55 protein-coding genes and 2 tRNA genes are annotated in these 56805 nt (G+C 52.2%); 27 read left to right on the forward strand and 30 right to left on the reverse strand.

Going from position 1 to position 56805, the window contains the following annotated elements:
• Both PHF39_RS09725 and PHF39_RS09730 read right to left on the reverse strand, forming a co-directional pair.
• Positions 1–1168: tyrosine-type recombinase/integrase (locus PHF39_RS09725; RefSeq protein ID WP_300223417.1), on the reverse strand; the 1168-nt coding region annotated here is incomplete at its 3' end.
• Between the two features lie 554 nt (positions 1169–1722).
• Positions 1723–2352 carry a TetR/AcrR family transcriptional regulator gene (locus PHF39_RS09730; RefSeq protein WP_300223419.1) on the reverse strand — a complete coding sequence of 210 codons (630 nt, stop codon included), beginning with the start codon at positions 2350–2352 and terminating at the stop codon, positions 1723–1725.
• A gap of 186 nt (positions 2353–2538) precedes the next feature.
• Between PHF39_RS09730 and PHF39_RS09735 the strand changes: the two genes are divergently transcribed.
• From PHF39_RS09735 to PHF39_RS09790, 12 genes are all read left to right on the forward strand, one after another.
• Positions 2539–2712 (forward strand): hypothetical protein, encoded by a 174-nt coding sequence (locus PHF39_RS09735; RefSeq protein WP_300223421.1) that lies wholly within the window; start codon positions 2539–2541, stop codon positions 2710–2712.
• Entirely contained in the window at positions 2709–5033 is a 2325-nt protein-coding gene (locus tag PHF39_RS09740) for a hydrophobe/amphiphile efflux-3 (HAE3) family transporter (protein ID WP_300223423.1), read from the forward strand. The genes PHF39_RS09735 and PHF39_RS09740 overlap by 4 nt, the downstream gene beginning before the upstream one ends.
• Entirely contained in the window at positions 5030–5452 is a 423-nt protein-coding gene (locus tag PHF39_RS09745) for a response regulator (protein ID WP_300223425.1), read from the forward strand. The genes PHF39_RS09740 and PHF39_RS09745 overlap by 4 nt, the downstream gene beginning before the upstream one ends.
• Before the next feature lie 185 nt (positions 5453–5637).
• Positions 5638–6057: a response regulator gene (locus tag PHF39_RS09750; RefSeq protein WP_300223427.1), complete on the forward strand. Its 420-nt coding sequence runs from the start codon at positions 5638–5640 to the stop codon at positions 6055–6057.
• Positions 6054–7664: a radical SAM protein gene (locus PHF39_RS09755; protein ID WP_300223429.1), complete on the forward strand. Its 1611-nt coding sequence runs from the start codon at positions 6054–6056 to the stop codon at positions 7662–7664. Before PHF39_RS09750 ends, PHF39_RS09755 begins: the two co-directional genes overlap by 4 nt.
• On the forward strand, positions 7665–9560 hold the full coding sequence (locus PHF39_RS09760) for a radical SAM protein (protein ID WP_300223431.1): 1896 nt from the start codon (positions 7665–7667) through the stop codon (positions 9558–9560).
• Positions 9557–10633 carry a hypothetical protein gene (locus tag PHF39_RS09765; protein ID WP_300223433.1) on the forward strand — a complete coding sequence of 359 codons (1077 nt, stop codon included), beginning with the start codon at positions 9557–9559 and terminating at the stop codon, positions 10631–10633. The genes PHF39_RS09760 and PHF39_RS09765 overlap by 4 nt, the downstream gene beginning before the upstream one ends.
• 234 nt (positions 10634–10867) lie before the next feature.
• The gene (locus PHF39_RS09770; protein WP_300223435.1) at positions 10868–11083 is read left to right on the forward strand and encodes a 4Fe-4S binding protein; all 216 of its coding nucleotides are present in this window, start codon (positions 10868–10870) and stop codon (positions 11081–11083) included.
• Positions 11067–12263, forward strand: coding sequence for an NAD(P)/FAD-dependent oxidoreductase (locus PHF39_RS09775; protein ID WP_300223551.1), 1197 nt, complete (start codon positions 11067–11069; stop codon positions 12261–12263). The genes PHF39_RS09770 and PHF39_RS09775 overlap by 17 nt, the downstream gene beginning before the upstream one ends.
• A gap of 25 nt (positions 12264–12288) precedes the next feature.
• Positions 12289–13755 carry a tetraether lipid synthase Tes gene (tes, locus tag PHF39_RS09780; RefSeq protein ID WP_300223553.1) on the forward strand — a complete coding sequence of 489 codons (1467 nt, stop codon included), beginning with the start codon at positions 12289–12291 and terminating at the stop codon, positions 13753–13755.
• 243 nt (positions 13756–13998) lie between these two features.
• Entirely contained in the window at positions 13999–15645 is a 1647-nt protein-coding gene (locus PHF39_RS09785; RefSeq protein ID WP_300223437.1) for an AarF/ABC1/UbiB kinase family protein, read from the forward strand.
• Positions 15646–15783: 138 nt separating this feature from the next.
• Positions 15784–15942: a hypothetical protein gene (locus PHF39_RS09790; protein WP_300223439.1), complete on the forward strand. Its 159-nt coding sequence runs from the start codon at positions 15784–15786 to the stop codon at positions 15940–15942.
• A gap of 373 nt (positions 15943–16315) precedes the next feature.
• Here PHF39_RS09790 and PHF39_RS09795 read toward each other — a convergent pair whose 3' ends face one another.
• The gene (locus PHF39_RS09795; RefSeq protein WP_300223441.1) at positions 16316–16753 is read right to left on the reverse strand and encodes a hypothetical protein; all 438 of its coding nucleotides are present in this window, start codon (positions 16751–16753) and stop codon (positions 16316–16318) included.
• Between the two features lie 594 nt (positions 16754–17347).
• On the opposite strand from PHF39_RS09795, the gene PHF39_RS09800 reads away from it, so the two are divergent.
• Positions 17348–18415, forward strand: a complete 1068-nt coding sequence (locus tag PHF39_RS09800) for a hypothetical protein (RefSeq protein WP_300223443.1) — start codon at positions 17348–17350, stop codon at positions 18413–18415.
• 3 nt (positions 18416–18418) lie between these two features.
• On the opposite strand, the gene PHF39_RS09805 is transcribed toward PHF39_RS09800, so the two are convergent.
• Complete coding sequence (locus PHF39_RS09805) at positions 18419–19042, reverse strand: hypothetical protein (protein WP_300223445.1); 624 nt, start codon at positions 19040–19042, stop codon at positions 18419–18421.
• Between the two features lie 168 nt (positions 19043–19210).
• Between PHF39_RS09805 and PHF39_RS09810 the strand changes: the two genes are divergently transcribed.
• The gene (locus PHF39_RS09810) at positions 19211–19462 is read left to right on the forward strand and encodes a hypothetical protein (RefSeq protein ID WP_300223447.1); all 252 of its coding nucleotides are present in this window, start codon (positions 19211–19213) and stop codon (positions 19460–19462) included.
• 37 nt (positions 19463–19499) lie between these two features.
• On the opposite strand, the gene PHF39_RS09815 is transcribed toward PHF39_RS09810, so the two are convergent.
• The 7 genes from PHF39_RS09815 to cfbA all read right to left on the reverse strand — a co-directional run bounded on the left by PHF39_RS09815 (position 19500) and on the right by cfbA (position 26277).
• On the reverse strand, positions 19500–20726 hold the full coding sequence (locus PHF39_RS09815) for a site-specific integrase (RefSeq protein ID WP_300223449.1): 1227 nt from the start codon (positions 20724–20726) through the stop codon (positions 19500–19502).
• 69 nt (positions 20727–20795) lie between these two features.
• Positions 20796–20870, reverse strand: a tRNA-Glu gene (locus PHF39_RS09820).
• A 109-nt stretch (positions 20871–20979) separates the two neighbouring features.
• Complete coding sequence (gene ilvE, locus PHF39_RS09825) at positions 20980–21981, reverse strand: branched-chain-amino-acid transaminase (RefSeq protein WP_300223451.1); 1002 nt, start codon at positions 21979–21981, stop codon at positions 20980–20982.
• A gap of 218 nt (positions 21982–22199) precedes the next feature.
• Positions 22200–23576 (reverse strand): Ni-sirohydrochlorin a,c-diamide synthase, encoded by a 1377-nt coding sequence (gene cfbB / locus PHF39_RS09830; protein ID WP_300223453.1) that lies wholly within the window; start codon positions 23574–23576, stop codon positions 22200–22202.
• Positions 23573–24637 (reverse strand): Ni-sirohydrochlorin a,c-diamide reductive cyclase catalytic subunit, encoded by a 1065-nt coding sequence (cfbD, locus tag PHF39_RS09835; RefSeq protein WP_300223455.1) that lies wholly within the window; start codon positions 24635–24637, stop codon positions 23573–23575. Before cfbD ends, cfbB begins: the two co-directional genes overlap by 4 nt.
• A gap of 9 nt (positions 24638–24646) precedes the next feature.
• Positions 24647–25867, reverse strand: a complete 1221-nt coding sequence (gene cfbE / locus PHF39_RS09840) for a coenzyme F430 synthase (protein WP_300223457.1) — start codon at positions 25865–25867, stop codon at positions 24647–24649.
• Positions 25868–25878: 11 nt separating this feature from the next.
• Positions 25879–26277, reverse strand: a complete 399-nt coding sequence (gene cfbA, locus PHF39_RS09845) for a sirohydrochlorin nickelochelatase (RefSeq protein ID WP_300223459.1) — start codon at positions 26275–26277, stop codon at positions 25879–25881.
• 233 nt (positions 26278–26510) lie between these two features.
• Here cfbA and PHF39_RS09850 point away from each other — a divergent pair, with 233 nt between their 5' ends.
• The 5 genes from PHF39_RS09850 to PHF39_RS09870 all read left to right on the forward strand — a co-directional run bounded on the left by PHF39_RS09850 (position 26511) and on the right by PHF39_RS09870 (position 31189).
• Entirely contained in the window at positions 26511–26963 is a 453-nt protein-coding gene (locus tag PHF39_RS09850) for a Holliday junction resolvase (protein WP_300223461.1), read from the forward strand.
• A gap of 277 nt (positions 26964–27240) precedes the next feature.
• Positions 27241–28380 (forward strand): methanogenesis marker 9 domain-containing protein, encoded by a 1140-nt coding sequence (locus PHF39_RS09855; protein WP_300223463.1) that lies wholly within the window; start codon positions 27241–27243, stop codon positions 28378–28380.
• Positions 28352–29173: a triphosphoribosyl-dephospho-CoA synthase gene (locus PHF39_RS09860; protein ID WP_300223465.1), complete on the forward strand. Its 822-nt coding sequence runs from the start codon at positions 28352–28354 to the stop codon at positions 29171–29173. Before PHF39_RS09855 ends, PHF39_RS09860 begins: the two co-directional genes overlap by 29 nt.
• The gene (locus tag PHF39_RS09865) at positions 29161–29727 is read left to right on the forward strand and encodes a DUF447 domain-containing protein (RefSeq protein WP_300223467.1); all 567 of its coding nucleotides are present in this window, start codon (positions 29161–29163) and stop codon (positions 29725–29727) included. The genes PHF39_RS09860 and PHF39_RS09865 overlap by 13 nt, the downstream gene beginning before the upstream one ends.
• Before the next feature lie 97 nt (positions 29728–29824).
• The gene (locus PHF39_RS09870; RefSeq protein WP_300223469.1) at positions 29825–31189 is read left to right on the forward strand and encodes a PAS domain-containing sensor histidine kinase; all 1365 of its coding nucleotides are present in this window, start codon (positions 29825–29827) and stop codon (positions 31187–31189) included.
• A 63-nt stretch (positions 31190–31252) separates the two neighbouring features.
• On the opposite strand, the gene hypE is transcribed toward PHF39_RS09870, so the two are convergent.
• The 5 genes from hypE to PHF39_RS09895 all read right to left on the reverse strand — a co-directional run bounded on the left by hypE (position 31253) and on the right by PHF39_RS09895 (position 34211).
• The gene (gene hypE, locus PHF39_RS09875; protein WP_300223471.1) at positions 31253–32248 is read right to left on the reverse strand and encodes a hydrogenase expression/formation protein HypE; all 996 of its coding nucleotides are present in this window, start codon (positions 32246–32248) and stop codon (positions 31253–31255) included.
• A 4-nt stretch (positions 32249–32252) separates the two neighbouring features.
• The gene (locus tag PHF39_RS09880; RefSeq protein ID WP_300223473.1) at positions 32253–32591 is read right to left on the reverse strand and encodes a hydrogenase maturation nickel metallochaperone HypA; all 339 of its coding nucleotides are present in this window, start codon (positions 32589–32591) and stop codon (positions 32253–32255) included.
• Positions 32591–32815 carry a HypC/HybG/HupF family hydrogenase formation chaperone gene (locus tag PHF39_RS09885; RefSeq protein ID WP_300223475.1) on the reverse strand — a complete coding sequence of 75 codons (225 nt, stop codon included), beginning with the start codon at positions 32813–32815 and terminating at the stop codon, positions 32591–32593. The genes PHF39_RS09880 and PHF39_RS09885 overlap by 1 nt, the downstream gene beginning before the upstream one ends.
• A 117-nt stretch (positions 32816–32932) precedes the next feature.
• Positions 32933–33017: transfer RNA gene (locus PHF39_RS09890), tRNA-Ser, on the reverse strand.
• Positions 33018–33107: 90 nt separating this feature from the next.
• Positions 33108–34211, reverse strand: a complete 1104-nt coding sequence (locus PHF39_RS09895; protein ID WP_300223477.1) for a hypothetical protein — start codon at positions 34209–34211, stop codon at positions 33108–33110.
• A 256-nt stretch (positions 34212–34467) separates the two neighbouring features.
• Here PHF39_RS09895 and PHF39_RS09900 point away from each other — a divergent pair, with 256 nt between their 5' ends.
• Positions 34468–35454, forward strand: a complete 987-nt coding sequence (locus PHF39_RS09900) for an archaeosine biosynthesis radical SAM protein RaSEA (RefSeq protein ID WP_300223479.1) — start codon at positions 34468–34470, stop codon at positions 35452–35454.
• 3 nt (positions 35455–35457) lie between these two features.
• On the opposite strand, the gene PHF39_RS09905 is transcribed toward PHF39_RS09900, so the two are convergent.
• The 3 genes from PHF39_RS09905 to PHF39_RS09915 form a co-directional block, all read right to left on the reverse strand.
• Positions 35458–36696: a TIGR00300 family protein gene (locus PHF39_RS09905; protein WP_300223481.1), complete on the reverse strand. Its 1239-nt coding sequence runs from the start codon at positions 36694–36696 to the stop codon at positions 35458–35460.
• A gap of 123 nt (positions 36697–36819) precedes the next feature.
• Positions 36820–37422: an NTP transferase domain-containing protein gene (locus PHF39_RS09910; protein WP_300223483.1), complete on the reverse strand. Its 603-nt coding sequence runs from the start codon at positions 37420–37422 to the stop codon at positions 36820–36822.
• On the reverse strand, positions 37410–38390 hold the full coding sequence (locus tag PHF39_RS09915) for a histidinol-phosphate transaminase (RefSeq protein ID WP_300223485.1): 981 nt from the start codon (positions 38388–38390) through the stop codon (positions 37410–37412). Before PHF39_RS09915 ends, PHF39_RS09910 begins: the two co-directional genes overlap by 13 nt.
• Before the next feature lie 223 nt (positions 38391–38613).
• Here PHF39_RS09915 and PHF39_RS09920 point away from each other — a divergent pair, with 223 nt between their 5' ends.
• The 5 genes from PHF39_RS09920 (at position 38614) to PHF39_RS09940 (ending at position 42846) form a co-directional block, all read left to right on the forward strand.
• A complete protein-coding gene (locus PHF39_RS09920; RefSeq protein ID WP_015285751.1) occupies positions 38614–38793 on the forward strand; it encodes a type II toxin-antitoxin system ParD family antitoxin in 180 nt (59 codons plus the stop codon).
• Positions 38794–38806: 13 nt separating this feature from the next.
• The gene (gene ftsZ, locus PHF39_RS09925) at positions 38807–39976 is read left to right on the forward strand and encodes a cell division protein FtsZ (protein ID WP_300223487.1); all 1170 of its coding nucleotides are present in this window, start codon (positions 38807–38809) and stop codon (positions 39974–39976) included.
• A 125-nt stretch (positions 39977–40101) separates the two neighbouring features.
• A complete protein-coding gene (locus PHF39_RS09930; protein ID WP_300223489.1) occupies positions 40102–40353 on the forward strand; it encodes a hypothetical protein in 252 nt (83 codons plus the stop codon).
• A 426-nt stretch (positions 40354–40779) separates the two neighbouring features.
• On the forward strand, positions 40780–41640 hold the full coding sequence (locus tag PHF39_RS09935) for a phosphoserine phosphatase (protein ID WP_300223491.1): 861 nt from the start codon (positions 40780–40782) through the stop codon (positions 41638–41640).
• 72 nt (positions 41641–41712) lie between these two features.
• A complete protein-coding gene (locus tag PHF39_RS09940; protein WP_300223493.1) occupies positions 41713–42846 on the forward strand; it encodes a DUF373 family protein in 1134 nt (377 codons plus the stop codon).
• 226 nt (positions 42847–43072) lie between these two features.
• Here the strand turns inward: PHF39_RS09940 and PHF39_RS09945 are convergent, their stop codons facing one another.
• From PHF39_RS09945 to PHF39_RS09980, 8 genes are all read right to left on the reverse strand, one after another.
• Entirely contained in the window at positions 43073–43543 is a 471-nt protein-coding gene (locus PHF39_RS09945; RefSeq protein ID WP_300223495.1) for a hypothetical protein, read from the reverse strand.
• A gap of 106 nt (positions 43544–43649) precedes the next feature.
• Complete coding sequence (gene albA, locus PHF39_RS09950; protein WP_300223497.1) at positions 43650–43931, reverse strand: DNA-binding protein Alba; 282 nt, start codon at positions 43929–43931, stop codon at positions 43650–43652.
• A 16-nt stretch (positions 43932–43947) separates the two neighbouring features.
• Entirely contained in the window at positions 43948–44967 is a 1020-nt protein-coding gene (asd, locus tag PHF39_RS09955; protein WP_300223499.1) for an aspartate-semialdehyde dehydrogenase, read from the reverse strand.
• Positions 44968–45220: 253 nt separating this feature from the next.
• Entirely contained in the window at positions 45221–45394 is a 174-nt protein-coding gene (locus PHF39_RS09960; RefSeq protein WP_015285759.1) for a 4Fe-4S binding protein, read from the reverse strand.
• 134 nt (positions 45395–45528) lie between these two features.
• Positions 45529–46293: a 4-hydroxy-tetrahydrodipicolinate reductase gene (dapB, locus tag PHF39_RS09965; RefSeq protein ID WP_300223501.1), complete on the reverse strand. Its 765-nt coding sequence runs from the start codon at positions 46291–46293 to the stop codon at positions 45529–45531.
• Positions 46294–46300: 7 nt separating this feature from the next.
• Positions 46301–47278, reverse strand: coding sequence for a 4-hydroxy-tetrahydrodipicolinate synthase (dapA, locus tag PHF39_RS09970; protein ID WP_300223503.1), 978 nt, complete (start codon positions 47276–47278; stop codon positions 46301–46303).
• A 7-nt stretch (positions 47279–47285) separates the two neighbouring features.
• Positions 47286–47477: a 30S ribosomal protein S17e gene (locus PHF39_RS09975; RefSeq protein ID WP_300223505.1), complete on the reverse strand. Its 192-nt coding sequence runs from the start codon at positions 47475–47477 to the stop codon at positions 47286–47288.
• 26 nt (positions 47478–47503) lie between these two features.
• Positions 47504–48037 (reverse strand): thiamine-phosphate synthase family protein, encoded by a 534-nt coding sequence (locus PHF39_RS09980; RefSeq protein WP_300223507.1) that lies wholly within the window; start codon positions 48035–48037, stop codon positions 47504–47506.
• A 122-nt stretch (positions 48038–48159) separates the two neighbouring features.
• Here PHF39_RS09980 and PHF39_RS09985 point away from each other — a divergent pair, with 122 nt between their 5' ends.
• On the forward strand, positions 48160–48300 hold the full coding sequence (locus PHF39_RS09985) for a type II toxin-antitoxin system HicB family antitoxin (RefSeq protein WP_300223508.1): 141 nt from the start codon (positions 48160–48162) through the stop codon (positions 48298–48300).
• Between the two features lie 772 nt (positions 48301–49072).
• Here PHF39_RS09985 and PHF39_RS09990 read toward each other — a convergent pair.
• The 3 genes from PHF39_RS09990 to PHF39_RS10000 all read right to left on the reverse strand — a co-directional run bounded on the left by PHF39_RS09990 (position 49073) and on the right by PHF39_RS10000 (position 56155).
• Complete coding sequence (locus PHF39_RS09990) at positions 49073–51289, reverse strand: PKD domain-containing protein (protein ID WP_300223510.1); 2217 nt, start codon at positions 51287–51289, stop codon at positions 49073–49075.
• On the reverse strand, positions 51286–54861 hold the full coding sequence (locus PHF39_RS09995; RefSeq protein ID WP_300223513.1) for a PKD domain-containing protein: 3576 nt from the start codon (positions 54859–54861) through the stop codon (positions 51286–51288). Before PHF39_RS09995 ends, PHF39_RS09990 begins: the two co-directional genes overlap by 4 nt.
• 340 nt (positions 54862–55201) lie before the next feature.
• The gene (locus PHF39_RS10000; RefSeq protein ID WP_300223515.1) at positions 55202–56155 is read right to left on the reverse strand and encodes a hypothetical protein; all 954 of its coding nucleotides are present in this window, start codon (positions 56153–56155) and stop codon (positions 55202–55204) included.
• A gap of 377 nt (positions 56156–56532) precedes the next feature.
• On the opposite strand from PHF39_RS10000, the gene PHF39_RS10005 reads away from it, so the two are divergent.
• Positions 56533–56694: a hypothetical protein gene (locus PHF39_RS10005; protein ID WP_015285768.1), complete on the forward strand. Its 162-nt coding sequence runs from the start codon at positions 56533–56535 to the stop codon at positions 56692–56694.
• Positions 56695–56805: the final 111 nt, after the last annotated feature.

A 56805-nucleotide genomic window follows, 5' to 3' on the forward strand; every position in this document is an offset into this window, starting at 1 on the left:
TCTTCTCGTCCTTTCTCCTGATGCCCTGCTTCGAAAGGACTTCATCATCAACATCAGTATCTGTCAGATGGCAGTACGTCTCAAACATCCCTGTCCGGATGTTTCCCCACATCATTTTTTTGATAATCGTCTCGTTATATCCCTGCTGAACCATCGACGTGATTTTTGAATGCCGGAACAAATGCGGCGTGACTCGCTTACGAACACCGGCGCGCGCGGCGATCTTTTTCAACTGAAGAGCTATTCCCTCGTAGCGGAGCGGAAGGCGTTTATGAGATGTGAAAACCAGACCTTCGGATGATATAGCATACGGGTAATCATTTTTCCACTGGGCGAAATAGGGTGTAGCAGCTACGAGCCGGACGTACCGGGGTTTTTCAGTTTTCTTGTTAGTATTGACGATCATGCCGTAATTATCGATTTTGATTTGGCCCCACGTCAATGTCCCAATCTCTTCGATACGAAAACCGCCCTCATACAGCATTGCGAGAAGTGCCCGGTCACGTGAGCTCATACACGCATCGATCATTTTGTGGACTTCATCTTCACTGAGCATCATCTCAGCAGTCTTGGTCATTGTGTCTGTACGGGGCACTTTGATCTCCCGGATATCATCCTTCATGAGCGGGGAATACCGGTGCTTGATCATCCAGAGATAAAACCGTTTGATGAAGTTCAGGAAATCCCTCTGGGTGTTCTGCTTGTAGGGCCGGCCCTGAACTCTCGTATCCTTCATGTTGTTGATGCCCTGGTAGATGTCGGTAATGCTGTTTGTCGTGTATGGTGGAAGAAATCGTCTCCATGTAATGAGCGTGAAAATGATTTTGTTCGCCCTTCCGGTGCTGATCCCCTTGGTAGCTTTCAGTTCCGAGATGAATGCCCTGATCAAGTGGGCATCTTCCGGTGTTAGGCGTTTTTCTGCTGTAGCCCTGTCGATAGAATGATCTGCATACTCCGCTTTCTGGCAGTGAAACGCTCGGTCTCGGCTGGTGGGTGCAGGATCAATCCCTTTTCTCATTGCACCGGCGAAATCCGTGTGCATATGGATTAAGCTGACGCTGGGAGAATGCGTTGGAAAACCTTTGGGGATTCTGGTCTGAAAAGAAGATGCTGCTATGGAGCTACCTTTTAGCTGGTTAGAATCCGCTTCATTCCAGCTTTTTTTCATGAAATCAACCCCAAATTGGGATAGTATCAAAATATGGGGGCCATCATCATAAGTCTTTTGAATACCGGAGAGATCTGGAAAGATCATTTTTTGATTGTCGGTGATACAATACCGTATCTCATCGTATCTTTCGAGAAATCACTGAGAATAGCCTCCGGTCGTTTTTTGTTTATCATCGAGTAAATGTAAATTACTCATGTGTATACAAAATTGAGTGAAAACGGATAATATTTTTTGTTGTATTATCTGACATGAGAAACATGGAGAGATACGGATAATAATGAGATGTAAAATTGAATGTATTCTTCACTATACTTGTATTGTAGGCATCTAAAAATTACATCTCTTGTAAGATCATTTCACCCAGAAGTAGAAAAAGGCAGAGGCGAACAATCAGCTGGCTCTCATCAGGGAGATGTGGAGTTACAGTTGAGCATCTCCCTAAGGAACATCTAATTTCCTGTAATCAGCTCAACAATGTACTGATAGGTAACCGTATCTATAACCTGAGCCAGCAGAACGAAGTGTGCAGGATTGGAGTGAAAGGATCCCTGCTACGTATCGTGTCTGCTCCTGACATTCGGCCCGATTAGCAGATACCTCTCCACGGTATCGATCCAGATCTTTTTTGCCACATTGATATCAATCTTCAGAACGTCGGAACTGGTGAGCAGGCCCATGGTCATCGCGATGATCATAGAGGCCGCCGTGTCTGGATCTACTTTTTGCAACATCACGCCCTGAGTTTTCACCCGTACAAGGCAATCACGGATGATGATCCGGTTATTGTCAAAAAGGTGAGTAAATTCTTCACGGTTTTTTGGATCCTGACGCAATCGAATGGGCAACTGGAAGAAGATATTCGCATAAGGTTTTTGCTGCTCGAAGAGCAGTTCGGCAAGATCCCGGATAATCCGGTGTATATCGTTGTCATACGCAAGTGTTGTTCCAAGCCCGGTCTGAATATTTCGGATCACTTCAAGGGTCACCTCGCGTAACAATGCCTCGCGGTTCTTGAAGTAACTGTAGAGTGCGGGTTTCGTAACACCAATATTTTGAGCAATCGCATCAAGCGTTACCGCATCCCATCCGTGTTCCGCTGCCACATTAAGAGCTGCGGCGATAATTTTCTTCTTCGCGTCCTGGCGATATTCCGAATGGTATTCTGTATTGATTCGTGACATCCTCATCACTCTCTTGGATTGAACGGTATATTCATATTTCGTTGCCCCGAGTTACCAAATAATAAGTTCAACTTACATATTATTAAATACAACTTAATCGACATTAAATACTGTGAAGAGATTCAAACCTCACACAGCACAGGAAATCGTAGATATGACGACAATCAGTTTTCAGCAGAGGGGTTGATGGAATTCGAACAGCACAAGGAGAACCCTAGAAAATACCAGACCTGGTGGGACACTGCTGTCTGTGTTCATATCGTGCGGAACCTCCCCGGTTACCGGACACGGATAAATGATACGTTAGTCGGGATGCCGGTACCTTACCGGCAACGAAAAGAACTGGGGAGTGCTGGATGATCAAGGAACTCTTTGAAGGGATCGCGAATACGATCCTTAGGAGACCGAAGCTGGTTGCCAGCCTGATTTTTGTCCTTTTCTGTCTCGGTCTCTATGGCGTAACCATGCTCAGTATGCAGACTGGTTGGGAAACCTATATAGACAAGGATTCCCCCGACGGAGCCCTGCAAGCAAAATATGAAGATAACTTCAAGACCGAGGCAATCATCCTCATTGTCGAAGCAGGCGACCCGCTGAGCCCGGATGTCCTTTCGTATATTGATACTCTTGAAAAAGATTTCCGGCAGCAACAGAATATCCGGAGCACACTCAGCATTGTCGATGTGCTGAAAAGTACCAATGGAGGTATCCTCCCTTCGAGCCAAGCGGAGACGGACCGTATCGTCAGTTTACTTCCCGAGAGTACCCGCAGCCAGCTCGTTCCTTCCAACGTGCTGACCCTCGTCCAGATCCAGCTTGCTCCGACATTATCCGAGACAGTCCAGAAGTCCGTGCTGGACAATGTGGCATCCATTATCGACAATTCCAACCCGCCACCAGGAGTGAAAGTGGAGATGTCCGGCACGCCTGCGTTCACTCAGCAGATGAAGGCAGGACTTACGAGTAACATGGGCATTCTTATTGGGGGAGCAATGATCCTGATGGTCATCACAATGGGGATCCTCTTCTCGTATGTCCGGTACCGGTTCATGCCAGTCGTCCTCGTCGGGATCGGCCTTGTGATCTCTCTCGGCCTGATGGGAATTGCCGGCATCAGCCTGAACATGGCGGTGATCGGCGCCTTCCCGGTCCTGATCGGCCTTGGGATCGATTACGCGATCCAGTTCCACGCCCGGTTCGACGAGGAGATCCGGAAGGGATCGATAGAGGATGCTGTTTTCATAACCGTCACCCGGACCGGCCCGGCGGTCATGTACGCGATGCTTGCCACCTGCATGGGTTTTCTTGCAATGTTTGTATCGGACGTCCCTATGATCCGTTCGTTCGGCCTTGTGGCGATTATCGGCATCTTCACCTGTTACTGGATCTCCTGCATCGGTATGCCGACACTTGCCCTCCTGCTGAAGTACCAGCCCAAGCAGCAAAAAACCGACCAGTGTTATGCTGTGGGAACAGATGCGTGCAATACGATCATCGCGAACCCGGGGAAAAAAGGGAAGACCCGAAACGGGAAGAAGAGTTCTTTCTCTTACGGCCAGTTCCTCACGGATGTATCGGTAAAGATTGCTAAGAACCCGGTACCGGTCCTTCTCCTGGCCGGTCTTATCGCCCTGATCGGATTCCAGATCGACCCGACCATTCCGGTGCAATCGGATGAGAACTCAATGGTTCCCACGGGTATGCCGGCTAAGATCAACATCGATAAGGTCACCCGCATCATGGGATCGACCGATACCGCAGACTTCCTTGTCCAGGGCTCGCGCGTAACGGATCTCGATACCGTAATCTGGATGAAGGAGTTCCAGAAGTACGAACTGTCGCACCACCCGGAACTCACCGCATCCACGAGCATCGCTACCTATGTACTCCTATATAATGGCGGCATGATGCCGGAGACCCAGGCTGGGCTCGATGCCGTGCTGGGAATGATCCCAGAGGAGACCAAAAAAACATATCTCAGCGGATCGATGTATGGGGTCATCAAATTCAACACAATAAAACTCCAGATGAAACAAAAAGACACGTTAAAGAAGCAGATGAACAAGGACATCGCGTTCCTCGAACCCCCGATTGGGATTACCATACATCCTGCAGGAAATTTTGAACTGTACACCAAGATACTGGGGTCCCTGTCGGATTCCAAGGAGACGATGACGTATCTTGGCTTCATTCTGGTCTTTGTCTTCCTCGTCCTCGTGTACCGGCACCTCCATGCAGTCTCACCGATCATCCCGATCATTTTCGTCGTGGGCTGGAATGCCGTCATGATGTATTTCCTTAACATCGACTATACACCACTCACCGCTACGCTGGGATCAATGACTATCGGGGTGGCCGCAGAATACACCATTCTTGTGATGGAGCGATATGCTGAAGAAGAAGAGAGGACGCACAATCATCTTGCCGCTATCCAGGAGAGCGTGCAGAAGATTGGCACCGCGATAACAATCTCGGGACTTGCCACGTTCTTCGGGTTCTCGGCACTCTGCCTTGCGACATTTCCTATCATCAGCAACTTCGGCGTCACCACCCTTATTGCCGTCGCGTTCTCCCTGATCGGTGCGATCTTCGTCATGCCCGCTGTCCTTTCCCTCATGGGGGGTCTTTCCGAATGGCTCGAAAAGAGAAAAACACACAGTACTCAAGGAGCGGGAGAATGATCACCGTTCTGTATGTCGATACAGATCCGAAGATGTGGACAATTATTTCCCGTATCTTTGAAAAATATGGGACGCTATCAGTATTTCCTGCGAGTTCCGGGGAAGAGGCACTCGCTTGGCTTTCTCAGTACCATGCAGACGTGATCGTATCTGACATTAATTTACCAGGAATGAGCGGGATCCAGTTCCTCCATACCCTGAGATCCAAAGGTATCTCCCTCCCTTTTATTTTTTTTTCAGAACGTGATAACCCCCGTCTGAGAAACGAGACATACATGGAAGATGTCTTCGGGTTCATTACCCGGAAAGGACTGGAGAAAAAACCGATCCTGAACCTATTGAGGCAGATCTATTGTGCAGCCGGTAGCCATGAGACGGCGTACCCGTGCAGCGATATGGAGCAGGGACATGGTACCTGACGGCAAGATCCCCAGTGAAAATGAAACCTGTGCAGGAATAATGACCGGCATCGTATTGAACAAGTCTGTCGGGAGACCACCGCGTACAATGCTATATGAAAATGTCGTGTTCTCATCTCTGCTGGTACAGGAAAAAGTCAGGTATCCCGGTCTGGGGTATCCATCGAACGGATAGTGTGAGATCCATGCCTGCCATCTTGTTTGTCGATGATGATGAAGAGATCCTCACCCTCGGAAAATTATTCCTTGAGGGGTCGGGAACGATGACCGTTGATATCGTTACATCCGCCACTATGGCAATCGAGAAGCTCAGCCGCGGGAAGTATGATGCGATCCTGTCCGACTACCACATGCCGGTTATGAACGGGATCGAATTACTGCACCGCGTCCGGGATGAGTTCGGGGATATCCCGTTTATACTATTCACTTGTGACGATGCACAGGAAATATTAACCGAAGCCCTCGAAAGCGGTGTGAATTACTGTATAGTGAAAAGTCCTGAACCAAAACACCAGTTCATGACACTGGGATACCTGCTTAGGCACCTTATCAGACTTAGGCAAAGCCGGGACAAACAAAAGAAACCGAAGGTGCATGAACAATGAACGCGGGTTACAAAATCGTACTTACCGCTGACAGAACTCTCATGAGCGAGTATGCGGGAAACATTTTCTTTGGTTTTTCAGCCAGCGCCCCAAGAGGATTCCTACCAGACTGGTTCTATTTCCATTTTCTCTGCCCATCTGTCTCTGTAAACAGGGAGAATGGTGAAGCGTTTTACGCCCCGGTAGGATTGAGAAAGATTGAAGCGAAGCTTCTGGAATGTGGCTTTCACAGAGATGAAGTGATTATTGCCCATCCGGATTACCTCAACAAGGCAATCGGCAGGGAGACGAAGGTAGTGAGCATAACCACGTTCGATCCTCTGGGAATTGGTCCCGTTACTTCTACATTTTCAAATCTTTTTGGCGGAGATAAGGCATACAACACTTACAAATTTTCTGAACTTATAAAAAAGCCAGTGCTGAAGAAGTACCATCCCAAAGTAGTTGTCGGGGGCCCGGGCGCATGGCAGTTGATGAATGAATGTGTGCAAAAAGTTTTTTTTGGAATCGATACCGTTGTCCTGGGCGAGGCAGAGAATACTGTCGGCCCATTATTTAAAGATGCAGTTGCAGGGAAGCCGTTGCCACGTCTGGTTAAGGCAATACCTGTAGGGGTCGAAGACATACCAAATGTTGTCGGGCCGACGATCTGCGGTCTTGTCGAAGTCTCAAGGGGATGCGGCAGAGGATGTGATTTCTGTAATCCGGCTCTTACGCAGCTGAAGTCCCGGCGCATTGATGCTATTTTGGAGGATGTTAAAGTTAATGTCCGGCATGGACGTGATTCCGTAATCCTCCATTCTGAAGACATTTTCAGATATGGGGCAACCGGGATTTATCCGAATCAACAGTCTGTTGAGAACCTGTTCAAAGCGGTTCTGCAGACAGAAGGTGTGAGGAAGGTAGCAGTCAGCCATGGGGCTTTTGCTTCCATAGTGTCTGCACCCACGATGTTACCAAATATAAGCGAGATGATGCATCTGGACAAGAGAAACTGGAGAGGATACCAGGTCGGACTTGAGACTGGCAGCCCAAGACTTCTGAAAAATCACATGGCGGGCAAGTGCAAACCGTTTGCACCGGAGGAGTGGCCTGAAGTCGTCAGACAGGCAACAGGAATCTCCAATGATGCAAACTGGTTCCCTGTCTCTACTCTCATCATCGGTTTACCCGGTGAGACCTCCGATGACATCATGAAAACGCTGGAACTGGCAGACGACCTAGCAAAATACCAGATAATGATTTATCCGCTTCTTGCGGTTCCCACCGGAAGACTATCAGAGAAAGACTGTACTGTGAAGGAGAACCTACTGCCCGAACATGTGGAACTTTTCCTCAGGTGCTGGGAGATTAGCCTTGAACTCTGGCCTAAGACATTCAAAGATATATCGGGAGGGTTGAGGTATTCCTTCATCGAAAAAGCAATGTTGAGAACCTTATTGAACATCGGCGTTTCTTGGTCGTTAAGAAAAATTCAAACCTGTAAATCCAGCTTTCAGGATAAACAACCTTTTAAAATCGGTAAAAACACATTTCAGGTTTCCAACCAGGGTAAACTCATGTCTGTTATTTCAACCGGGTCATCCAGCAGGTACGAGGGGGGCTGAATGTCATTTAAACGAATTTTACTGGTAAAACCATCGGGAAGAAAAGGATTAGGTTTTGCCTCCGATGTGATACCCATTGGTCTTGAATACATTGCCGCCTCAGTAGAGGACATCGTTGATGAGGTTAATATCATCGACCTGGACATGGAACAGAATTCTCTTCACTATTTTCTCAATGCTCATAATCCCGATTTGGTCGCTATCACGATGTCGGCAACCGACCATGTGGAAGGTCTGCATCTCGCAAAAATCGCAAAGATGAACGGATGTACAACTGTTTTAGGTGGCTATCACCCGACCGCCATACCTGATGAGCTGCTGTTATACCCGCAGGTTAATTTGATTGTCCGGGGTGAAGGCGAATATACGATGAGGGAGCTGGTTCAGAAGGACTCTTTCAGAGATATCCCTGGCCTGTCCTACAAAGAGAATGGAAAAATAATTCACAACAGGGCTCGTCCGCTTATTAAGGATTTAGATGCTCTGCCATTTCCGGCCCGGCATCTGAGAAGACATGAATATAAAAATCACGTAATAATCGAGAAGGGCAGGGTGAGGGAAGTGATCACCATGTCCAGGGGATGCTGGGGGCGGTGCAGTTTCTGTTGCGAACCTATGATGTGCCGAGGGTATCAACGATTTCGCTCTCCTAAAAACGCGATGGAAGAACTGCTGGAGATCGTATCCATCCACAAGGGGCGACCCCTATCCATCTTTGTAACGGATCCGAACTTTATGGGTTTTCCTCAGGGGGTTGATCACTTCTGTGATCTGTTACATCAAGAGAAATTGGACATTAAGTTCTCAGTCCTTGTCAGAGCGGACAGTGTTGTAAAGAATCCTGCAATTATTAGGAAGATGTGCGAGAACGGGATCCGAACTTATGAGATGGGAATTGAAAGTCCAAAAGCCGATGATCTGAAGGAAATCCGGAAAAACATAACCCAGGAGATGCAGGAAAAAGCCGTGAAAATATTGGCAGGGAATGGTGCATGGATCGGAGGAACCTTCGTTATCGGCCTGCCCGGCCAGACCGAAGAGGAAATAAAGCGATTCCCCCTTTACGCCAGAGAGATCGGATTAACCGGTGCAGCTTTCGGGGTGGCTACACCGTTCCCGGGAACTGATTTCTATAAAAAACTGGATCAGGAAGGTTTGATCGTTGAACGTGACTGGACCAAGTATGATGAAATGCATGCCGTATTCGAATTGGAACATGTGACTAGACAGAGGCTTGAGGAACTTTCGACCTATTGCCATGCCAAGTTCTGGACATTGGACGCGTTTCTCAGGCAGACCAGTAATTCTCTGGGACCTGGAGAAAAAATAGCTCTGGAAGATTTTATTGGTGATGTTCTCAACGCTTTGAGGTTTAGCTGGAATACAACGGCGGATCTCCAGACAGAGAATCTTCCCAACCATCGGCTGATTGCTATTAAAGCTGGTGCAGACCCATGTGTCGAGAAGTATACACGGGATGTTGGCGTACACAATCTAATAGAATTTCCCAAGTATTTACTCATGATATTAGGGGAACAGAGAATTCAGTTTACTATCACTTGTAAAGGCGTGCCTATTACAAGTTATATCATAAAAACCACCGCGAGCTCCGTAGAGTACGTGACGGCGGTACCAGGAAAGATGGACGACACGACCATCAATCTGGATGTTGATCTCAATGACGTAGATCTGTCAAATGGCGACACCAGTAACAGGGAGTTCCTGAAAAATTGTATCCGGGCGACATTCTCTGTCCGTGGGATCGATGAGGTGTGGTATAGGACGAGGTTGCTTACCGCGATAGGTCTTGGATCGACACAATTAATCATTGGTAAGAATTTCAGGACGCTAGAAAGAGCGGGAAATTATGTTCGTGCCATCGGGGTGCCGAAATGAGGATTACTGAGCGTGTCATCTCTGCAAAGAAATGTGTCAGGGACAAGATGAGAAAGATTCGGCGAACCTACACTCTAATACGAGAACTCAGTTCCATCGATGGGGATAATATAAATCGTAAATTTCTGGATAGGGTGATGTTTAGCGTTGAGACCCTGCCTCCCCTGGGGAAAGAGTACTGGTGGTTGCTGTTCTTTGGCAGAGATGGGAGACAGATGATGGTACTGGTTTACCGGAAATTCGGGAGAACCATGGTCTTCAACGGACAGAATGTTGTATTCTGGAAGACAGAACATGGTGCATTCCGGGCGGTGACAACCAGTTGGATCTGTGATGGAAAGGAACTACACGATCTTGGAGTCACCAACCCTGTAATAGTATCTTCCAATAGAGTGAAAGCATTAGTTTCCAGAATCTCCGACCAGAAGTTGATCTTCAAGGGGAAGTTTCCCGAATACGAACTTGAGATAGGTGACCTTGTTCATCTTAAAATGACAGAAGGCAATTCTTCTGAAAATAAATGTGCCTATGGTGTTTACCTTCCTCCCTTTGGAGCAGGATGGATCGATATTTTCACAAACGCTGAGGGAACTGTGATGGGAAAAGAGTTTGTGGGAACCGCCCATTTACAAAAAGTCGTTGGCGTCATGCCCTATGGATCGTTCCATTGGGCACGAGTGGTCTTTCAAAACAATTCGATATTCTCGTTTTTCTGCCTGAAAACCGGGGAAAAATCAACAAGGTATTTCCATATCTCTATGAACTTCTATGATCACCATGCCCGAAAGTATATCCGGTTCAGGAAACCACGATTGAAAATTTCAGAGAAAAAGGAAAGAATTACAACGTGGAATATTGAGGGACGGGACGAAGAAAATGAACTCAGGATTGTGCTGGTGTCGTATGCGGAAAAAAAATTCACCATGCATGGGGGGGGTTCCCAGACATATATAGAGTATGCAGTAACACCTGCCGAATTCATGCTGAAAACCAAAGATAAAACAATTACGTTGAAGGATTTGGGGGAGGGGATTGGCTCATTTGAGGATGCGTATGGTTCGCCGGGATTCTAATATCGTGGTCTCTGGTGAAAATGAGGGATATATGAGATCACCGCTGGTGTTCTTTAGTTGAGGAAAGTTTGAATTTTCATGTTGTATTTCAGGAGGAATGAGATTGGTATCTTTAGATTCCATGAAAGAGATGGATTGCCTAGAACCTTGCAACATCAAGGATACAGATGATGATCCACAGGAACACCCGTTCGGTGGCTATTCAGTGATGACAAAAAAAGGAAAAAACAAAGGATGATTCAGTTGTCTCTCGATAAATCTAGAAAACGACCGACAGTTCGTCGCTCAATATGCGGATACTGCGGGTGCTGTGTAATGGTGTGTCCTGAAGGTGCACTGGAGCTGATCGATGTGTATCTTGATGTCAGTGCAGTATGTTCCGGCTGCGGAATCTGTGTTAAGGTATGCCCTTTGGGTGCATTGGAGGTCATCGATGAAGTCAAAGTATGATCTGCTGGTAGTTGGCGGGGGACCCGGAGGAGCTCTTGCTGCACGGACCGCAGCAGAGAAGGGACTTTCTACCTGTCTGCTAGAGAAACGGCCGGCCATTGGGGTACCAGTCCGATGTGCGGAGGGGATCGGAAAGGAAGCTCTTGTAGAGTATGTGAAACCTAATCCCAGTTATATATCAGCCGAGATTAACCGAGCGGAACTGGTCGCTCCGGATGGAACGTCACTGATCCTTGAGTCCAGAGTTGTAGGAAGCAAGGTCGGGTATGTTTTAGACCGCAAAATCTTTGATCGTTGTCTGGTGGCACAGGCAGCCGATGCCGGTGCCGATGTGATGGTCAAGACAAGGGCTGTCGCTCCGCTTATCACAGATGGTGTGGTGAATGGTGCCATTCTGGAACAACAGGGAAAGAATACACCCGTCACGGCGGATGTTGTTATCGCAGCTGATGGCGTTGAGTCAAAATTTGCCCGGTGGTGTGGTATTGATACTACCGTTCCTGTGCGGGAGGCCATGACCTGCGCCCAGTATCTCATGACGGGTCTTGACATTGAGGAGCACACCACGGTCTTTTATCTTGGCAACGAGATCGCCCCCAATGGATATCTGTGGGTATTCCCGAAAGGGGGAAGAACCGCTAATGTGGGGATCGGCATTTCAGGAAAGAACAGCAGAGCGGGTCATCGGGCGAAAGACTACCTTGACCGGTTCGTTCACACCCGCTTCCCGGAGGGAAAAATTATCGAACAAATTGTCGGAGGAGTCCCGGTCTGCAAACCACTCCCCTGCACTGCTGCTGATGGTCTTCTGATTGCGGGTGATGCAGCCCGGGTGGTGGACCCGCTTACAGGAGGAGGCATTTACAATGCAATGTATACCGGGAAGCTCGCCGCAGAAACAGCAGTAAATGCGATCTCTCGCGGAAATGTGTCAAAAGACGCACTGGGAAATTACGATACAATGTGGCGGACTTCTTCGTTTGGTAAAAGCCTTTACCGGAACTGGCAGATCAAGGAGTATTTCATCACACTTTCTGACATGAAACTGAATGCGCTGGTTCAATCTGCAACGACTCTTGATCTCGAGAATTTCAGCACTCTTAATATCATAAAGGAATTGATGAAGCGGAATCCCGGGCTTATACCCGAACTGGCGATGCTCAAACTTGGACTGGGATGACAATAGTATTTGAGGTGGTCAATTGATAAAGATAAAAAAAACACGGAGCCTTTGCCCTGTATGCAATACCATTCTTGAGGCAGATATTATCGAGGACCGGGGACAGGTCTGGCTGGAACGGACATGTCCGATTCATGGCATGTCCCGGAATCTTTACTGGTCGGATGCCGCAATGTATCACCGGTATGATAAGTATGAAACCGTGGGTAACGGCATCGAAAATCCTCAGAAGATTGCCCCACCCGAAAGCTGCCCGGCGTCCTGCGGGTTGTGCAGCAACCACCATTCGCAGACTCTGCTTGCGAATATCGACCTTACAAACCGCTGCAACCTGAACTGCGATTTCTGTTTTGCCAATGCCCGGGCATGTGGGTTCGTATATGAACCGGCATTTGATGAGGTCGTAACAATGATGCAAATGCTAAGGGCTCAAAAACCCATACCTGTACCTGCTGTACAGTTCTCTGGTGGAGAACCCACAATGCGGGATGACCTTGTAAAAATCATCAAAAAAGCAAAGGAGATGGGATTCCCGCAGGTTCAGATTGCAACAAACGGGATCAGGATTGCAAAAGAACCTGAACTGGCTCGTCAGCTCAGGGACGCAGGACTCAGTACCATCTACCTCCACTTTGACGGGATTTCCAAAGAGACCAACCCGTTTCTCGCGATTCATAAAAAGGCAATTGAGAACCTGAATAAAGTAGGTCTTGGTGTGGTCCTCGTGCCTACGGTTATACGGGGAAGAAATGATCACGAAGTCGGGGATATCATCCGGTTTGCAGCCAGGAATATTTCTGTCATCCGCGGTGTGAATTTCCAGCCGGTTGCATTTACCGGTGCTGCACGTGAAGAGGATGTCAGGAAAGCACGAATCACCATTCCCGATCTTCTGGCAGGTATTGAGATGCAGATGGAAGGCGTTATAAAAAAAGATGATTTCTACCCGGTTCCCTGCGTGATTCCGTTCTCGAATCTTGTCGAAGCATATACCGGGAGGCCCCAGGTCAGGTTCACCGCTCACCAGCATTGCGGCGCAGCAACCTATATATTTGTCCAGCATGATGGATCAGTCGTTCCAGTGAACCGGATGGTAGATGTGGACAACTTCTTTGAATCCATCGGGCAGATGGCAGAAACACTCGAAAAAGGCGGCACCATCAATAAATACAAAGCACTTCTCGAAGGGGTCAAAAATATGCACGACTCGGTCAAGAATGGCGAGCAGGGAAATACAACAGATTTCTGGAAGATGATCGGCAAAATCCTGATCGGGCAGAACTTCGATGCTCTCCGGGAGTTCCACCAGAATGCGCTGTTCATCGGGACCATGCATTTCATGGACCGGTACAACTATGATCTCGGGCGTGTTCAGCGGTGCTGCATTCATTACGCAACCCCGGATGGACGTTTGATTCCCTTCTGTACCTATAATAGTGGCCCAGTATACAGAGAGCTGGTTTGGAAAAAGTACGCAAAGAAAAACTCGTGAATAAGGAAGAGGGAAATGGAGTCCATAGCCCTTTATCATGAATATTCAGAAAATTGGAATTAAGATAGGGAGAGACTAGTATGACCCCGAATATTCTCATGGAAGATGTTGTCTTATTGTATCTGGAATCCCCTCAGGGAACGGAATTTTTCGTCATCAGAGAGTCACTCCTTACCGGTATTGTCCGTAACTCCCGATAAAATAAAAAACCCTGAATTATCATAACGGTCCGCAAACATGGTCATGCAGATCCAAAGGTTCTCGGAGATCATCGAGATCCTTGGCAAATACGGTTTTAACATCGCCTTGGAGAAACTGTTCCCGGGGTATTCTCGCGTACGATTGCCGTTTCACGGAGTTTCTCCTGAACCGTCCACCATGTACGAACGGATGCGACTTGCCATCGAGGAACTCGGTCCGACCTTCGTGAAGCTCGGGCAGATCATGAGCACGCGGACGGACATCTTACCCCAGGAGATGATCAGGGAACTCAAAAAATTGCAGGATAATGTAAAACCCGTGCCATTCTCAGAAATTTATCCGGTGATCGAAGAGCAGTGCCCGGGCTTCGATACATGGTTCCGGGAGATCGACGAGATCCCGGTAGCCTCCGCCTCGATTGCTCAGGTTCATAGTGCAATCCTCAGGGACGGGACCCAGGTTGCCCTCAAAATCCAGCGCCCGGGTATCGGGCAAGTCATAGAGACCGATCTCCGTATCCTACAGTCGATGGCGGAACGGGTCGAACGGGTCTTCCCCGAAGCCCGGATCTACAACCCGACCGGCATGGTGAAGGACTTCGCGCACCAGATACGAAAAGAGCTGGATTTCCGGGAGGAGGCAAAGACTTCGGAACGGATGAAACAGAACTTCAGGGAGGTATCCGGCATCCACTTCCCGAAGATATATCGGGAGTACTCATCATCCCGTATACTCGTCATGGAGTTCGTCGAGGGGGTCCGGATCGATAATCTGAAAGAGATCACCGCCATGGGACTTGACCCGCATGAGATCGGGGAGAGAGGTTTTCATGCATACCTTAAGATGATCTTCGAAGACGGCTTCTTCCATGGCGATCCGCACCCGGGCAACCTGCTCGTTACGAAGGATGGTACTATCGTCGTCTTGGATTTCGGGATTGCCGGGACCATCCGCCCGGAAAAGCGGCAGAATTTCATCAACTTCCTCTTCGCCTTGATGAACAAGGACACGGATTTGATGATAAAGTCCCTGGAAAAATTCGGGGTCGTAATACCTGCTGAAAACCGGGAGCCGCTACAGGACGATCTCTTTGTCCTGATACAGGACTTGGGTCTCGATCAGAACATCTCCCGGTTCAATTTTCCGCTGTTCGTGGCCGAGCTCTCGGAAGTAATGCGCCATTACAGGATCAAGGTGCCGATGAACCTGATGCTCCTTTTAAAGGTCCTTGTCATGATACTCGATATCGGCGTCCATCTCAACCCGGAGTTTAACATTGAGCAAGAACTCTCCCCATTTCTCGTGAGAATCGCACAGAAAAATACCTTCTCCGCCACCAGTGCAAAAAAGGCATCCGTCTCACTGCTGGAGACCACTGATGCGGTTCTCGATATGCCCCGTCATCTCAACCTGATGCTGAATCGGTTCTCTTCGGGAACGTTTCGTCTGGAACTTGTCGATAAGGATATTCGGGAATTTCAGACTGCGCTCGACTCGGCAAGCGACAAGTTGATGCTCGGTCTGGTTGTCGGATCGCTTGTCGTAGGGTCTTCGCTGGTCCTCTCGTCCAACCCTTTGCCCCTTCCCCCGGAGGTCTCATGGCTGGCGGTTGCTGGATATAGTGCTGCAGCCTTGACGGTGCTCTATGTAGTATACCATGTCATCTACCTGAGGTTCCGGGAGCGGTGAAACGAAGGCGACTCTTTAATGGAGGATCGATGAGAGAAAATTACGGAATCACTTGATCAGGACAGATATTATCAAAGAACTATAATCAAAACATGGTTTGAACGAAAGAAAACACAAAGGAGCACTTAGGGAAGGAGAATGAACACTATCCTGTATCGTAATGAAATGCCCGGAATTTTGGGAGAGCGGATTATGAACCTGCCGGAAACCGGAATGAAAATCCTGGCACAGATCCCCGGGCAACACCATCAAATCAGCCGAAAAATGCGGGATCAAAACATGGAGAAAAACCTATGATCCCGAATATTTTCATGAAAGGAGTTGTTGCATTGTATCTGGAATCCCCTAAGGAATGGAGATAATCCATAATTATCTCTCGTCTAACGACGGAAACGATACGATCCATAATTACATTTCCCCTATAATCCGCCCGACAATCGGCTAAGCTGTCGTAGCGCCCACAACCCGGGCCAGGACTCGTCTGAGTAGGATCATGGTCCCGCAGATAGCTGCCCATGCGGATTTGGATCATATGGATGCTCGGGATCTGGCGATATACCCGCCGTCCATTGACATTCCTCTTCTCACGATGGAGCATATCAATTATTTTTGTTATAATGCTTTTATTCACATTTTATTTGGTCATAAAAAAAATCAAAAAAGGAAGAAATCAATTATCATTCGTCTCTTTGTTTTTCGGCATTGTCGGATTCTTCTTGCGGTATTTTCCAAATTTTGAGATCGGACAATGTTTCCCATCGCATCCGGAATCCTCCGTTTTTCTGTCAGTCATTTCTACTGCGTTAGGTTCTGGGTGTGACGTCGGTTCGATGACCTCAAGAAACACTTTCCCGTCAAGGGTATGCTTCCGAACAGTCAACAATTCATCACCGGCCTCTTCAATCATTTCAGTAGCATCAGGAACTGTTTTTACCGGTTCCGACTCGGAGGATTTGGGCTGCGAATCATTTGACGCTGTGTCATGATTTAGCTCACCTTTTGAAAAGACTCTCTTCGAAACTATCCGACATGCTAACGTTGAAGGATCCTTCGGATCCATAGGTTTACACTTCAGTATAAACTCCTTAGTTTCAGTTTTGCTAGCCATTTCATACTCCTTCGTAGCCATCAGAAGGAGAGTAAAGATCCACATTCGAGAGATACCGCTGTGCTAATCTCCAGCGTGAAGGCCAGTGTTTATCGACCTTGATAATCACTCCATCAGTCCGGAGTTTGGCAAACTCTTTGGTGGGGATATGGCAGTTATTGATCGCCTCCCGGTAAAAAAAGTCCGAGTTGCCAAACATCTGTCTTAATGCAGTTACTGCTTCTCTCGTAGAATGCGCAAATCCACGTAGTCCCGTAGGAATCTTCACTCCCTCCCTGGCTTCTTTAACAATCTGTTATTTGCAGAGGGGGAGGACGGCTCGATGAGTTCCCATCGTCCATCGGCGAGATACAAATCTGCGACAAGACGATGAATCTCCGGCAAATGATCCAGTAGATCCCTGCTCACTTTTTGTCGGGCCATTGTCCACCCGAAGAGATAAATCGATGCACAAGAATATAAGCAAAGATGACGAGAATTTTAAAAATAACGTTGATAGTTTACTTAATTTTAGATTAGACAAAGATTCAAATTCTGATGCTTTGTCATTTATACAAGATAAAGCGTTTATAGTATAAAATGATAATTCATGTTATGGCGGATATCCCTTGGCATGATGTTTTCAGCGATACGCGGAATGAGCAGAATAAGATCATTGCTAATTCGAGAGAGAAAACGTCGATATTTTTGTATCTGATGACGCGCGAAGGCGATTACGGTTACAATATTGCGCGTCAGTTTGCAGATGCATACTCGCGAGAAATCTGGAAAGGGACAAAATCATTGAATATCCAGCATGCCAGTAAAATCAATTCGATTTTGAAAAGCATGCGGAATGACGGACTCCTGCTTACTCTTGGAGAAAAAAAGGAACTATATCCGTTTTACTCATATCGGCCTGTACCAGAAGACTCCAAACCCGCAAGGGTGTATTATTGCATCAACCCCGATGTAATTCTATATCCGAATAAGCTGGCGATCATTAAAGAAGAACGAAACGAGTATATTCGCGGTCTTCAAAAAGTCGATACCCCGGTGGAAAATTCAGATATAAAAAAATCCAAACCGGTAATAGAAAACATTCCGGCCTTCGGATCCAAACGACGGAAAATACTTAGAAATCCGATCTCTGATCTGGAATTATACTGGAACTATTGGGACTTCTTAGGTGAGAGCAAACATCCTGAAACCTCCCGATGGATGCCGGAACTTCGATGGAATTATCTCCAGTATCTTTCAACACTACGTCTTATCGAACGTTCCGCCATTTCTACCGACAAGATCATAAAATATATCGATGAAATCCCGGAACTGGATTATCTGACTGTCTTGGTGACCGCCCAGTTCTTTGCAGACGAAATTTTACAGGTTTACAAGAATATCCCCTTAATCCAACACATCAGGAGTGCAAAAAGTAGCGGTCATGTGGTGTTAGAACTAGACCAAACTGAACTCAAAATGATTATGGGCCAGAATAAAGTATTTTCTAGTTTTAAAGGTCTCGAAAAAGTATGTTCGCACGTTTTTATCGAATTTAATCCAAATCCTGATGCTGCATTGATAATCCATCCTGAAGATGTGTTACCATTCAGAACGCTGATGGATACGAATATCGTTCAGGAAGTGAAAAGGGCGCGGAGTATAAAAAAGGACAATCTCTAAAAATTATTGTAATTTTTCTATTTTTTTCAAAAGATCATTCATATCCGATCTTGCGTTATTCGCCTTAGTAATCGCAGATAGCGCCTTACTTTTTGCATTATTCATAGAGGCCAGAAGGGCGTCATCCGGATATCCAGCTTCCACCGAATTAAGATATGACTGACGATCCTGAGCATATGCACTCATACTGTTACAGTATTCCTCCATGTTCGATTGCCATAACCGCATCTTGATCAACGATTGATCAGCATATGTTTTCACATCCCCGTTAAGATTCACAGTCTGCCCGGAAAAATCAATAATTTTATTGTCAGCATCCTCTAAATCGGTCTGTAAACCATCTATTGCCTTTAGCTCATTGTTTATCCCAATATTCATAAACGCGTAATATGTCTTATCCCCTGAGTTAATGTGGGCATTCCAAAAATCGATGTTCTTTCCAACCATATTATCAAAACTTTTTTGGTTTTCGATGTAATGGTTCATTGAACTAACTACCTCATTCGCACTATCGACAGTGCTTGATGCACTGGTATTTACGCAGCCTGCCAACGATACTGTAGCAAAAATACACAGACAACCGATTAAAAACACCAATTTTGAATAATTTGACATATCGTCCATCATACTCCCTGTTGTTCCTTAATGAAATTACATTTTAAAGACAAATTTCCCGAATTAAAATGCTGTTTTAAAAAAATGTACTATTTTGTGTCTATATATTGTTGTCCAAATGTTCTACATATGGTCAACTTAATCTAATCATAACAGCCGGTGATTTTTTACTACCTACCCATGGCTGGAAAGACGAAAACTCACACCGGATTCCGGATGCCCCCCGATATTGAACGGAAAGTCAATGCATTAATTGAAAATGAGGAGTTCAACACCAAATCCGATGTTTTCGTTGCAGCTCTCCGGTATTATTTTGACCATAAAAATTCGAATTTAGATGATAAGATTGAAACATTTTTGTTATCAGAGCGGGGGCAGGCTCTGATAAAGAAGTTGATGAAAGATGCTCACCCATCAAAGGCCCGGAAATAAATCCCCTTCTCCAGCATCACCGGTTTTTCCAAGATTATTAAGCCCCTGCCGTTAGTTTCTGCCGGACCATATTCATGATCATCTTGTATTCCGGTGTTGCTTCGATATCGTGTTTCAACTGCTCCAGCCCCTGCTGGGCTTCATTGGTCAAGGGTTGACCGCATACCGAACAGAATTCAAAGGTTGGCGCGTTGATGGTGTTGCAATTGATACACTGCCGGACATCCATTGCAGTTGATCGCGATTTTCCGGCTCGCCGGATACCCTGCCGTTCAAGCATCTCGTTATCGATATCCTCGTCGGTAAGGTGAAGGTATGTTGGGAACATCGTCGTATTGAGGTTTCCCCACATGGTTTTCTTGACAGTCGATTCGTTATACCCTTTTTTAATCATCTCGGTTATTCGGGAATGACGAAGGAGGTGCGGCGTTATCCTCTTCTGGATGCCGGCGCGCTTTGCAATTTTCTTGAGCTGCATTGCAACAGCGGCATACTGGAGGGGAAATTTTTGAACGGAGACAAAGACCAGCGATTCGGGCGTTGCAGTGAACGGGTAATCGTTCTTCCACTGAACCAGATACGGGGTAGCGGCAAGAAGCCGGACATATCGCGGGCTCCCCGTCTTTTCATCGACATTGATGATAGTGCCGTACTCGTCGAATTTTACCTGTCCCCACGTAAGCCGGCCTATCTCCTCACACCTGAATCCGCCTTCGTACAACGTCGATATGATCGCCCTGTCCCGCGAATTCTGGCAGGCTTCGATCATGGCGCGGATCTCCTCTTCCGTCAGCATCATCTGGGCAGTCTTGGTCATCCTGTCCGATCTGGGTGCTTTAATCTCTCTGATCTCGTCAACCGGCACTGAAGAGAAGCCCTTTTTGTTGAGCCAGCGGTAAAAGCGTTTTATCACCAGCATGAAATCCCGCTGGGTGTTCTGCTTGTATGGTGCGCCGTTATACTGTCGGGATTCGCGCAATTTCTCAACTCCGCGGTACAGGTCGGATATGGTATTCGCCTGGAACGGGCCAAGGAAATTCCTCCATGTAACGAGCGTAAAAATGATTTTGTTGGCCCGCCCAGCCCCGATTCCCTTTGTTGCTTTGATCTCCGCGATGAAGTCCCGGATCAGCCGGGCATCGTCAGCAGTCAGCTTGCCCCGGTTGGTGGCATTGGTGATGGAGTGATCGGCATACACGGTCTTCGGATTATGGAACGGACGCATATGCCGGGTCGGTGCCTGCTGTTTTCGTGCCGGTGTCACGTCACATGGGTTCCCGGTCTTACGGAAAAACGTATCCTGAGCTTTAGGGATTCTAACCTGAGAAAAGGATGCTGCTATGGGGATTCGAACCCCAGTCGTCGGCGTGAAAGGCCGACATGATTGGCCGGACTACACTATAGCAGCAAATTGTCCTACTTAATTTCTCGCATCGTCATAAATAGGTTATGGAGGAGGAAACGCCATCACCATGCGGGCCCTCCCGGAAGATCAAAAACCGGTTTTTCAAAAAATGTTACCGCTTCTTTGCCTTCGACTTTGGTTTTGCGGCTGCCTTCACCGGCTTCTTTACAGGTTTCCTGACGGGTTTCTTTACCGCTTTCTTCACCGCAGTCTTTGCTACCGCTTTTGCCGCGGCCTTCTTCGGCTTGCCATGGATGGGATATCCTTCCTTTTTGGTGATGGGGCCGAATGCAGCGGCCAGCTGCCGGAAGATTGGGCCGGGCTTGCCGGACCCGATGGTGCGTCCGTCAACCCAGACAATAGGGGCAACTTCTGCGGCAGTGCCCGAGCAGATCAGCTCGTCGGCCGTGTACAGGTCAAAGTACCCGAGGTTCTGCTCGCGGACGGTGATGCCGAGCGACTTTGCGATCTCGAGCACAACAAGACGGGTAACGCCCCGGAGGTTGTTGAGCGTGGGCGGTGTGATGATCTCGCCGTTCTTGACAATGTAGAGGTTGTCGCCCGAACCTTCGGAAAGGTAACCGTTCGTGTCAAAGAAGATCGCCTCGTCCCCGCCCTTGTAGTTCGCCTCGATCTTGGCAAGGATGTTGTTTAAGTAATTCAGGCTCTTGACATTGGGGGGCAGGCACTCGGCCGGGTTCCTGCGCACCGAGACCGTGACGCCCTTTAAGCCCTTCTCGTACAGGTCGCCGTACATTGCGCCCCAGGTTACGGCAATGATGATGACCGAAGCCTTCGGGCACTTGCGCGGGTCAAGACCGAGATCTCCCTTGCCGCGGGTGATGATGGGGCGTATGTATGCATTGTCCAGCTTGTTCCTCCGGAGTACCTCGCAGATCGCCTCGGCCATCTCCTCTTTTGTCATCGGGGGTTTGATATCAATGGTCTTGGCTGAATCGTACAACCGGTCGATATGCTCCTTCAGCCGGAAGATCCTGCCATTGTACGCCCGGATCCCTTCAAAGCAGCCATCGCCGTAGAGGAACCCGTGGTCGAACACGGAGATGCTCGCTTTGTCCTCCGTCAGGAATTTCCCATCATAATAAATGATCATGAAAGGTGATGAGGGCTCAATGGTTTTGTAGTTTTTTCTTTGATCTCACGAGCGAAGCGAGTGAAGAATTACGTTAGTTGCCGGTTCACGAGCGAAGTGGTTGACTGGTTATGGTTGTAGACGGCTCCAGCCTGCACCACAATACTGCCTGGCACCACATAACAAGGAAAAACCGGAAGCCTGCCGGATCGTTGATGCAAATCCCGTGATGGAATCCCTCAGCAGGCATTTTTCCGGCACGTTTCCACAAAATGCCGGAACATCCCGCCACTTGCAACGGGATGAAGGTGCGTGTAACTCGCCAGCGTGTTTGCAACAACCGCACCGTCCAGGTTGTCGCGGATTCCCACGCCACGGGAGAGCGTGTACGCGAACCGGGTCTCCTTCTCCAGCAGGACTTCCGAATAGTGGAACGCGTGGCCGCGGAAGGATGCAGCACCAACCGGGGAACCCGGGGCACTCGTGCCTTCCACGTACGTGACTACCCGCCGGGCCGGCATCCGGGTCTCGCCCCGGAACACCCCGCACATCCGGGCTGACTGTTCCGCGTCTGAACCCTGCCAGCCCTTCTGCAGTACCATGCGTTCCGTAAGATACATCAGGCCGCCGCATTCCGCATACACGGGCGTTCCGTTCCGGGAGATCTCCCTGACTGCCCCCCGCATCCCGTCATTTGATTCGAGTTCCTTTATGAAAAGCTCAGGGTATCCCCCGCCGAAGATATACCCGTCCGCTTCCGGGAGCCGGTCATGGACCGGGCTGAACGTCACGGTCCCTGCCCCGCAGGTCTTTAAAATATCGAAGAGGTCAGCGTAATAGAAGTTGAAGGCTTCATCGAATGCAACACCGATCTTTACATCAGACGGGGGAACTGAATCAAAGAGTGTTGGGGCATTGTTGTCCGGAACTTCTTTCATGAGAGCGCGGAGCCGGTCAAGGTCAACGTACTGCCCGATCAGCTTCGTGATGGTCTCGATTTTCACGTCAAAGTCGCCCCTGCCAGAACCTTCGCGATACGGCACAAGGCCGAGGTGGCGCATGGCAAGCTGCATCTCTTCCATCCGCGGAATGGTGCCGATAACCGGGACGCCGCAGTAATGCTCGATGGCGGCAACGGCTTTTGCCTTGTGAGTGCCGCCCCGGGTATTGTTCAGGATGACACCGGCAATCCGGATCTTCGGGTCAAACGCCTGGAATCCCTTCACGATCGCCGCGGCGCTCCGCGTGATGCTCTGTGCAGAGACCACCAGCACAACCGGAAGATCGAGCTCTTTTGCAACCGCTGCCGTGCTGCCAGTGTCGGAGAGCGCCTCTGCACCCTCGAACAATCCCCGCACGCCTTCGACCAGCGCAATGTCGGCGCCCCGGCACCCGAACCGGAAGATCTCCTGCACCTGCGCCCCGGACAGGGCGAACGTGTCCAGGTTCCGGCAGGGCCGGTGCGAGACGGCGGCAAGATAGGACGGATCGATGTAGTCCATTCCCACCTTGAAGGTCTGGACCGTGTCCGTCTTTGAGAGCAATGCCGCGAGTGCGAGGGTAATGCTGGTCTTGCCGCTGCCGGACCGATCACCGGTGACCAGAAGTGCCTTCATGGAAGGCTCCGCAAAACCGCCCCGAACTCGCTTTCCACAATAGAGCGGACGCCGAGCGTCTTGGGGTGCAGGTCGATCTCGACCATCACGTGCTCGTGACCGATTGCCTTGAGCGGCGCAACCTGCCGCGGGCCGTTCGTGATCGAGAAGCACTCGACCCCGTCCGTGTATTCCGGCGGGATGGCATGGGGGACACCGGTGATGAGCGCGAAGTCCGGCCTGATCTCCCGGATCCGTTTCCCGAGCCGGTCCCCGTTCGCCCCGTACTCGTCCAGCGCACCGAGAAGTTCTGCCTTCACGCCACGGGCGGAAAGTTCCGTTGCGATCCGTTCTGCATCGCCCCGCGTCTTCGGGAGCCCCCGCTGTTCAAGATTGGCGATGTAGGCGATATCTGCATCCGGGCAGACATCGTGGAGGGCGACCAGGGCGTCGACGAACATGTACGCCGTCTCTTTCTTGGCGTTCAGGATCGCGACGCCTTTCTTACCATACCGGGCGAGCCGGACGAGTTCCTGTGCTGCAACGTGTTTGAGATCGCCCCGCGATGCCTCGATGTATGGCTGGGATGCTGCGCCCCGGGCACGCTCGACATCGTTTGCCGCCTGCATCACCAGCCGCTGCCGGGCGAGCTCCTCTTCCGTAATCCAGCCGGCTTCTGCTGCAGATTCGAGCGTTGAAAGCACCCCGGCAATATTTTCCAGGAACCCGGCATGGATGTCAACTGAAATTGTGGGTGTCGTGATCCCGGCACCATCGATCGCGGACTGGAGGTCCTCGCCAATGATCATCGAGACGCAGGTGCCGATGACCGCCATACGTTTTGGGTGGAACGTGTCCTCTGCATACCGGAGTACGTCTTCGAGAGGTTTCTGGCCGCCGAAAATAAACTCGTTGTCGGCAAGCGAGGTAGTGAGCGTCCGCATCCCGTCCTCTTCAAGCAGGCGTGCGTGCTTGAACGAGCAGCCGGAAGGGCCGTGGAGGATGGCAACGTCTACGTTGAGGTCGCGGGCAGTGTAGAGGGCGGCAACGATCGAGCTCGGGCGGGGGTGCATGTACTTCATGGGCGCTGTTCATCTCCAGGTCTTGACGGCAAGGACTATCGATCCCTGTACCGTTTTTTGCTGTGCTTGGGTATATCCTTCTTCTAATGTTGCTACGCGGGAAGAGATATTGGAGGTAAGGGCGGTGTGTTCCGGCGTGCCGGGCTCCGGGAACCGGCCCACCCAGACAAGAACGGCCGGCCGGATTGCCTCAATCGCTGCAAGCATCTGGTCAAAGGCAAACCCTTCGCAGACAGCCCCGTCGCCTTCCTGCTGGCCGATGACGAGCGTGATGGCGTCACTTCCGGAAACATTCCGGGCGTATTGCGCTGCGTCGATTGTCGTACTGAGGTTTGTCCCGCTGTTGGCATTGTCCACAACAAGAATGCCCCCCTCTTGCCGGACTTCCATCCGGCCGGTGAGCGCTGTGAACCTGGAGAGAGGGAACGGGTCGAACCCGAGCATCATCGCAGCGGTACCGGCAAGGGCAAGCGAGTCCCGGTACGCCGGCAGGGCAATGAGGGGATTGGTGAACCGGCTGTTTGCGGTACCCAGCGAGATTGTGCATTCCGTTCCGGTGCACGACGCAGCGTTTTCCAGGTGCACGACAGTATCCTTTGGATTGTCCGTGATCCCTTCCGCGAGCAGGAGGTTTTGGCAGGAACGTGCGGATGCGAGTTTTGCTAAAAGAGCCGACTTTTTCCCGGCTGCGAACCGGTAATCCCCGGAAGAGGTGATGACTCCCAGTGTCCCGGCACCTGTGAGGCCGAGCGATTCTTCAGCAATCAGCCAGCCGCGGGTCTCCCGGGCGAGCCGGACTGCTTCCATTACCGAGCCGGGCGTGATGCTGGAGCGGGAGATGAATTCTTTTTCTGGATACCGGAACGTCCCCGATGAGGTGTGCAGGATGCCGGGGCCTGGCAGGACCGAGGCAAGGGCATGAGCGGTCGTGGTCTTGCCCCGGGCACCGGTGATTTCCACCATGATTTCAGGCACGTTCTTTCCCAGCAGTTGCCGGACCGCTTCATGGTGGGAGATAACAGGGGCGGTGGCACTTTTGAGCAGCGGGTGATCCGGGTCAAGGTGCACGGGAGCAACGATGAGATCGTATGTCCTGGTGCGGGCTTCTTCAACGCTGACCGGGCCGGTCCCGCGGTACACGTCAACAAGATCAACCTGGTCGCCGCGGGAGACGAACGCAGCGGCGATCGGTCGCCCGCCGTGAATCGCGTCCAGCACCAGGGTCTTCATACAAAAAAGGATCAGAGGGTGAGGGCCTTGTTCGCGTTCTTGACCATGAGGTCAGCGAGCAGCGGATCGCTGCCAATGGGATCGGCATACACGAGCGGAATGCTCTTGCCGTTCAGCTGGTACGCGCCCTTCTTGACGCCTTCGGGCAGGCCAATCTCGCCGGGGATATCCTTCTCAATGTGGACGCCCTTTGCAAGGAAGAGGGGGACGACAACCAGCGCGTCGATCTGCTCTTTTTTGAATGCATCCATCGACTCTTTGATGGTCGGCTTGTTCATGTTCATGAAGCCACACTTGACGACGAAATCGTTGTTCTTCGCCTGGATCATGGCGGCGGTCTTCTCAACGAGTTCCTGGTTGTAGGGCATCGTGCTGCCATGCCCGACAAGTAACATTCCCTTCTTGCTCATGGGGGTATCTCCACTGGATCCAGGCCCGGACTGTGCCCGTTCGCCTGAATAGACGTGTTTTCGTATGCCAAAATATCAGCATAAGAAAATACTACGTATGAAAATCTACCTGTAATCGTAATAACTTTCTTATTTGCACTGGGCATGCGGGAGGAGACAGACCTTATCGTCTGCTTTCACTTTCGGCCTCCCCACCCAAGGGTTTTATTCCGCAGCCATCGCACCGATAGTAAATGAGTGATTTCGAGCGGGAGATTGTCCACTGCCTGAACCGGTTTTTCAAGGCAAACCACATACAGGGATTTGCGTACCGCCTCAAGCAGCACAAGTTCACGAGCCAGTACGTGGATGTCCTGGTTGACTCGCTCAACCCATCTTACTACCTCTCGATCGAGTGCAAGTCGATCATTGACAAAAAACTCTACTTCTCGCAGCACTTCCATTCTGATAAGAAAAATGTTCACCAGGTCGATGCAATCTCGGATTTCCTCGCAAAGACCGGGAGGATTGGTTTTCTCGCGGTCGAGTTCCGGCAGGGCCCGGGAAAGCCGAGCGAGGCGTTCCTGATCCCGTGGGCGATTGTTGTCGCTCATTTCAAAGAAAATAAGGGGATCACGATAGAGGACGCACGAGCCGGAATTGCGCTGGCGAAATGCAAGGACGGGTACGTGCTGGAGAAGATGTGAGAAGAGAGCAGGGCATGGATTGAAGATCGCCCAGGAGTTTTCATTTTCTCTCACCTCTTCTGAGTTCGACAAGTCGAAGAACCCTTTCGGGTTCGGTCGAAGACCAGATGGTCTTCTTCTCTCGCAAGTCTGATGACTTGTTCGATTCTCCAGTTTCGGGATTGGAGAGGTCAGAGACCTCGACAACCTGAAGGGAGGCGGAAGCCGACCTTCAGATCTTATGACCCTCAACTAACCCAAACTTCTTTCTTCCGGAATATTCAACGAATATGAATCTATGATGGATGCATTCGACCGTTTCGGCCTTTTGATCAATGACCGCGTGGTCAGGACGCCGGTTGCGGTGGCTTCCATGGCCGGGATTGTCGATGCCGATTATCTCCTCGCTCGCAGGGACCATATCGGCCTTGGATTCATTGGCGGCTATTCCATCGATGAACCCACTATAGAGGCGGCAAAGGTCGTTGCTGAGGGAGACGGAAGAAAGGAGTTCCTCCCGGAGGATCCCATTGCTGAACTGAAAGTTCAGGTGGCTAAAATGGAGAAGAGCGATGTCATCCCGGGGATAAACCTCCGCGGGAGTTTGCCGGATTCATTCTCCCGCGTGGCGCAGGCACTTGGCGATGCCGTTGTGTACGAGATCGATGCTCACTGCCGCCAGCCGGCAATGATCGCTGCGGGCTCCGGAGAATATTACCTGAAGAACACGGGGAAACTTGCCGCGGCAGTCAGGGCGCTGAAGAACGAGGGGGTCACGGTTTCGGTCAAGATCCGGGCCGGTGTTGCCGAAGACGACCGGGCTCTCGCGGAGCTGCTCTGGGCTGCCGGCGCCGATATCCTGCATATTGACCTGATGGACTTTGGCACGGCAAAACTCCGCCAGATCCGGAACACCTGCCCGCTCCTTCTCATTGCCAACAACGGCATCACCACGTTCGAGCGGATGAAGGATATGCTCTCGCATGGTGCCGACATGGTCTCTGTGGCACGGAAGTCCGACGACCGGACCCTTGCCGGGCTCGATGCCGCGATCACGCGATACGCTGACGAAGAGGGGTGGTATAATGCCCCCAAGCAGCTCTGCCGGGGCGGCGACATCCGGTCGCTCGCCTTCTGCTGCATGCCGGTCAAGGAATGCCCGCTCATACCGATGCTCTCGCGAACCGGCATCTCCCATGATGACTTTGTCAAAATGAAACTGGGTGGCGTTTCAGGTACCCCGCTCGACACCGGCCGCCAGACCTGTTTTGGCAGTCTTGCATGGTGCTGTAAGACATCCTCACCCTGCATGTTCCGGGACATGACATTAAAGCAGGCCGGGATCCCAAAGAAAGAATATATGCGCCTGAAACGCGAGCTCTCTGATACCATAATGGCGCAGGTGTTCCATGACGTGCCTCCGGTTAAGTACAGTTGAACGGGCCCAGCTGGCAATGATGCTGGAGGTCACGGCATTCCCGAAACCGGGAAACGTTGACCGTTGCCATGACTATCCGGAAACCCGGCTCGAACATTTCCTTGCCTCCACCATCTTCGCCCGCCCGGCACTTGAGGAGGCCGAACTCGGGAAAGGCCGGCTGGGGGAGATCATCAAGCATGCGGTCCGCGACACCAACTGCCATGCCGGGGGAAACACGCACTTTGGGGCATTCATCCTGCTCATACCGTTGGTGTACGGTAAAACCATCGAAGGGGCGATGGAAGCGATCGCAAATACAGAGTCCTCGGATGCGGTAGCATTCTACAAGGCGTTTGCCATGACGGCAGTGAAGATGAACGCGACCGATGATCTCGATGTCAACGATCCCCACACGCTCACCCTGATCCGCGAGCGCGACATGAACCTCCTCGACATCATGCAGCACTCTGCGGCAAATGACATGGTTGCGCGGGAATGGGTGACGGGTTTCCCGCTCAGCCGCAGGGGTGCTGATCTGCTGAAGGAGAACGGGCCGGGACGCGACTCCATTGTCCGGACATTCCTCACCCTGCTTGCAACAGAACCGGACACGTTCATTGCCAAGAAGCACGGTATGGATGTTGCGAGGGAGACGATGTTGGCTGCCCGCGATGTGCTGGACGGGAAACGAACCATCGAGGACCTTGATGAAGAATGCATCCGGCGGGACATCAACCCCGGTTCCATTGCAGACATCACCATCGCAGCGATCTATCTCGCACTGGGGGAGGGGTGGTCGTGGGACTCCTGAAAGGCGGGATCAACGAGGTCATTGCAACAACCGGCTTCAATGCCGCACCGATGGGGATCCAGTACCGCGACGGGAAGGCCACCATGATACTCTTTGCCGGCAGCCATACCGCGGAGAATATTAAGAAAGATGGGTGGCTGGTCGCCAATTTCACCCACGATCCGGTGCTATACGTGCAGACGGCATTTGGGGATCTCCACAAAGACGCGTTTGTCAGCGAGCCGGTTTTTGGCATGACCATGCAGCGCCTTGCCAGTGCGGATGCCTGGGCGGCTTTCACGACTACAATCGACCGGACAACCTCCGAAGCGCTCATCGTCTCGCTCACGCTGCAGCGCGAGATCATCGAGAACGCAGTAATCCACCCCGTCAACCGGGGGTTTGGCAGCATCATCGACGCGACCGTGCATGCAACGAGATATGTTAAAAACCGGGACCCGGAACTAAAGGTACTCATCGATTACCACACCGGGATAATCCGGAAGTGCGGCGGGAAGCGCGAGCTCGCTGCACTCGATGTATTACGCGGATTTATCGAAAACAGCCCTGAATAGTCCCATTTTGGCGTTTTCCGGAGAATCATTATATATCTTGTATCACCACTTCTCATTAGTATCCGGCCCGTAACGGGGTGTTTTTAGGAGGGATCCTATGACAATGCGGCCATTCACCCGGAAAAAGCAGATGCTCTTTGACGTCAGCATCGTCTCCAGCATCCTTGCCGCAATGGTCATCACGTTCTTCTCTATCACGCACGGGATCTATGATGTCTTCCCGTACTTCTACCTCATCCCCATCATCCTGATCGCGTTTGCGCGGCCGGGCCTTGCCATCTACGGTACCGTTGCGGTCGGCTGGATCTACGTTGCCCTGATTTTTACCCTTGGCCTTCCCGATCTCAAGCTCTATACCCTTGCAACAGTCTGGTTCTATATCTTCGTCTCGCTCGGCGTCCTCATCTCAACCTATTCCCAGGTGTACCGGAAGGAGGGCGAGAAGAGCTGTGGTGTGTATTATAACTCGCAGGCAGGCGTCTTCAGCTATGACAAGCGGTCGTTCCGGATCCGTGACGCGAACCGGAAGTTCGCCAACATGATCCGGTACGACTGCGATGACCTGATGACCAAATCACTGCCCGACCTTATTCCCGACAAAGAAGAGCGGGAGAATTTCATCACAAAGGTCCGTGACCTCAGGCGGGTTGGTGACATCGAAGTAAAGTTCCGGGCCTGGGACGGCAGTATGCGGTGGGCGCTTGTCTCGGCAGCCGAAACCGGCGACCCCGGGGTTATCTGTACCGTTGTCGACATTACCGACAACAAGCTGGCGCAGGAAGCCCTGACGCAGGCAAACAAGAAGCTGAACCTTCTGAACAACGTCACCCGGCATGATATCCTCAACCAGCTGACTGCACTCCTCGGGTTCCTGGAGATTACCAAAGCAGACAACAGGGACCCGGCACTGGAAAAATTCATCGAGCGCGAACTGCAGGCAGCAACCGCGATCCGGAACCAGATCCTCTTCACCCGTGACTACCAGAACATCGGTGTTCACTCCCCGCTCTGGCATAATGTTGGAGAGACGGTCACGCTTGCCACCGCGAGCATTGACCCCCGTGCGATCTTCGTCAATGTCAATATCCCCCCGGTCGAGATCTACGCGGACCCGCTGCTTGAGAAAGTGTTCTACAACCTGATCGAGAACTCAATCCGTCATGGCGACCACGTGACTGAGATCGCGGTGCGGACGATCGAGCGGGCAGACTCCCTTGATATCATTGTCGAGGACAATGGAGTCGGGATCCGAGAGGATAACAAGGAGAAGATCTTCCGCCGCGAGTTCTTCAAGAACACCGGTTTCGGCCTCTTTTTGTCACGGGAGATATTAGCGATTACAAACCTTGTCATCACCGAGAACGGGACACCGGGCAAGGGGGCACGGTTTGTCATCCGCGTACCACGGGAGCATTTCCGTTCAATCGCGGACCATGGCAACGGGACATCTCCGAAGAGATAGCCTGTTGGCGTTCCAGGGATCCGCCCCTGCCTGACCTGCTTAAAAAAGAGGGAGTTGTCGTTTTCAGCAGACCCGGGGGACCGGGTCGCCCATCGGCGGTTCAATGAAACGTTCTCCGCCGATTGCTGTTTCCATGATCACGTGAGCGCCCGGGGTGACGGTACCGATAATTGTCGCATCCTTCCCGTACTTGTGTGACCGGAGCGCTGCAAGGATCGCATCCGCATCCCCGGCCGGCACGCCCATCACGACCTTGCCCTCGTTGGCAACTTCAAGCGGGTCGATGCCGAGCATGGCTGCTGCACTCTTCACGTTTTTTCGTATCGGGACCTGCTCCTCGCGGATCCGGACACAGACACCGGCCTTCTTTGCCATCTCGTTGATGGCGCTGGCAAAACCGCCGCGGGTCGGGTCCTTCATGGCATGGATGGTGCCGGCCTCCATGACCTTCGCGATCATTGTCGAGAGCGGAGCAACGTCCGAGTGGATCTGCTCGCCGAGATCAAAACCCTCCCGGTGTGCCATGATGGCAAGTCCGTGGTCGCCCAGTGTGCCGGAGACGATAATAACATCCCCGGGCTGGAGGCCGTTGTCCCGCACAACCTTCTTTGCAATGCCGATGCCGGCCGTGTTGATGGCAATGCCGTCCAATGCCCCGCGTTCCAGGACCTTTGTATCACCCGTGACGATGCTTGCCCCGGTTTCGCCGAGAGCCTCGTCCATGGAGGAAACGATCCGCTCCAGGTCTTTTGTGTCGAATCCTTCCTCGATGATCATGCCGCAGGAGAGTGCTATGGGCCGGGCGCCCATCATGGCAAGGTCGTTGACGGTCCCGCATACAGAGATCCTGCCGATGTCTCCGCCCGGGAAAAAGATAGGGCGGACAACGTGCGAGTCCGTGGTGAAGACTAAATTCTCCCCGGCAAACGGGATAACGGCCCCGTCATCGAGTGCCTCAAGACCGATCCCGCCGGCATTGTTATGTTTGAATTTCGTGAGGGTCTGCAAAAGCTCGCCCATCACTTCGCCACCGGCTCCGTGCATCATGTTGACTTTCATACTGTTAGTCCTCTGCGTCGATCTCGATGTTTGTCACAACAATCTCCCGTCCTTTCACGAGCTCGGGCAGCGCCCCGCATTTCGGGCAGACATACACTTCGCTGCCCTCGTACCCGCACGGGCACCGGGTCTGCGGCTTGACCTCCTTACAGTCAAGCACCGCCTCATGGAACAGGGGATCGTCCTCCTTGATAGTATCAAACAGATAGACAACCTGCTCCGGGTTTACCATCGCCATTTTGCCGACCTCGACATGGATCTTCATGACCTTTGTCGCCTTGTGCCCGATTGCTGCGGTGCGGGCCGTGGCATACAGGTCATAGGCGATGGAATACTCGTGCATCAGTTCTCCATTGCGGAAAAGACGTCCTTGAAGAGCGCCCGGGTCTCGAGTCCCTCCTCGCGGGAGAGGCGCTGGATGGCAAATCCGACATGGACGAGAACGAACTCACCGACCTTGACGTCAACGAGGTCGAGTCGCACTTCCTGTTTGAGATCGCCATAATCGACAAGACCGATATTTCCATCCCTGATCTCAAGGACTTCCGCGGGAATTGCAACACACATCGATGATCCTCTCTGGTACCTGAGTGTTAATGTGGGAGTTACCATTACATAAAAACACTGAAACGGGAATGACCGGACCTGAAGAACTGGAAATCGCCGCATGGGGAAAACAGAAAGCGCCGGGGAAGAGATTTGAACTCTTGAGGTGCAGGGCACCAGTAGCTTTCAAGGCTACCGCCTTCCCGGACTAGACTACCCCGGCAGTGCTCCATATGTTGGTTCCGGGATATAAAAAAGGCTTCTTTAAATGGCAGGGATAGGGCAATCCGGGATTTTTCCGGGCGCCATACGATTAGTCGCGGGGGCGGTTCCGGACGAGGACGACCGCTGCAAGCGCTGCTGCCCCGAGCAGCGGTAAGAGGGCCGCCCGCTGCGTCTCCGAGGCTGACATGTCCCCGGATGACCGGAACGGTGCGGGGGTCATTCGGCTCGCTTCAATCGATCCAATGTTCTCGCCATAGAGGGTAACGTCACCCGTTACTGAGTACTGGTACGGGTAGATCTTGAAATACAAGGTCTGACCGTTCCCGAGGATCTCAACGCGTTCCGGGTTCTGGTCTCCCTGCTCGTTCACCGTGTAGAGGATCCCGGAATCATCACTGTATTCGACAACCCAGTCAAGAGTCTTCGAAGTATACAGGGTGACGGGGCCGCTTCCGGCCTGGACAATGAAATAGGCCGGGGATCCCCGGGAGGACCGGGCCGCTGCGGATACAATCCCGGAGGAGCCTCCCGCGGTTACAGCGGTCTGTACTGGCGTGGCGATGACGCCGCTTCCGGACGTCATGGTCGTGATCGTGCGCGAGCCGACATACCCGCGCGCGTCCGTGAAACTCACTTCATAGGAACCCGGTGCGGGGACCGTCACCTCGAACGCGAAATGGGCTTTGCCGTCGGTATGGATGTACTGCGGCCCGAACACTACGGCACCTGAGGGATCGATGACCTCAACCTGGATACCGGCATTCTCCAGTCCGCGGATATCACCGGAAAGGTAGATCTTGCCGGTGAATTCCTGGGTTACAGGATTGTCGAGATGGATGTCTGCTGACCGGTCATAGATGCTGACCATGCGCATGGTGACATCGTCGCTGTTTGCCGTTGACGGTACCTCAACCTTGTAGGATCCGGTCTTCAGTCCGGTGGTGTCAAACACCGTCCGGAAACTCTTGTCGGAAAGGACATAGGCGATCTTGCGCTGGATTTCGGTGGTCGTTGTCAGCTGGTAATAGAGGACAACATCAATGGGAGTCCCGGTCCCGAACGTTGTCGTCCCGGTCACGACAAGGGGTTTTCCCACCGCAACCGAATCCGGTGCTTCAATGTTGATCTGGTACGCCAGCACCGGGGCTGACAGCAGCAGAAGTCCCAGGAACAGCAACACAGCCGTTTTCATTCACTACTCTCCGCAGACCCCGGATTTCCATTTCCCGTGCGAAAACGTATTTCCGGGGGCGTGATTGGATCAATGGTAAGTTTCCCGGCTATAATAGCATTCTGTTAGTACAGGATCCCTCCGATGAACGGCATACAACAGATCGCCGCATCTCCCATGGGTAAAGTCTTTCCCGTTCTTTCCATAACAGGGGACAGACAATTGTTGGTCCCAGCAGAGCGTATTTCATCCTGCCAGACCAATACTTACGCTGGAAATGATTACGGAAGCGCCGGAAAAACCCCTCGCTTCATGGCGGGGGAAGGAAAGATTCGGCAGTGAAGAACTGGACTGCCTCACTATTATCTTCAAAAGCGGGGGCTGCAGCTGGTCGAAGTGCCGCATGTGCAGTTACCGGCACGAGCGATACGGGAAAACCGACTGCGCCGAGCTGCTCTCCCGCCTCCGTGCCCAGCTGGCATGGGTAATCCGGGAGAACAAGCCGGAAGAGTACCGGATGGTGAAGATCTTCACATCCGGCAGCTTTTTCGATCCCGCTGAGGTTCCCCCGGCATTCCTCGCTGATGTGGCATCCGCATTCCGGGGAAAACTGCTCATAGCAGAGACACGCCCTGAATATATCAACCGGGAAACGCTGGTCCCATTCATCGAAGGGATAGATGACGGGAGCTGGAAGACGCCGCTCTATTGTGCCATTGGTCTTGAGACGAGCAATGATTTCATCCGGGAAAAATGTATCAACAAGGGCTTTTCCTTCTCTGGCTTTACGAACTCCGTTTCAGTGGCACGTTCAGCCGGTGCCGGTATCAAGGCATACCTTCTCTTCAAACCGCTCTTCCTGACGGAAGCGGAAGCAGTAAAGGACATGGAAACGACCATCCGGGATATCCTTCCTTATGCCGATCTCGTATCCATGAATCCCTGCACAGTCCAGCGGAACACTGAACTGGAGTATTACTGGAAACGCGGGGCGTACCGTCCTCCCTACCTCTGGAGTGTTCTTACCCTGCTGAACAATGCACCCGTGCACATGACTTGCGATCCTCTCGGGGGCGGGCAGAAACGCGGCCCGCACAACTGCGGGAAGTGCGACTACGAGCTCGTCCGCGGCATACGCGACTATTCCCTGAACGCCGACCGTGAACTTGTTGCCGCCCTTCTGGAAACGGAATGCGCGTGTAAAAACGAGTGGCAGTACGTTCTCGAAAATGAGAAGCCGTACTGCATGCCGCTGACCCGGTAGCGGTTATTTTTTCTGCGACCGGCCCTGGATTTCCAGCTGCTGCGCAAGGAGCGGGAGGATGGTCCCGGCATCGGAGACAATGCCGATGGCCTGCGTTGTACCCCGGTCCATCAGTTTTGTGACATGGGCGGGATTGATATCTACGCAGATGGTCTTGACACTGGACGGGAGGCAGTTGCCCACCGCGATGGAGTGCAGGAGCGTTGCCACCATCAGGACCATGCTGCACCCTTCAATCTGCTTGCGCATGGCGTCCTGTGCTGCCATCACGTCCTGGATCACGTCCGGGAGCGGGCCGTCATCCCGGATAGAACCGGCAAGGACATAGGGGACGTTGTTTTTGATGCACTCGTACATGATCCCGCTTTTGATAACGCCCTTCTCAACGGCTTTTCTTATTGACCCGGCCCGCATGATCTCGCTGATGGCATAGAGGTGGTGTTTGTGGCCGCCCATCACGGGCTTGCCGGTGGTGATATCCATCCCAAGGGAAGTCCCGTACAGGCAGTTCTCGATGTCGTGGGTCGCAAGGGCATTACCGGCAAAGAGCACGTTCACGTACCCGCTGCGGATCATGGAGGCAAGGGCCTTTGCCGCACCGGTGTGGACGATTGCCGGGCCCCCGACAACCGCGATCTTCCCGCCTTTTTTCCGGACCTCGAGCATCTCTTTTGCGATCAGGGCGATCAGGGTCTCGCTGGGGCGTTCTGAAGAGACCGTCCCGTGCATAAACTCAAACGTGCTCTGCTCGCGGGGACGCTCGGGGTAGGTGACGCTGACGCCCTGCTCACCGACAACGACAAGGTTGCCCTTCCGGATCTTGCCCAGGGCCTCTGCCTTTGCGGTCTTCCTGACAGGATCGACAACGATGAGGAAGTCCATCTCGATTGCTTCGACAGGAATCCATTCGCCGTTGTACTTAACCTGGGTCGGGTGGTTCGAGGTGGTATAGAATCCCTTGGGCACCACATGATCGGCTTCAGCCGGAACCAGGTGGACATCCATGACCTCGACCGGGCGGGCGCCGAGCCGGTGGACTTCTGACAGGATCGCCCTGAGCTTCTCTTTACCCGAAGCCGAGATGCGCAGCCGGGCATAGCTCGTGTCGGTCTTCTTCTTCCCCACCTCAAAGACAAGGATCTCGAAGTTGCCACCCAGATCCATGACCCGGTCCATGAGCTGCATCATGATGCCGGAATCGATGATGTGGCCTCGGAGCTCGATCTCCTGCGTCTCGACCATAATACTGAGAATTAGAGCGATGATCCTTAATATGCATTCCTGAATAAACCCGATCTACCCGTATTTTGTTTTGATCACCGCAATTTGAGAAGAATTCGGATTGCCCGCCGGGAGCAGGCCCGGTCAGGATGCGTGTTTCTCACGGAGGAAAGCCTCGGCCCGCTCACGGTCTCTTTTGGTGTTGATATTCAGGGCCAGGCTGGGCTCGTTGAGGAGAAGACGGAACTCGTCCTGCTCGTCACCGGCCAGGTCCCCGCGGATGATGTTGATACCGGCCGGGCATGCATCGACCTCACCGATCCGTTCACGGTAGGGCATACTCTCACGGCAGCTGGTCACTGCTGCAGCGGGAACCCAGGTGGAGAGGGCATCCTTTTTAGCCGCACCATAGGCATCGCGTATAGATGCCACCAGCACTTCTGTAATACAGGGGATATCCGCAACCGATACGAAAAGTGGACCGTCCTCTTCGAGCGAGCGTACCGCCTGGACCATATCGCCCACATAGCCAACGCCATCCGTCCGGCAGAAGGAGATGCCATTGGCACGGCACCAGTTTGCGGTCATGGGAGTCTTTGGGGAACCGGCAACAACCGGTTCGCACCCGGCTTTATAAAAAGCGCTGATGACATACGCGATCATGGGCCTGTCACAGATGAGGGCAAGGGGTTTTTCCCCGCTGTTGAGCCGGCTGCCGGAGCCCCCGGCCATGATCAGTGCACGCATGCTGCAAATGCCTCGATGAGGGCCTGGTTTTCTTCACGGGACATGACCGCTATCCGTATGCAGGTTGGCAGGCCAAACGACGTACAGTCACGCACAAGAACACCACGGGCCGCAAGCGTCTCGCAGAGCGGAGATACATTCCGTCCGCAATCGAACAGGATAAAGTTTGCGCGGGAGGGGGTGCACTTCATGCCGAGCGCCTCCAGCTCCGAAACCAGGAATGCCCGCTCCTTTTCTATAGCTGCCCTGGACGCAGCCAGGTCATCAAGGTGAAGGAGCGCTTCCATGGCATAGGCCTCAGCATAGGCATTGACGCACCAGGGTGACCGGGCTGTCTCGATCTTCCGGATGAGATCCGGATCGCCGAAACCGTACCCGAACCGGATACCCGGGACGGCAAAGCACTTGGTGATCGAGCGCAGGACAAAAAGAGAGGGATCACGGACATCGGCTACGCTCTGCTGCGGATCGGAGAGCTCGATGAATGCCTCATCACAGAAAAGGATGGAGCCGGAATCTTTAGCAGCAGAGAGTTTTGCCCTGACTTCATCCTTTGATACCAGCTGACCCGTGGGATTATTGGGATTGCAGAGGAACTGCACGGAAGCGCTACGGGGATCTGTGATACGGGATGCCCCGGCAAGGGCGGCGGAGAGCTCGTATTCACCAAATGTCGGGGATCCTGCAAAGAAGGTGCGGTTTGTTGCAGGATTGCGGTAAAGTACTGCACAGAATGCCCGGATCAGCTCGATGGATCCGTTCCCCACGCAGATCTCCTCAGGATCCCGGTGGAAGACCTGCCCTATTCTTTCCTTGAGCGCACTGAACGAGTCATCCGGGTAATATTTCAGGCACTCGGGATCCAGGTGCCACGCGAACTGCGGAACGAACGGGTTGACGCTCGCGCTGAAATCCAGCACTGATTTGCGGGTTTTTTCCAGCTGCCGCTTTCCCAATCCACCGTGCACGGCCCGTTCCGGAAAGTCAACAACCAAAGAATTCCGCCCCTTTTCTCAAATACTAGGCTATTCTGTCATAAATGCATTGTGAAGCCGGCTTTGCCGCAAAAGAAAAAAGTATTTATAGGTATGCGTGTTATTTTGATTCATCTGGTTAAGTCAGACACAAGGGTTCTCTTTGTCTGACATATGAACGACAATTGCCAGACATATGTCAGAAATGTGAGATACAATGATGCAAAGAATCACGCTCCGGTTGCCAGAACAGCAGATCAACCTGCTCCAGCAGATGGTGGATTCGGGGGAATACCCGAATGTATCGGAAGCGGTCCGGGCAGCCGTCCGTGAACTTGTTGAGAAACGAGCAAGTCGTGTCCTTAAGGAAAGTGACCAGGTTTCATTCAAGGTTTGAGAGGGTAGTAGAAATGCAGAGTATAATCAACGACGCACTAAAAAATGCCGAGCTGGAAAAAGAGATGAACAAGCCCGGCAGCGCAAATGCAATGGAAGATGACTTTGTCGGCCAGCCGAGGATCGTTATCATCGGCTGCGGTGGTGCAGGAAACAACACCGTGAACCGTATCCACCACATGGGCGTTTCCGGTGCAGAGACCATCGCCATCAACACCGACAAGCAGCACCTGGACATGATCCAGGCGGACAAACGCATCCTGATCGGCAAGTCCCTGACAAAGGGTCTCGGCGCCGGCGGTTATCCCGATGTTGGTAAGAGAGCAGCCGAGATGGCCCGCCCGACACTTGAAGCAATCCTCGAATCCGCTGACCTCGTCTTCATCACAGCAGGTATGGGAGGAGGTACCGGTACCGGCTCCGCACCCGTTGTTGCACAGATCGCAAAAGAACAGGGCGCAATTGTCGTCGGGATGGTCAGCTACCCGTTCCAGGTCGAGAAGGCACGCCTGATCCGTGCAGAAGAGGGTCTTGAGGCATTCGCAGCCGCAGCAGACTCGGTCATCGTTCTCGACAACAACCGGCTCAAGAACTTCGTCCCGAACCTCCCGCTCGGGCAGGCATTCTCCGTCATGGACCAGCTCATCGGCGAGACCGTCAAGGGGATCTCCGAGACCATTACCGAGCCGTCGCTCATCAACATCGACTACGCCGATGTCCGCGCCATCATGTCCAAGGGCGGCGTTGCCGTCATGCTCGTTGGCGAGAGCAAGCAGCAGAACAAGGCAGAGAGCGTTGTCCGCGAGTGCCTCTCCAACCCGATGCTCGACATCGACTACCGTGGCGCAACCGGAAGCCTGATCCACATCACCGGCGGCACCGACCTGACCCTGCAGGATGCAGAAGAAGTCGCAACCTCGCTCACCTACGAGCTCGACCCCCACGCGGATGTCATCTGGGGTGCCCGCGTCCGGCCCGACATGGAAGGCAAGATCCGTGTCCTCGCCATCATGACCGGTGTCAAGAGCGCACAGATCCTCGGCACCCGCCAGTCCTACAAGACTGTAGTCCAGGAATTCGACAACAAGCGCTCCAATCCCCGGGCAGTCGAGATGCCCGTCCAGCGCAGGACCAGCAGCAGGGACCAGCCCAGCGGTGGCGGCGTCCTTGAATGGGTCGGTTAAACCACGCACAACCTGAATCAATCACCATTCCAGCCTAATCCGAAGATCCATAATCCAGACCCGTTGGTCCCTCAACTACCAACACCCTTTTTGTCATTTTATCAAAAACTGAGGAGATCGTCGCCATGGCATCACGCCGCTATATCACAAACGAGAACCCGGTCAGGGAAGTGAACCTGCAGAGCGCAAAACTCTTTGAAAGCGACCTCGAATTCCTCCGGACACGGGGGATTCCGGTACGCACGGCGCTCCGCGAAGCCCTTCATGAGCACGTGAAGAAGATCCAGTCAAAGGCACTGCCGGCCATGACCCCGGAACAGCGCGCAGTATTCATCCTGAACGGCAAAGTACCGGCAGGAGATGTGCCCCGGGAATAAAAGATCCCTGCTCTGCAGTGCGCCCATTGGGAGACCACTGATATACATCACCTGTTTAACAGTGCCTGTTTTCAGCCGGAATCACGGCGAAACACTTAATAGCACACTCTTCCTTTAAGATATAGTACATTCGACCAATCCTTCGCTGGGAGGATGGGGGCGAGATTCCGCACGAGCGGTTCGCCCCGGTATCGGGAGTTGAACATCATGAACAGAGTGTCGAACAAAGACTTCGAAGCGAAGTCTTCCCTGAATTCTGCGCTAAGTATCTTTTCTGATGTTTTTTTCCCTGCATCCTGTATGCAGAGTGTTTTCGCTGGCCTGTCCGGCACCCGGAACATTACGGCTTTCGTGATTCCGGAAACCTCATACGAGCGGGTGTGCGCCTCCCGTGAAGGGATAATTAAAATGAGGAGTTGGTAACGCATGTTGAATGACCTGATGGAAAAGAGAAAGAAAACCCTTGCTGAGTCTGAAGAACACAAGAACCGCCGGAACGAGCTGAACGCGAATGCCAGCAAGTTCGCCCGCGAGCGGAACACGTTAAATAACCAGACCCGCGAGTTTGTCGAAGAGGCGCAGAAGAACAAGGACCTCCGGGACAAGTACAACCAGGAAGTCCTTGACATCAAGGCCCAGAGAAACGAGCTCAACGACAAGGCCAATGTCCTGTTCGAGGACATTGAGTCCTTCAAGAAGGAGCATGGCACCCAGAAGAACCGCGGCGTCAAGGAACTCCAGAAGCAGATCGAGTACATGGAGTACCGCCAGCAGACCGAGGTCTTCACCACCGACAAGGAACGCGAGCTGATCGAGAAGATCAAGCATATGAAAGGCCAGGTCCGTGAGCAGGAAGCCGAGCTTGAGCAGAACAAGGAGATGCGGACCAAGATCACCGAGGCCCGTGATTTCCGCAAGCAGGCATCCGACCTGCACGCGAAAGTGACTGAAGTCGCCGAGCTTGCCCAGAAGCACCACGACCTGATGGTCGAGTCCTACCGCAAGGCAGACAAGTCCCGGGAAGCTGCCGACGCCGCCCACAAGAGCTTTGTCGAGGCGCAGGAGTCCGCAGATTCCGAGCACAAGTTCTTCATTGCCTGCCAGAAAGAGCTCCGCGATTACGACAAGGTCATCTCCGGCCTGCGCAAGAAGACCAAGAAAGTCAAGGTCACCAAGGAACAGAAGGCTGTCCGAAAAGAGGCAGAGAGCCTGTTCAAGAATTTCCGCGCCGGCGAGAAACTCACCACAGACGATATCCTGCTCCTCCAGCGCTCAAAACTCATCTGATCTCTTCACCCTTTTTTTGTTTTTTCTGCCGTCAGCAATGATTTAATAGATTTACGGCATTTTTATAGTACAATGACAGAGGGGCGGACGCTGGTCCTGAGTGTTGACCGGGATGACGATATCGGCTGGAAAGCCAAGATCGAAAGCCCGTGCATCGGCCGCGCCGCGTGCTTAAAAGCGGCAAATACCCTTGCACTCACCGATCCCGAGGACTCTGATGTCAATGCCATCTTCTCTGCGATCAAGATCTATGACGAGCTGACGGCAAAAGGAGAAGATGCGGCAGTCGCGGTTGTCGCAGGAAACCACCTGCACATGATAGAAGGGGATCGCAGGATTGCAACCTCGCTCAAGAAAGTCGTTGAAGAGACGAAGGCAACGAACTGCGTCCTTGTCACGGATGGTGCCGAGGACGAGTATGTCATCCCGATCATCCAGTCTCTCCTCCCCGTCACCAGCATCCGCAGGGTCATCGTCAACCAGATGCCCAATCTTGAAGGCACCTACTATATCCTGAAGAAACTCTTCGATGACCCGAAGATCTCCCGTATGGTCTTCATCCCGATAGGCCTTGCCATGCTGCTCTATGCAAGCGCGTTCCTGCTCGGTGCACCCGGCCTTGCAACCATCATCGTCGTCATGGTGATCGGGTGCTTCCTCCTGTACAAGGGCTTCGGATTCGATGAATTTACGCATGGAGTCATGGACGCCCTCCGTGTCTCCCTCTCCCGCGGACGGTTCTCGTTCATCACCTACACGACCACTATCCTGCTCGTCATCATCGGATTCACCCTGGGATTCTACAACATCCTGCACTACTATTCCACTGACAGCAGTCTGGGACTGGTCACCTACCTTGTGACCTTCATTTACGGTGCCATCGAATGGCTCATCTTTGCCGGGCTCGTTCTCTCGGTCGGCGTCATTATCGACGTTTACCAGAATGACCGGAAGAACCTCGGCAAGGTGATCGTCTTCCCGTTCTTTGTCACGGCAATCGGCCTCCTCCTGTATGCCGCCAGCATCTACCTGATCCCCACCCTGGGTGTGCCCGACTTCCCGCTCTCCCAGGAGACAATATCCCGGTACATTCTCTGGGATACCATTGCCGGCATAGCCGCCGCAATAGCAGGAGTCCTCATCCAGAACTATGTGACAAAGAAGGTTGCCGAGCAGAAAAAAGAAGAGATCATTGAGACAATCTGAAGTGCTTTTTTGGCATGGTTTTCCTGCCATTATCCTGCAGATCTTTCGTTTTTTCCCCATCGCAGGATCAACAGGCCCGGACTATACCTGTTCCGCCAACTGTCAGCGCCCCGACAATGGGACCATGCTAACGCGCGATATTATGGCACCGCAAAACATGAAATAAAAATCACGAAAAGGAAGTCCCCGGTGAATTCCACAGGTGGATCCCATTATCGTGCAGCTGTTAGTCCTGGCGGCCGGGAACTTCAGACAGGGAGAAATACCCGATCCCGGAGGGGAACTCACGCACCATCGTGAAGTTCCGGGTCACCTGCGGGGACCTGACCGTAAGATTGGGGATAACGACATTGAAGGTATGGGCCGGGTACCAGTAGATCCCGTCGCCATAGGAGACTGCCGCCTCATTGACCGTGAACTCGGCACCTTCAAGATCAATACGCTGGATCTTGGCTTCATCATAGTTCAGGATCTTCATCAGCTTGTTTTTCAGGTCCTGTTTTCCAAAGAAAAAGAAGATGATCCTGGTGCTCTCATCAACAGAATAGTTCACGTTGATATTTGCCGTGCCATTGTCCAGCTGCACATCGACATCGTATACCTTGATGTACCCATACCGGTCTTCCCCGGCAGCAAAGACCGGGGCTGCCAGGAACACCGCAAGGAGCAGGATCAATGCCACGGCACGGGCTCGCATAACATACTCATTTCGTGAAGAGTCCTTAAAGCGTTTATGGTTATACGTGGGAGGATGCCGGCGGAAAAACGTGAAAACCCGTGGTGATTATAATATAAAAAATGTATTATTTGTTGTTGGCAAGGATGATCTCGATGGACGAGACGTTCGTTTTGCCGGTATCGGTATCGATGATCTCCGTTGAGGTGAGGATCTCTTTCTTGGTCACACCCTCAAGGAAGCGGTTCAGGGCGATTTCGGCAGTATCCACGGCACGGGAAATTGCCTTTCCCCGCGCCTTTATCGCAACTTCAGGTGCACCATTGTTGAACTGGGTGACCACGGCAAGTACATAGTTCATGACGGGCTTGTTGCCGACGAATACTGTGTTCTCTCTCTGTTGCTGCATAGGTGCCTCCCGTACTTCAGAGATATTTTTTCTTGACGATCAGTTCTGCGTTCAGTACGCTTGCACCGGCAGCGCCACGGATCGTGTTGTGGCCCATGGCAACGAACCGGACTCCCTCGCGGAGCCGGCCTACGGAGACTGTCATACCCCTTCCCCTCATGCGGTCGAGCCGGGGCTGGGGCCGGTCAGGTTCCTCGTCAAAGAAGTGCACCGATTCGGCAGGCTGGGTCGGCAGGCCTTTGATCGGGGGCTTGTAATCCAGGAACGCTTTCCGGATTTTTCCGAGCGGTTCTTTGATATCCGCCCAGATTGCCATGGTATGGCCGTCAATCACCGGCACGCGGTGGCAGCTGGCGCTGACTTTGAACGGTGCATTCTGGACTTTCTTTCCTTTGAGCGTGCCCATGATCTTGAGCGCCTCCATCTCCATCTTCTCCTCTTCTTTGCCGATGTAGGGGATGACGTTGTCGTAGATCGCCATCGCTGCCACACCTTCGAATCCCGCACCGGAGATGGCCTGCATGGTCGCAACCCGGATATCGGTGAAGGTGAACTTCTGCAAGGGAGCGAGCGCCGTCACCATCGTTATGGTGGAACAGTTCGGGTTCGTGACAATGAAGCCGTCACGTCCCGCATCCCGCTGGGCATCGATCAGGCCCAGGTGTTCCGGATTGACTTCTGGCACCACAAGCGGAATCGTTGGTTCCATCCGGTGGGAACTTGCATTGCTGCAGACTGCAATCCCGGCATCCGCAAACTCCGTTTCGGTTGCGGCTGCAATCTCTGCCGGGAGGGCTGAGAAGACAAGGTCGACATTCTTCATGGCAGAAGGAGAGGTCGGGACAACTTTGATCTTCCCGATGTTCTCCGGAAAGGGCGTATCAAGGCGCCATTTCACAATCTTTCCATAGGGTTTTCCCGCACTGCGTTCGGAAGCGGCAAGCGTCGTAAGTTTGAACCAGGGATGATCCGCAAGAAGTTCAACAAATCGCTGACCAACCGCGCCGGTAGCACCGAGCACTCCAACATTGATCATGATGACAGGTCCTGTATGTTCGTTTTCCCCGTTCTTTTTAGAATGATGGCGGGTTGTAAAATCCCATTTCACTTAGGATGATAAAAACGTTGTTTTTTATAATTTTTATAACGGGAGAGAATCCGGCGAAGACAGCATGGTGGGATGAGACCATAATTCACGTCACATAACAAAGATGAAATCAATGTCTTCCGGGCAATAATGCCAGGAGCGGGACAACAAAAAAACAGTGAGCCGGCAGGAACCGGACACCTTATTCCATGTGGATTGCTTCAGACGGGCAGACATCCACGCAGGTCTGGCAGTCGACACACATGTCCTTGTCAACCTTGGCCTTGTCGTTCTCCATGGCGATTGCCGATGCGGGACATTCGCTCACGCAGGTTTCACATCCGGTACACTTATCGTTGTCAACGATTGCTACCAACTCGTTCACTCCGGGTTATATGTTTCTATTCAGGGTAAAAAAAGGATTACTATCCTGACACCGTGACTGACTGGACAGGTGTGATGAAAATTTGGACTTCCCCAAAAAAAGAGAGATGATCGTGTGAAAAAGCACTACTTCTTCAGGCCAAGGACATCGTTCATGTCATAAATGCCGGGCTTCTTCCCGACAACCCAGCGGGCTGCCTGCAGGGCACCGCTGGCAAAGACAGACCGGTCATAGGCACGGTGCGAGAGCTCGATGGTCTCGAAGTTCTTCGAGTACATGACCTTATGGTCGCCAACGATGTCACCGCCCCGGATCACGTGCACGCCAATCTCGTTCTTCCGCTCGGTCATGCCTTCGCGCCCGTACATCTTGTCACGGGTGCCAGCCTCCTCCTCGATGATCTGGAGAAGGGTTTTAGCCGTGCCGCTCGGGGCATCCTTCTTGTTCCGGTGGTGTGCCTCGATGAGCTCGATGTCATAGTCTTTTAAAAGCCGGGCAGACTGGCGTACGAGCTGCTGGAAGATGGCGACCCCGATCGAGAAGTTGGTGGTGATGACAGCCGGGACATGGCCGAGGATCGCCTTCTCGATCTCTGCCCGCTGTGCCGGGGATATCCCGGTAGTGCCGATAATCAGGGCGCAGTTGTTCCGTGCCGCCACCTGGACATTCCCGACAACCGCACTGGCAATCGTGAAATCGATGACAACGTCTGCCTTTGTCTTCTTTAACAGGGCATCGGCATCTTTCGCTTCAACAATCTCGGCCCCGAAAAAGGAACTGGACTTGAGATTGATGCCCCCCACCAGTTCCAGGTCATCGGATTCATGGACCATCCTCCCGAGAGTCTGGCCCATCCTTCCCGAAGCTCCGCAGATAACGACTTTCACCATATCCGCGTCACCGTGTACGCCGTCGGGTTGTGGGTTTAGTTTTCCGTTTTGCCGCTGCCGCCTTTTCCGGCTTCTTTACTGCGGTATTTGCTTTCGGCACAGATCCTTTGATCGGAATGGTGGCAAGCACTTTTTTGAGCTGCTCGGTCTTCTTTGCGTCCAGTTCATCGAGCGGAAGCCGGACCGGACCACCGGCAAGGCCGATTAACTCAACAGATTTCTTGACCGGGATCGGGTTCGTGTCAATGAACATCGCACGGTGGAGGGGTGACAGCGCATAGTGGAGCACGAGAGCCTTCTGGTAATCGCCCTGCCGGAACGCTTCGTACATTGCTACCACCCTTGCCGGATCAACATTTGCCGTCACTGATATGACTCCGGAGCCGCCCAGCGCGAGGATCGGGAGCGTGATGCCGTCATCACCGGAGATGACCAGGAAGTCCTCGTCCTGGGTCTCTTCGATGATCCGGGAGATCTGGCCGATGTTGCCGCTCGCTTCTTTGATCCCGACAATATTCGGGTGCTGTGCCAGCTCGGCGACAAGGTCCGGCTCAAGGTTCTGGCCGGTCCGCCCCGGTACATTGTACATCACAACCGGGATATCGAGATCCGCAAGTTTCGTGTAGTGCTTGATGAGACCTGCACGGTTGGGCTTGTTGTAATAGGGACTGATGGCAAGAACGCCGTCCGCACCAATGTCCTTCGCCGCCTTCGTCAGGCGCACTGCCTCGGCAGTGTTGTTGGAACCCGTACCGGCAAGTACGGGGATCCTGCCATTGACCTTTTCAACCGTGAGCTCGATGACCTTTTCATGTTCATCGAACGTCAGGGTCGCAGACTCTCCAGTAGAACCGCAGGGTACAATCCCGTGGATACCGCGGGAAAGAAGAAAACTGATGTTCCGCTCAAGACCCGGGATGTCCAGGCCCATTGCAGGGGTTCTTTTAAAAGGAGTAATAATTGCCGGAAGGACACCTTCGAACATGAACAGGTTATGAGCGTTTCCTTGTATTTATTTTTCTTGTAATGTATCCGGCGATCCGGTTCCGGACACGCTTGCTCTCGATGACGGCGGACGAGCCCAGCTGCTGCTTGTTCTCATCAAAGTTGTTCGTGAAGTTTTCCCGCTGCTTGTTCAGAAGCTCGGTTCCCACTGTCTTGATATATGACGGTTTGATTCCCATGAACGATTCCTCAAGGATTCTATATATTAAATGCGGTTTGAGCAGATAATGATATTGTTTACTACGTCGACCGGATCCTCGGCAAGAAGGATGAGCGGTGAACTGGCAGCACTGCCGTTTTCCGCGTAGATCGCGTCGGGAATTTCATCATGGCAGCACGAGGCGATCCCCCAGTCCATGGTGCTGATCCCTTTTGGTGCTTTCGTCGCATCATACGAAGCGCATTCTAAGAACAGATCCCCGTCCAGCACATCGAGTGCCCGGTCTGAACAGCGGAGGAGGGCTGCGCTCCGGTAGAGCGGATCGAATTTCATAACAGTCAGGATGATCCGTGCTATCTCTTCGTCCAAACCAAAGTCACAATCAACGGCAGGTTCTCCGGCTCGGATTATCCTTCCCGCAATCGCTGCAATGCCGTTTTTGTCCCGGGCACCCCGGATCGCGTACCCCACCTGTGCACCGGAAGCGGGAATGAGCCTGGCATTGATCGATCCGGCAAGCGGGGCAACGGCACTCTCCAGCTGTGCGATGACTGCACTGCGTTCGGCGGTCGGGTCCATTACAAGTAGTGGAGCCCGGGAGATTATTAACGGCGCTGGTGCCACCGTATTTTGTTGCGATTCCTCCTCTTCTCCCCTTTAAAATTATTATCAGATTCAATGAAGCACTATTGTCCATTGGTATGATCTTCAAAGTTGTCATAACGCCGGATACCGAAGATGGCGGATATACGGTCAGCTGCCCCGCGCTCCCCGGCTGTCATTCCGAAGGGGAGAGCATGGAGGAGGCACTGGAGAACATCAAGGATGCGTTGCCGTACTGAACGAGCGTGCGCACCGCAGGCAGGGCAGCAAGGTTGCCGAAGTCTCCCTATAACGATGGTAAAACTTCCCGTAATATCCGGTCATGCTGCAATAAAGGCTTTCAGCAAAGCCGGGTTTACCGGCAATCGCCTGCCAGGGCATATCCGGATATTCGTTTTGAACGGTACCGGGGGACTGTTCTTCTGAAGGAAGTATGCGGGGACGGTTGTGGAAACGCCATCCCGGTTCGTTTCGCGTGCTCATGTCCGGAAAAAATAGCGATCCTCCATCCAAAAGGCACCAATTAGGCGATTTTTAGAGGCTGAAATGGCACCCAGATCCTGAAAATCTCCCTGGTTCACCCGTATTTCCAAAACCGCCTGCTGTAATTCACGAAAAAAGGCGACTATCTGGAAAACCGTTTTTCAAAATGGGCTCCAATCCGAAAAATAACCTCAAATTAAAGAGATAATTTTACTGTGCGATTACTCCCTGAAAGGGAGTAAGAGCTCGAGAATGTCAAGAGGCATCAGACATGAGACATGAGAAGAAAGTCTTCGAAGAACGAAGTTCTTCGAGCAGGGAGACTCTCCGACAAGGCCCGGAAAAAAGGATATCTCCCGGTCCCTGCATATCCACCCCGGGTTAATCCGCCGTAATGAAGCCTGTCTTTACCGTGGTACTCATACTATACCGCATAGACGCCGGGCTGGGAACAGATACAGACAGGCGTCTTCCCGGTGCTGCCGATGATCCCGATGTCCTCAGTTCACAATGCCGGCGATCCGGCTGTCATTTGTACTCCCACCTGAGCGGGTCGCGGTCGCGGCGACGCTTCTTCAGGTAGCCGGCGGTTGCCACGGTAAGGATGGCGATTGCGGCGATGATCTCTGCGGCAAGGAAGAGCGGGTTCTTCCAGAGTACTTTCATTCCCGGTCCGGTTGTGTTGCTGACGGCTGGCATGATGGATTCCTCCTGCGGTGCAGACAGCACCTCCCCGGTCGGCCACGGGGTGATCCGCACCTTCAGTTTCGTGGGTTCGGTGGGGACCGGCGTTGCGGTTGGTGTTGGCGTTGCGGTCCCCGTTGCTGTGACGGCTGGAATTGCTGTGGGGGGCGGGTAATAGGTATAACTGTCGCTCCCGCCATAATACGACCAGGACGACGAGGAACTGGTTGTCGTCACCGGCGAGTATGCGGTCAGGACGAACGTCGAGAGGCCGGTGGGGGAGATGGCGACGAAGTAGTCGTTGCCGTCCGCAGCGCAGAGGCCGGTCCATTCTGTGGTCAGGAACGTGACCGTGCCTTCGTCCGAGCGGTGCATGACCGCAATGCGGGACGTGCCGCCGTTGTCCTCGACCCAGGTGTGGTTGACCGCCATGGTTACGTTGGCGCTCTGGATGATGCCGCCGGTGCCGGAATTGGCGATATCGGTCTTGGTGAAGGTGACCGTATAGGCGGTAGCGATGATGTTCTTCTTCTCCGATACGGCGACGGCGGTGAACGAGCTCCAGACCGATGCGTCGGGATCGGACGTAATGGTACTGTTGATCGCGGCAGAGCTATTCGGGAGCTGCGAGAGCGTAAGAGTAAGCGTCACATTCGGATTGCCGAGCGACTCGATACCTACGCTGACATTGGTGGCAACGGCCTCCACGCTCTTTACTGTGCCGGTCACGTTCCCGGAGTCGGTCACGGCAGGAGCATCGAGCGTGATCTTCAGGTGGTCCCAGGCAGTGCCGACATTGTCCACCGTGACGATATTTGTGTTTGTACTGTCGATGGTTGCATTGGCGGCGCTGATGTTGATGCCCTGGCTCGATCCGGTGGCGTTTGTCACGATACCCGGGAGTTCGAAGGTCTTGTTCGTGCTGACCGGGTTGATTACTGTGATGTAGTTTGTCCGGGTCTTCGTATCGGAGCCCTTGCTGTTGGTTGCGTTGAGTTTGACCGAATAGGTGCCGGCTTTCGTGTAGGTGTAGTCCGGGATCTGTTTTGCTGAGGTACCGTCATCGCCGAAATCCCATGCCCAGCCGGTCGGCGTGTTGAGCGAGGTGTCCCTGAACCTCGGGTTGAACGGTGCGATGCCTTTGGTCTGGCTGGCGGCGAAGTCCGCGACCGGGGGGATCACCTTCGCGGTGACGGAGTACCCGCTATCGATGGGGTTGGTCCAGCCCATGCCGGACGAGGCACGGTACCCGTACACGTTGAAGACGGCGTTGTCCGGGAGGTTTGTGAACGCGTAGTCGACCCGGACCGCGCCGTTGTTCTTCAGGCCCGGACTGCTGCTGAGCAGGCCGGATCTCGTGTCGATGAACATCAGCCGGTACTGGCTGGCCGGGCTGTCCATCTCCTCTCCCTTGAAGAGCGGGTAGTCCGCGTTGCCCTGCGTGGGCTTCCAGCTCTGCGGGCCATAGAAGAGGTCGGCTTTCGTGAACGTCTGGTCGAGCGCGGTGGACTGGTAGGTGTAACTACCCGAAGCCGGCGCGGAGCCGGTCGGCGTCCACGTGTACCCGCTGGTCTTGATCCGGGCCGTGAAATCGTCCGGGATGGTGCCGTTGACCGCCAGCAGGAGGACGACCTCGTCTTCGTACGAATCCCCGGTGATATAGAATGTCCCGGACTGGCTGTTCGTTATCGTGACCTTGTTGGACGTGTCTGCAGGATCGGTCGAGATGTGGATCGCGGAGAGGCCCCCCGAACCGCCCTGAATGTAATACGTGCCGTTGCCGTTGTCGTCCCACCGGATGCCGTCGTGGTTCGCTGTCCGGATGTATGTCTTGTTGTTACCCGGGACCGGCCCGGTGGCGTTGACCACGTACACGAGGCCGGCCTTGGTTATCGTGCTGCTTCCCCCGGCATTGGCTGCCGTGAGCTTGACCGGGTAGGTCCCGGCCGAGCCGTAGGTGTGTGTCGGGTTCACCGGCTTGTCGAATGTCACGATCCCGCCGTCCCCGAAGTCCCAGGACCATGACGTCGGGCTGTTGGTCGAGGTGTCGGTGAAGGTCACGGCCAGCGGGGCGACGCCGTTGACCTGGGTGGCGGTGAAGGAGGCGGTGGGGGGGGGGTGGGTGTGCCGGAGTTGCCGCAGGTGGTACCGGAGCCGGCGCAGAAGTCGTCGACGTAGGAATTTACCGCTATATACTTTCTATCGAACGCTACCTGAACCGGATGGACCCCGGTATACCCGGTTATCGGGATCGTATACTGGTTCCAGCCGGTCTGGATTATACCGGGGGCCTGAACTGTTTCTCCATCTATATTAATATTGAAACTCTGCGTTACGCTGCAGGACCCACCATACCCCCAGAACGAGATGACGGTAGCATCCGTCAGATCGACGTACTGGATCACATAACTATCCGCAACACTGCCATCACTATTCAAGAATGCCGAATAGCTGCCGGTATGGGCTGTAGCTGACGATACGGATGCATATTTCCCTGTTGTCCATTCGGTACTATCGCCGGTCTCGAACCCTGGGTTGGCGAACTGGTTTGATCTTCCGTTCGATGCCACCGCGATAAGACTGGACTTGAGAACACTGTTACCTCCGCCACCGTTTGTGACCGTAAGATTTACCGAATACGTTCCTAGTGCATACCAGTGGAGCGGATTCTGTTCGGTTGAATTTGTGCCGTCCCCGAAGTCCCACAACCATGTAACCGGAAAATTGGTTGAGGTATCGTTGAACTGGACCGCTATAGGAGAGGTGCCCGTTGTGACATTTACGATGAAGTCAGCAACAGGCACCGGTGGAACAGTGAGCGTTATATCCTGCGTCCTGGAATTGGTGCCTTTTACATTCGTCACTGTGAGATTCACCGTATAGGTGCCCGCATTCGTGTACATATGGACCACGTTCTGATCGAAGGAGGATGTACCGTCGCCGAAGTCCCAGTGCCAGGACTGCGGAACGTTTGTTGTTATGTCTGTGAACCGGATTGGAGACCGGTTGTGCCATCCGTAAGGCGTATCTCTGGTGAAATCTGCCTTCGGGACATCGGGAATGCCAATGACCGAATACCCGCTGGGGCCATAGGTGGAGCCCCCTGTGACATCGTTGGTCATGATCATAGTGCCGTGGGAACTGGCAAGATACCACCCGTATGCATTGAATACAGCAAAACTCGTCAGGTTGGTGAACGCATATTCAATCTTGATATTATGATACGCTTTCCCGGCGTTCAGGTCGATGAACATGATCCGGAACTGGTTGATGGGATCGGCCTGGTCCTCCCCGTAATAGATCGGATATCCATCGGGTTTCCAGCTCTGCGGACCGTAGATGAAATCGTCCTTTGTGAAGGTCTGATCCACGGCACCTTCTTTGTAATTCCATTCAGTAGGTGCGCCTCCGTTGGTATAGGCAGGACCGAAAGGTGTCCAGTTGTCCCCGCTCGACCGGATATGGACACGGAAATCATCGGGGATCGTCCCGTTGACGGCGAGCATCAGGATTCCCTCGGGCATGGTCGGCTGGCCCCCGGTATGGGTGAAATAGAATGTACCGGACTGGTTGGTGGTGGTGGTTATATCAGAGACGGAGTTTCCCGATGAGATGTGCAGGGCGTTCAGTCCCCCCATCGTGGCGAAAGAGTAGGTATTGGGGACGTAGACGGGATTGGTGCCGTTTAGATCGAACTTGACACCTTCATCGTTAGCAACGTAAAGGTATGGATAGGCTGGATCGATTGGGCCCGGTGTCACAATATCAATAAAGCTATTTTTTAAACGGGAACTTGTTCCGAATACATTAGTCGCCGAGAGGTTGATAGAATAATTTCCGACCGCTGAATAGGTATGTGTCGGGTTCTGATCGGTTGATGTAGTACCGTCTCCAAAGTCCCAGAGCCATGCAGTTGGAGAGTGAATCGAGATATCATTGAACTGAATGGTCTGAAATACAACTCCAACTCTGGGAGATGCAGTAAACGATATTACCGGTGCTGTCGAATATGGGGTGATGTAATCGGTCTTACTGGTGGTGTTGGTACCGACAGAATTTGTTGCGGTGAGGTTAACTGTATAAGTAGTAGTTGACGATCCAGATGCGGTGAATATATGAACAGGGTTCTGCTCGGTTGATGTTGTTCCATCCCCAAATTCCCAGTACCAGGATGTCGGTGCCCCGGTTGACTGATCGGTGAACGAAACGGACAGCGGGCTTTTTCCGGAAACAGGGGTTGCCGTGAAAGCTGCTGTCGGGGGAGAATACACGCTGATGTATTTTGTCTTGATGAGAGTATTCATACCATTACTGTTGGTGATGGTCAGATTGACGGAATAGACTCCCCCATAGGAATAAGTATGCGGGGGGTTTTGTTCATCCGATGTCACGCCATCCCCAAAGTCCCAGTGCCATGCGGTGACAGTGAGGGGCGATGTGCCGGTGAACTGGACGGTGAGAGGTGCTGGACCGGCAATCTGGTCGGCAGTGAATGTTACTACGCCGGGGAATGCGCGCAACCTCCTATCAAAACTTGAAGCATAAACCGTTCCATCCGCACTAATTGCGGGCGATCCATAATTTGTATTAGCTGTTTTATAGGACCATTTAAGGATTGCATCCGGAGTAAGGCCGTAGATGTTACCCTCCCACGTTATAAAATAGATTGTTCCATCCGCCCCTATAACGGGGGCTCCATATATCTTTCCACAGTTATATGACCATTTCAGGGTACCATCCCGGTTCCATGCATAAAGGGCACTCGTACCCCCAACATAGATCGTTCCATCTTTCGCAATTGCAGGAGATCCAAATGTAAGTGCTCCTGACGTATTTTTCCATTTCAGGGTACCATCAGGATTCCATGCATAGACGTTACTATCTCCACTACTTCCAATATAGGTGGTCCCATCCGATCCGATTGCCGCAGATCCTTTAACTGCTCCTGAAGTATTGCTCCACTTCAGGATACCATCAGAGTTATATGCATAAAAGGTGCTTGTGGTCTGGCTACCAATATATATGGTCCCATCCGGCCCAATCGCAGGAGTGGCATAATTTGCTGTCCCTGTGGTATTTTTCCATTTCAGGGTTCCTTGTGAATCGAAAGCATAAAGCGCATCGGACGCTACATAGATCGTACCATCAGCACCAATCGTCGGACTGCCATATATTTCTACACCAATACTGGTAGAGGATTTCCATTTTTTTGTTCCATCTGAGGCATATACTGCATAGACATACGTATCCTGATCTCCAAAATAGAGGATATCGTTCGACCCTATTGCCACAGGCCCATATATATTCCCCCAACCGTACATTGTTTTTGGGACTATCCATTTTAATGTTCCATCCGTGTTTATTGCTCGGAGATTCGCACTTTTATCTCCATAATAGATCGTTCCATCGGATCCAATAACCGGACTCTGATACTGAAAACCTATGTTGGGATTATAAGACCATTTTGGTGTTCCGGACTGTGAGCCAGTAAAGGGGGATTGCCCGGTATTGTTGAGATCGTAGCCAGACTTCGGCCATGGAGAACTGGCAAGTTCTGCGGTAACCGGCATAATAAAGAATGTAAGATAGATCAGCAGAATGATGGCTGCCACTCGAAACAGCCGCGGTTTCATGCGATCCCCATTACAGCCGTATTTTCAAGAAGGTTTTCCTGAGAGAGAATATCTCCTGCTGTAATCCAAAAGTGTGTTAGTGAGAACGGATCCAAGACAATGTCCGGGACCGATAGATATTTTCCGAAATACATTATGAATGTATTAATTGCCGGATATGTTAATTGTTTTTAATTGATTTTGTTATTATGTTAATATCGATCATTTGATCAATATTCAAATAATTTTAATTCAATTTCCCCATTCATACAACGAAGATAATCTATCTCATCACGCGAAAAAAAAGGGGAAGTATGTGCCGGAACCCGGCAGCTTTCCGTGTTTTTGTAATTTTGTTTTTTTATGAGGTTATATTAACCTTCCATCCGCTACATAACGTCGTATCAACGTCTTCATTCAAGTAGTACACCTTATTCAGCCAGTTGATAGCCGGGGGCAATGACGATCCATCTTTTTGGGAGATTGTTTTATTGTTATACGCATAGGCATTGAAGGCAATGATGGAATCATTTGATAAACTCCCTTTCGTGATGTTGTACGTGATTTTTGTCGCATTGTTATTCGGAAGAAGAGTACGTTTTTGGGTAACATTCCACCAGGTACCATTGATTGTTCCCACCTTGGTGTCAATGGCCCACAACTTGAAGTATTTATCCCCGCTCACGCTCATATCCTGGCCGCAGTAGATCGGGTAGTCTGCAGTTGGTGCAAATTTCCATTTCTGGAATAAATCAACAGAATCGTTCTCCAGGAAATCCGCTGAGGTGAATAACTTTGCACTGAGTGGTGTCTCGTAATTGACCGTGGAGGGGGGTGACCCAGAGCTAATCGGAGTCCAGGTATACCCGCTTGCCGAGATGTTAATGGATACACTATCGATCTCTGTTGTAGAATTGTTGATACTGTTGACCGCTATGAGAAGGATAATGTTATCCTGTCCGCCTTTTCCCCCGGTATCCGTTACATAGAATGTACCATTCAGATCGGCACTGGTTTTTTCATAGCAAGTTCCTTTGGCATTGGCGGGAGCGTCACTGTCCGCAATGTGGAGCGCATTCATCCCCCCCGTGGGATTCGTCAGGTTGACGTAATAATACGGGTTACCCAGATACGTGCTATCGTACTTGATGAGGGGATTTGCCATTGGGACGTACGTGTGGTTGTTGTTATGCGCGGTGTTCGTGTAGATTACATTACTCGCCGCCACCGGCCCAACCGCCAGCGCGACGAACAGGAGGACGACCGCAGAGGCCATCCACCACATTCTGTTCAAATCTTTGTTTCCTTTTGCCATAGTCTGTACCTCCGTGCAGGGCACCGCCCCGCGCGCGTCAACAAAAAACCATTGATCATGGCAGTTTATTAACAATGAAACATTGATCAAAATATGACACGATATATCTTTCGTTTACATGAAAAGTTTGAATATAATTTGTTTTTGAGATTCCTGCGGCATATTATGCCGGATCGATAATTCTCGCCGTGAACGATCGGATGGAACGGGAGCGGTGCACCGGGGAAAGGATTATGAAGAGGGCCGGGCGGAAGCAAGGGGGATACGGCGGGGCCAGGGAGTGCATGCGACCCGGCAGGGGATGATACTCCGGCGACTCCCTCACAAATCCTTATCTGATACACGATACAACATAAGACACAAAGGTGCTCGAAAAAATGCCGGCAAAAAAATTCAAACCGGAAGACGTTATCGGGAAACCCTACCGGAGAGGCCTGCTCCCGTACGGGGGTGGAATTGTTCGGGGAAAGATCGCATTTGCAGTCAGTGAGGAAGAGCACAACGCCGATATGAAACGATTGAAAGCTCTTCGTCCATGAACTCCTCTGTTTTTCTCGATACTCCGGTATTTCCCGTGCATTGAACATCCATTATCCGGCACAATACCTGGACATGCAATGAATGCCTTGAGTTCCAGCACCACATATCTC

The organism is Methanoregula sp., assembly GCF_028712425.1.
GTDB lineage: Archaea > Halobacteriota > Methanomicrobia > Methanomicrobiales > Methanospirillaceae > Methanoregula.

What these genes read in the sequence shown, in the direction of transcription:
- cfbD (WP_300223455.1), bottom strand. Translation starts at nt 24,637, where the DNA reads ATGAAGTACATGCACCCCCGCCCGAGCTCGATCGTTGCCGCCCTCTAC.
- PHF39_RS09905 (WP_300223481.1), bottom strand. Translation starts at nt 36,696, where the DNA reads ATGGTCGAGACGCAGGAGATCGAGCTCCGAGGCCACATCATCGATTCC.
- albA (WP_300223497.1), bottom strand. Translation starts at nt 43,931, where the DNA reads ATGCAGCAACAGAGAGAGAACACAGTATTCGTCGGCAACAAGCCCGTC.
- PHF39_RS09770 (WP_300223435.1), top strand. Translation starts at nt 10,868, where the DNA reads ATGATTCAGTTGTCTCTCGATAAATCTAGAAAACGACCGACAGTTCGT.
- PHF39_RS09985 (WP_300223508.1), top strand. Translation starts at nt 48,160, where the DNA reads ATGATCTTCAAAGTTGTCATAACGCCGGATACCGAAGATGGCGGATAT.
- PHF39_RS09920 (WP_015285751.1), top strand. Translation starts at nt 38,614, where the DNA reads ATGATGCAAAGAATCACGCTCCGGTTGCCAGAACAGCAGATCAACCTG.
- cfbA (WP_300223459.1), bottom strand. Translation starts at nt 26,277, where the DNA reads ATGAGCAAGAAGGGAATGTTACTTGTCGGGCATGGCAGCACGATGCCC.
- PHF39_RS09740 (WP_300223423.1), top strand. Translation starts at nt 2,709, where the DNA reads ATGATCAAGGAACTCTTTGAAGGGATCGCGAATACGATCCTTAGGAGA.
- PHF39_RS09765 (WP_300223433.1), top strand. Translation starts at nt 9,557, where the DNA reads ATGAGGATTACTGAGCGTGTCATCTCTGCAAAGAAATGTGTCAGGGAC.
- PHF39_RS09810 (WP_300223447.1), top strand. Translation starts at nt 19,211, where the DNA reads ATGGCTGGAAAGACGAAAACTCACACCGGATTCCGGATGCCCCCCGAT.
- ilvE (WP_300223451.1), bottom strand. Translation starts at nt 21,981, where the DNA reads ATGATCATTTATTATGATGGGAAATTCCTGACGGAGGACAAAGCGAGC.
- PHF39_RS09755 (WP_300223429.1), top strand. Translation starts at nt 6,054, where the DNA reads ATGAACGCGGGTTACAAAATCGTACTTACCGCTGACAGAACTCTCATG.
- PHF39_RS09735 (WP_300223421.1), top strand. Translation starts at nt 2,539, where the DNA reads ATGGAATTCGAACAGCACAAGGAGAACCCTAGAAAATACCAGACCTGG.
- cfbE (WP_300223457.1), bottom strand. Translation starts at nt 25,867, where the DNA reads ATGAAGACCCTGGTGCTGGACGCGATTCACGGCGGGCGACCGATCGCC.
- PHF39_RS09895 (WP_300223477.1), bottom strand. Translation starts at nt 34,211, where the DNA reads ATGAAAACGGCTGTGTTGCTGTTCCTGGGACTTCTGCTGCTGTCAGCC.
- dapA (WP_300223503.1), bottom strand. Translation starts at nt 47,278, where the DNA reads ATGTTCGAAGGTGTCCTTCCGGCAATTATTACTCCTTTTAAAAGAACC.
- PHF39_RS09945 (WP_300223495.1), bottom strand. Translation starts at nt 43,543, where the DNA reads ATGCGAGCCCGTGCCGTGGCATTGATCCTGCTCCTTGCGGTGTTCCTG.
- dapB (WP_300223501.1), bottom strand. Translation starts at nt 46,293, where the DNA reads ATGGTGAAAGTCGTTATCTGCGGAGCTTCGGGAAGGATGGGCCAGACT.
- PHF39_RS09880 (WP_300223473.1), bottom strand. Translation starts at nt 32,591, where the DNA reads ATGCACGAGTATTCCATCGCCTATGACCTGTATGCCACGGCCCGCACC.
- asd (WP_300223499.1), bottom strand. Translation starts at nt 44,967, where the DNA reads ATGATCAATGTTGGAGTGCTCGGTGCTACCGGCGCGGTTGGTCAGCGA.
- PHF39_RS09930 (WP_300223489.1), top strand. Translation starts at nt 40,102, where the DNA reads ATGGCATCACGCCGCTATATCACAAACGAGAACCCGGTCAGGGAAGTG.
- PHF39_RS09750 (WP_300223427.1), top strand. Translation starts at nt 5,638, where the DNA reads ATGCCTGCCATCTTGTTTGTCGATGATGATGAAGAGATCCTCACCCTC.
- PHF39_RS09860 (WP_300223465.1), top strand. Translation starts at nt 28,352, where the DNA reads ATGACGTGCCTCCGGTTAAGTACAGTTGAACGGGCCCAGCTGGCAATG.
- PHF39_RS09745 (WP_300223425.1), top strand. Translation starts at nt 5,030, where the DNA reads ATGATCACCGTTCTGTATGTCGATACAGATCCGAAGATGTGGACAATT.
- PHF39_RS09775 (WP_300223551.1), top strand. Translation starts at nt 11,067, where the DNA reads ATGAAGTCAAAGTATGATCTGCTGGTAGTTGGCGGGGGACCCGGAGGA.
- PHF39_RS09800 (WP_300223443.1), top strand. Translation starts at nt 17,348, where the DNA reads ATGGCGGATATCCCTTGGCATGATGTTTTCAGCGATACGCGGAATGAG.
- PHF39_RS10005 (WP_015285768.1), top strand. Translation starts at nt 56,533, where the DNA reads ATGCCGGCAAAAAAATTCAAACCGGAAGACGTTATCGGGAAACCCTAC.
- ftsZ (WP_300223487.1), top strand. Translation starts at nt 38,807, where the DNA reads ATGCAGAGTATAATCAACGACGCACTAAAAAATGCCGAGCTGGAAAAA.
- PHF39_RS09790 (WP_300223439.1), top strand. Translation starts at nt 15,784, where the DNA reads ATGAACACTATCCTGTATCGTAATGAAATGCCCGGAATTTTGGGAGAG.
- PHF39_RS09975 (WP_300223505.1), bottom strand. Translation starts at nt 47,477, where the DNA reads ATGGGAATCAAACCGTCATATATCAAGACAGTGGGAACCGAGCTTCTG.
- PHF39_RS09805 (WP_300223445.1), bottom strand. Translation starts at nt 19,042, where the DNA reads ATGATGGACGATATGTCAAATTATTCAAAATTGGTGTTTTTAATCGGT.
- cfbB (WP_300223453.1), bottom strand. Translation starts at nt 23,576, where the DNA reads ATGAAGGCACTTCTGGTCACCGGTGATCGGTCCGGCAGCGGCAAGACC.
- PHF39_RS09785 (WP_300223437.1), top strand. Translation starts at nt 13,999, where the DNA reads ATGCAGATCCAAAGGTTCTCGGAGATCATCGAGATCCTTGGCAAATAC.
- PHF39_RS09885 (WP_300223475.1), bottom strand. Translation starts at nt 32,815, where the DNA reads ATGTGTGTTGCAATTCCCGCGGAAGTCCTTGAGATCAGGGATGGAAAT.
- PHF39_RS09995 (WP_300223513.1), bottom strand. Translation starts at nt 54,861, where the DNA reads ATGAAACCGCGGCTGTTTCGAGTGGCAGCCATCATTCTGCTGATCTAT.
- PHF39_RS09940 (WP_300223493.1), top strand. Translation starts at nt 41,713, where the DNA reads ATGACAGAGGGGCGGACGCTGGTCCTGAGTGTTGACCGGGATGACGAT.
- PHF39_RS09760 (WP_300223431.1), top strand. Translation starts at nt 7,665, where the DNA reads ATGTCATTTAAACGAATTTTACTGGTAAAACCATCGGGAAGAAAAGGA.
- PHF39_RS09900 (WP_300223479.1), top strand. Translation starts at nt 34,468, where the DNA reads ATGATTACGGAAGCGCCGGAAAAACCCCTCGCTTCATGGCGGGGGAAG.
- PHF39_RS09910 (WP_300223483.1), bottom strand. Translation starts at nt 37,422, where the DNA reads ATGCGTGCACTGATCATGGCCGGGGGCTCCGGCAGCCGGCTCAACAGC.
- PHF39_RS09855 (WP_300223463.1), top strand. Translation starts at nt 27,241, where the DNA reads ATGATGGATGCATTCGACCGTTTCGGCCTTTTGATCAATGACCGCGTG.
- PHF39_RS09730 (WP_300223419.1), bottom strand. Translation starts at nt 2,352, where the DNA reads ATGTCACGAATCAATACAGAATACCATTCGGAATATCGCCAGGACGCG.
- PHF39_RS09870 (WP_300223469.1), top strand. Translation starts at nt 29,825, where the DNA reads ATGACAATGCGGCCATTCACCCGGAAAAAGCAGATGCTCTTTGACGTC.
- PHF39_RS09795 (WP_300223441.1), bottom strand. Translation starts at nt 16,753, where the DNA reads ATGGCTAGCAAAACTGAAACTAAGGAGTTTATACTGAAGTGTAAACCT.
- PHF39_RS09935 (WP_300223491.1), top strand. Translation starts at nt 40,780, where the DNA reads ATGTTGAATGACCTGATGGAAAAGAGAAAGAAAACCCTTGCTGAGTCT.
- PHF39_RS09850 (WP_300223461.1), top strand. Translation starts at nt 26,511, where the DNA reads ATGAGTGATTTCGAGCGGGAGATTGTCCACTGCCTGAACCGGTTTTTC.
- PHF39_RS10000 (WP_300223515.1), bottom strand. Translation starts at nt 56,155, where the DNA reads ATGGCAAAAGGAAACAAAGATTTGAACAGAATGTGGTGGATGGCCTCT.
- PHF39_RS09980 (WP_300223507.1), bottom strand. Translation starts at nt 48,037, where the DNA reads ATGGACCCGACCGCCGAACGCAGTGCAGTCATCGCACAGCTGGAGAGT.
- hypE (WP_300223471.1), bottom strand. Translation starts at nt 32,248, where the DNA reads ATGAAAGTCAACATGATGCACGGAGCCGGTGGCGAAGTGATGGGCGAG.